Annotated in this window: 48 protein-coding genes, 13 tRNA genes and 3 pseudogenes (1 of these 64 cut by a window edge); 45 read left to right on the top strand and 19 right to left on the bottom strand. The window is 69.4% G+C overall.

Annotated features, from left to right (window positions below):
• A protein-coding gene (locus ACGGAQ_RS13040; RefSeq protein WP_393048035.1) for a BTAD domain-containing putative transcriptional regulator crosses the window boundary here: on the top strand, positions 1 to 2360 show its 3' portion. Its footprint begins 637 nt before the window's first position; only the last 2360 of its 2997 coding nucleotides appear in the window; the start codon falls outside the window, past its left edge; it ends in the stop codon at positions 2358 to 2360.
• On the opposite strand, the gene ACGGAQ_RS13035 is transcribed toward ACGGAQ_RS13040, so the two are convergent.
• Positions 2324 to 4159: an ABC transporter ATP-binding protein gene (locus ACGGAQ_RS13035; RefSeq protein WP_393048031.1), complete on the bottom strand. Its 1836-nt coding sequence runs from the start codon at positions 4157 to 4159 to the stop codon at positions 2324 to 2326. The genes ACGGAQ_RS13040 and ACGGAQ_RS13035 overlap by 37 nt on opposite strands.
• Before the next feature lie 609 nt (positions 4160 to 4768).
• Here ACGGAQ_RS13035 and ACGGAQ_RS13030 point away from each other — a divergent pair.
• The 3 genes and pseudogenes from ACGGAQ_RS13030 to ACGGAQ_RS13020 all read left to right on the top strand — a co-directional run.
• Positions 4769 to 5185: pseudogene (locus ACGGAQ_RS13030) on the top strand (transposase); the annotation flags it as partial.
• 341 nt (positions 5186 to 5526) lie between these two features.
• On the top strand, positions 5527 to 6258 hold the full coding sequence (locus tag ACGGAQ_RS13025; protein ID WP_393048028.1) for a response regulator transcription factor: 732 nt from the start codon (positions 5527 to 5529) through the stop codon (positions 6256 to 6258).
• On the top strand, positions 6255 to 7664 hold the full coding sequence (locus ACGGAQ_RS13020; RefSeq protein WP_393048025.1) for an ATP-binding protein: 1410 nt from the start codon (positions 6255 to 6257) through the stop codon (positions 7662 to 7664). The genes ACGGAQ_RS13025 and ACGGAQ_RS13020 overlap by 4 nt, the downstream gene beginning before the upstream one ends.
• An 81-nt stretch (positions 7665 to 7745) precedes the next feature.
• Here the strand turns inward: ACGGAQ_RS13020 and ACGGAQ_RS13015 are convergent, their stop codons facing one another.
• On the bottom strand, positions 7746 to 9740 hold the full coding sequence (locus ACGGAQ_RS13015) for an MMPL family transporter (protein WP_393048023.1): 1995 nt from the start codon (positions 9738 to 9740) through the stop codon (positions 7746 to 7748).
• Between the two features lie 1203 nt (positions 9741 to 10943).
• Between ACGGAQ_RS13015 and ACGGAQ_RS13010 the strand changes: the two are divergent.
• Positions 10944 to 11208: pseudogene (locus ACGGAQ_RS13010) on the top strand (DDE-type integrase/transposase/recombinase); the annotation flags it as partial.
• Between the two features lie 124 nt (positions 11209 to 11332).
• On the opposite strand, the gene ACGGAQ_RS13005 reads toward ACGGAQ_RS13010, so the two are convergent.
• Positions 11333 to 11824 carry a MarR family winged helix-turn-helix transcriptional regulator gene (locus ACGGAQ_RS13005; RefSeq protein WP_393048020.1) on the bottom strand — a complete coding sequence of 164 codons (492 nt, stop codon included), beginning with the start codon at positions 11822 to 11824 and terminating at the stop codon, positions 11333 to 11335.
• A gap of 417 nt (positions 11825 to 12241) precedes the next feature.
• On the opposite strand from ACGGAQ_RS13005, the gene ACGGAQ_RS13000 reads away from it, so the two are divergent.
• On the top strand, positions 12242 to 12427 hold the full coding sequence (locus ACGGAQ_RS13000; protein WP_393048017.1) for a hypothetical protein: 186 nt from the start codon (positions 12242 to 12244) through the stop codon (positions 12425 to 12427).
• 34 nt (positions 12428 to 12461) lie between these two features.
• Complete coding sequence (locus ACGGAQ_RS12995; protein WP_393048014.1) at positions 12462 to 16382, top strand: BTAD domain-containing putative transcriptional regulator; 3921 nt, start codon at positions 12462 to 12464, stop codon at positions 16380 to 16382.
• A 199-nt stretch (positions 16383 to 16581) separates the two neighbouring features.
• Here the strand turns inward: ACGGAQ_RS12995 and ACGGAQ_RS12990 are convergent, their stop codons facing one another.
• From ACGGAQ_RS12990 to ACGGAQ_RS12975, 4 genes and pseudogenes are all read right to left on the bottom strand, one after another.
• On the bottom strand, positions 16582 to 16989 hold the full coding sequence (locus ACGGAQ_RS12990) for a hypothetical protein (RefSeq protein WP_393048012.1): 408 nt from the start codon (positions 16987 to 16989) through the stop codon (positions 16582 to 16584).
• Between the two features lie 13 nt (positions 16990 to 17002).
• Complete coding sequence (locus ACGGAQ_RS12985; RefSeq protein WP_393048009.1) at positions 17003 to 17386, bottom strand: hypothetical protein; 384 nt, start codon at positions 17384 to 17386, stop codon at positions 17003 to 17005.
• Between the two features lie 137 nt (positions 17387 to 17523).
• A complete protein-coding gene (locus ACGGAQ_RS12980) occupies positions 17524 to 17922 on the bottom strand; it encodes a hypothetical protein (protein WP_393048006.1) in 399 nt (132 codons plus the stop codon).
• A 373-nt stretch (positions 17923 to 18295) separates the two neighbouring features.
• Positions 18296 to 18424 (bottom strand): annotated as a pseudogene (locus tag ACGGAQ_RS12975) (IS481 family transposase); the annotation flags it as partial.
• Between the two features lie 126 nt (positions 18425 to 18550).
• On the opposite strand from ACGGAQ_RS12975, the gene ACGGAQ_RS12970 reads away from it, so the two are divergent.
• The 19 genes from ACGGAQ_RS12970 to ACGGAQ_RS12880 all read left to right on the top strand — a co-directional run bounded on the left by ACGGAQ_RS12970 (position 18551) and on the right by ACGGAQ_RS12880 (position 26499).
• Entirely contained in the window at positions 18551 to 19576 is a 1026-nt protein-coding gene (locus ACGGAQ_RS12970; RefSeq protein ID WP_393048004.1) for a hypothetical protein, read from the top strand.
• Positions 19577 to 19661: 85 nt separating this feature from the next.
• A complete protein-coding gene (locus ACGGAQ_RS12965) occupies positions 19662 to 19982 on the top strand; it encodes a PadR family transcriptional regulator (RefSeq protein WP_393048848.1) in 321 nt (106 codons plus the stop codon).
• 31 nt (positions 19983 to 20013) lie between these two features.
• On the top strand, positions 20014 to 21081 hold the full coding sequence (locus tag ACGGAQ_RS12960) for a hypothetical protein (RefSeq protein WP_393048001.1): 1068 nt from the start codon (positions 20014 to 20016) through the stop codon (positions 21079 to 21081).
• Positions 21082 to 21380: 299 nt separating this feature from the next.
• A complete protein-coding gene (locus tag ACGGAQ_RS12955; RefSeq protein ID WP_393047999.1) occupies positions 21381 to 21863 on the top strand; it encodes a hypothetical protein in 483 nt (160 codons plus the stop codon).
• Between the two features lie 345 nt (positions 21864 to 22208).
• Complete coding sequence (locus ACGGAQ_RS12950; RefSeq protein WP_393047996.1) at positions 22209 to 22868, top strand: class I SAM-dependent methyltransferase; 660 nt, start codon at positions 22209 to 22211, stop codon at positions 22866 to 22868.
• Positions 22869 to 23002: 134 nt separating this feature from the next.
• A complete protein-coding gene (locus ACGGAQ_RS12945; protein ID WP_393047993.1) occupies positions 23003 to 24754 on the top strand; it encodes a DUF6461 domain-containing protein in 1752 nt (583 codons plus the stop codon).
• Positions 24755 to 25200: 446 nt separating this feature from the next.
• Positions 25201 to 25273: transfer RNA gene (locus ACGGAQ_RS12940), tRNA-Trp, on the top strand.
• Positions 25274 to 25459: 186 nt separating this feature from the next.
• Positions 25460 to 25532, top strand: a tRNA-Ala gene (locus ACGGAQ_RS12935).
• An 8-nt stretch (positions 25533 to 25540) separates the two neighbouring features.
• A tRNA-Glu gene (locus tag ACGGAQ_RS12930) sits at positions 25541 to 25614 on the top strand.
• A 17-nt stretch (positions 25615 to 25631) separates the two neighbouring features.
• Positions 25632 to 25704 (top strand) — tRNA-Gly (locus ACGGAQ_RS12925).
• Between the two features lie 7 nt (positions 25705 to 25711).
• Positions 25712 to 25788 (top strand) — tRNA-Gln (locus ACGGAQ_RS12920).
• A 46-nt stretch (positions 25789 to 25834) separates the two neighbouring features.
• Positions 25835 to 25906, top strand: a tRNA-Val gene (locus ACGGAQ_RS12915).
• A 12-nt stretch (positions 25907 to 25918) separates the two neighbouring features.
• Positions 25919 to 25993 (top strand) — tRNA-Glu (locus tag ACGGAQ_RS12910).
• Between the two features lie 4 nt (positions 25994 to 25997).
• Positions 25998 to 26087 (top strand) — tRNA-Asn (locus ACGGAQ_RS12905).
• A 1-nt stretch (position 26088) separates the two neighbouring features.
• Positions 26089 to 26160: transfer RNA gene (locus tag ACGGAQ_RS12900), tRNA-Val, on the top strand.
• A gap of 20 nt (positions 26161 to 26180) precedes the next feature.
• A tRNA-Tyr gene (locus ACGGAQ_RS12895) sits at positions 26181 to 26256 on the top strand.
• A tRNA-Tyr gene (locus tag ACGGAQ_RS12890) sits at positions 26257 to 26340 on the top strand.
• A 5-nt stretch (positions 26341 to 26345) separates the two neighbouring features.
• Positions 26346 to 26418, top strand: a tRNA-Arg gene (locus ACGGAQ_RS12885).
• A gap of 10 nt (positions 26419 to 26428) precedes the next feature.
• Positions 26429 to 26499 (top strand) — tRNA-Cys (locus ACGGAQ_RS12880).
• A 76-nt stretch (positions 26500 to 26575) separates the two neighbouring features.
• Here ACGGAQ_RS12880 and ACGGAQ_RS12875 read toward each other — a convergent pair.
• On the bottom strand, positions 26576 to 26896 hold the full coding sequence (locus ACGGAQ_RS12875) for a winged helix-turn-helix transcriptional regulator (RefSeq protein WP_393047991.1): 321 nt from the start codon (positions 26894 to 26896) through the stop codon (positions 26576 to 26578).
• 189 nt (positions 26897 to 27085) lie between these two features.
• Here ACGGAQ_RS12875 and ACGGAQ_RS12870 point away from each other — a divergent pair, with 189 nt between their 5' ends.
• From ACGGAQ_RS12870 to ACGGAQ_RS12850, 5 genes are all read left to right on the top strand, one after another.
• Positions 27086 to 27901 carry an NAD(P)H-binding protein gene (locus ACGGAQ_RS12870; RefSeq protein ID WP_393047988.1) on the top strand — a complete coding sequence of 272 codons (816 nt, stop codon included), beginning with the start codon at positions 27086 to 27088 and terminating at the stop codon, positions 27899 to 27901.
• Between the two features lie 167 nt (positions 27902 to 28068).
• Positions 28069 to 28752: a Type 1 glutamine amidotransferase-like domain-containing protein gene (locus ACGGAQ_RS12865; protein WP_393048845.1), complete on the top strand. Its 684-nt coding sequence runs from the start codon at positions 28069 to 28071 to the stop codon at positions 28750 to 28752.
• 325 nt (positions 28753 to 29077) lie between these two features.
• A complete protein-coding gene (locus ACGGAQ_RS12860; protein WP_393047985.1) occupies positions 29078 to 30307 on the top strand; it encodes a cytochrome P450 in 1230 nt (409 codons plus the stop codon).
• Positions 30304 to 30531 (top strand): ferredoxin, encoded by a 228-nt coding sequence (locus ACGGAQ_RS12855; protein ID WP_393047982.1) that lies wholly within the window; start codon positions 30304 to 30306, stop codon positions 30529 to 30531. The genes ACGGAQ_RS12860 and ACGGAQ_RS12855 overlap by 4 nt, the downstream gene beginning before the upstream one ends.
• A 402-nt stretch (positions 30532 to 30933) precedes the next feature.
• Positions 30934 to 31263, top strand: coding sequence for a TraR/DksA family transcriptional regulator (locus ACGGAQ_RS12850; protein WP_393047980.1), 330 nt, complete (start codon positions 30934 to 30936; stop codon positions 31261 to 31263).
• A 48-nt stretch (positions 31264 to 31311) separates the two neighbouring features.
• Here the strand turns inward: ACGGAQ_RS12850 and ACGGAQ_RS12845 are convergent, their stop codons facing one another.
• Positions 31312 to 31563, bottom strand: coding sequence for a potassium transporter TrkA (locus tag ACGGAQ_RS12845; RefSeq protein WP_393047977.1), 252 nt, complete (start codon positions 31561 to 31563; stop codon positions 31312 to 31314).
• Between the two features lie 523 nt (positions 31564 to 32086).
• On the opposite strand from ACGGAQ_RS12845, the gene ACGGAQ_RS12840 reads away from it, so the two are divergent.
• From ACGGAQ_RS12840 to ACGGAQ_RS12825, 4 genes are all read left to right on the top strand, one after another.
• On the top strand, positions 32087 to 32623 hold the full coding sequence (locus ACGGAQ_RS12840; protein WP_393047974.1) for a GNAT family N-acetyltransferase: 537 nt from the start codon (positions 32087 to 32089) through the stop codon (positions 32621 to 32623).
• Between the two features lie 328 nt (positions 32624 to 32951).
• Positions 32952 to 33743 carry a hypothetical protein gene (locus ACGGAQ_RS12835; protein ID WP_393047971.1) on the top strand — a complete coding sequence of 264 codons (792 nt, stop codon included), beginning with the start codon at positions 32952 to 32954 and terminating at the stop codon, positions 33741 to 33743.
• A gap of 38 nt (positions 33744 to 33781) precedes the next feature.
• The gene (locus ACGGAQ_RS12830) at positions 33782 to 33967 is read left to right on the top strand and encodes a hypothetical protein (protein ID WP_393047969.1); all 186 of its coding nucleotides are present in this window, start codon (positions 33782 to 33784) and stop codon (positions 33965 to 33967) included.
• 380 nt (positions 33968 to 34347) lie between these two features.
• On the top strand, positions 34348 to 35142 hold the full coding sequence (locus ACGGAQ_RS12825; RefSeq protein ID WP_393047966.1) for a MarR family transcriptional regulator: 795 nt from the start codon (positions 34348 to 34350) through the stop codon (positions 35140 to 35142).
• 72 nt (positions 35143 to 35214) lie between these two features.
• Here the strand turns inward: ACGGAQ_RS12825 and ACGGAQ_RS12820 are convergent, their stop codons facing one another.
• Positions 35215 to 36237, bottom strand: coding sequence for a methyltransferase domain-containing protein (locus ACGGAQ_RS12820; protein WP_393047963.1), 1023 nt, complete (start codon positions 36235 to 36237; stop codon positions 35215 to 35217).
• A gap of 95 nt (positions 36238 to 36332) precedes the next feature.
• On the opposite strand from ACGGAQ_RS12820, the gene ACGGAQ_RS12815 reads away from it, so the two are divergent.
• Positions 36333 to 36602, top strand: a complete 270-nt coding sequence (locus ACGGAQ_RS12815; RefSeq protein WP_393047960.1) for a hypothetical protein — start codon at positions 36333 to 36335, stop codon at positions 36600 to 36602.
• 166 nt (positions 36603 to 36768) lie between these two features.
• Here the strand turns inward: ACGGAQ_RS12815 and ACGGAQ_RS12810 are convergent, their stop codons facing one another.
• Positions 36769 to 37596, bottom strand: coding sequence for an SAM-dependent methyltransferase (locus ACGGAQ_RS12810; protein WP_393047958.1), 828 nt, complete (start codon positions 37594 to 37596; stop codon positions 36769 to 36771).
• 255 nt (positions 37597 to 37851) lie between these two features.
• Entirely contained in the window at positions 37852 to 39192 is a 1341-nt protein-coding gene (locus ACGGAQ_RS12805; RefSeq protein WP_393047955.1) for a carbohydrate-binding protein, read from the bottom strand.
• 212 nt (positions 39193 to 39404) lie between these two features.
• On the opposite strand from ACGGAQ_RS12805, the gene ACGGAQ_RS12800 reads away from it, so the two are divergent.
• The 3 genes from ACGGAQ_RS12800 (at position 39405) to ACGGAQ_RS12790 (ending at position 42154) form a co-directional block, all read left to right on the top strand.
• Positions 39405 to 39575: a hypothetical protein gene (locus ACGGAQ_RS12800; protein WP_354861122.1), complete on the top strand. Its 171-nt coding sequence runs from the start codon at positions 39405 to 39407 to the stop codon at positions 39573 to 39575.
• A 248-nt stretch (positions 39576 to 39823) separates the two neighbouring features.
• On the top strand, positions 39824 to 41002 hold the full coding sequence (locus tag ACGGAQ_RS12795) for a cellulose binding domain-containing protein (RefSeq protein WP_393047952.1): 1179 nt from the start codon (positions 39824 to 39826) through the stop codon (positions 41000 to 41002).
• Positions 41003 to 41026: 24 nt separating this feature from the next.
• Positions 41027 to 42154 carry an arabinogalactan endo-beta-1,4-galactanase gene (locus tag ACGGAQ_RS12790; RefSeq protein WP_393047950.1) on the top strand — a complete coding sequence of 376 codons (1128 nt, stop codon included), beginning with the start codon at positions 41027 to 41029 and terminating at the stop codon, positions 42152 to 42154.
• A gap of 27 nt (positions 42155 to 42181) precedes the next feature.
• Here the strand turns inward: ACGGAQ_RS12790 and ACGGAQ_RS12785 are convergent, their stop codons facing one another.
• The 4 genes from ACGGAQ_RS12785 to ACGGAQ_RS12770 form a co-directional block, all read right to left on the bottom strand.
• Complete coding sequence (locus ACGGAQ_RS12785) at positions 42182 to 43063, bottom strand: fructosamine kinase family protein (RefSeq protein WP_393047947.1); 882 nt, start codon at positions 43061 to 43063, stop codon at positions 42182 to 42184.
• Positions 43064 to 43077: 14 nt separating this feature from the next.
• Positions 43078 to 43506 carry a hypothetical protein gene (locus tag ACGGAQ_RS12780; protein ID WP_393047944.1) on the bottom strand — a complete coding sequence of 143 codons (429 nt, stop codon included), beginning with the start codon at positions 43504 to 43506 and terminating at the stop codon, positions 43078 to 43080.
• Between the two features lie 77 nt (positions 43507 to 43583).
• A complete protein-coding gene (locus tag ACGGAQ_RS12775; RefSeq protein WP_393047941.1) occupies positions 43584 to 44789 on the bottom strand; it encodes an MFS transporter in 1206 nt (401 codons plus the stop codon).
• 17 nt (positions 44790 to 44806) lie between these two features.
• Positions 44807 to 45331 carry a hypothetical protein gene (locus ACGGAQ_RS12770; RefSeq protein WP_393047938.1) on the bottom strand — a complete coding sequence of 175 codons (525 nt, stop codon included), beginning with the start codon at positions 45329 to 45331 and terminating at the stop codon, positions 44807 to 44809.
• Positions 45332 to 45421: 90 nt separating this feature from the next.
• On the opposite strand from ACGGAQ_RS12770, the gene ACGGAQ_RS12765 reads away from it, so the two are divergent.
• The 4 genes from ACGGAQ_RS12765 to ACGGAQ_RS12750 all read left to right on the top strand — a co-directional run bounded on the left by ACGGAQ_RS12765 (position 45422) and on the right by ACGGAQ_RS12750 (position 49284).
• Positions 45422 to 45919, top strand: coding sequence for a YcxB family protein (locus ACGGAQ_RS12765; RefSeq protein ID WP_393047936.1), 498 nt, complete (start codon positions 45422 to 45424; stop codon positions 45917 to 45919).
• A gap of 78 nt (positions 45920 to 45997) precedes the next feature.
• Positions 45998 to 46954, top strand: coding sequence for a hypothetical protein (locus tag ACGGAQ_RS12760; protein ID WP_393047933.1), 957 nt, complete (start codon positions 45998 to 46000; stop codon positions 46952 to 46954).
• Between the two features lie 311 nt (positions 46955 to 47265).
• A complete protein-coding gene (locus tag ACGGAQ_RS12755) occupies positions 47266 to 48537 on the top strand; it encodes a cellulose-binding domain-containing protein (protein WP_393047930.1) in 1272 nt (423 codons plus the stop codon).
• Between the two features lie 135 nt (positions 48538 to 48672).
• A complete protein-coding gene (locus ACGGAQ_RS12750) occupies positions 48673 to 49284 on the top strand; it encodes a YdeI family protein (RefSeq protein WP_393047927.1) in 612 nt (203 codons plus the stop codon).
• Between the two features lie 105 nt (positions 49285 to 49389).
• Here the strand turns inward: ACGGAQ_RS12750 and ACGGAQ_RS12745 are convergent, their stop codons facing one another.
• The 3 genes from ACGGAQ_RS12745 to ACGGAQ_RS12735 all read right to left on the bottom strand — a co-directional run bounded on the left by ACGGAQ_RS12745 (position 49390) and on the right by ACGGAQ_RS12735 (position 53444).
• Positions 49390 to 50142: a GNAT family N-acetyltransferase gene (locus tag ACGGAQ_RS12745; RefSeq protein ID WP_393047924.1), complete on the bottom strand. Its 753-nt coding sequence runs from the start codon at positions 50140 to 50142 to the stop codon at positions 49390 to 49392.
• Positions 50143 to 50161: 19 nt separating this feature from the next.
• Positions 50162 to 51151 (bottom strand): RNA polymerase sigma factor, encoded by a 990-nt coding sequence (locus tag ACGGAQ_RS12740; RefSeq protein ID WP_393047921.1) that lies wholly within the window; start codon positions 51149 to 51151, stop codon positions 50162 to 50164.
• Between the two features lie 229 nt (positions 51152 to 51380).
• Positions 51381 to 53444, bottom strand: a complete 2064-nt coding sequence (locus ACGGAQ_RS12735; protein WP_393048842.1) for a glycogen debranching N-terminal domain-containing protein — start codon at positions 53442 to 53444, stop codon at positions 51381 to 51383.
• Between the two features lie 613 nt (positions 53445 to 54057).
• Between ACGGAQ_RS12735 and ACGGAQ_RS12730 the strand changes: the two genes are divergently transcribed.
• Both ACGGAQ_RS12730 and ACGGAQ_RS12725 read left to right on the top strand, forming a co-directional pair.
• On the top strand, positions 54058 to 55419 hold the full coding sequence (locus ACGGAQ_RS12730) for a cellulose binding domain-containing protein (RefSeq protein ID WP_393047918.1): 1362 nt from the start codon (positions 54058 to 54060) through the stop codon (positions 55417 to 55419).
• Positions 55420 to 55979: 560 nt separating this feature from the next.
• Positions 55980 to 56572, top strand: a 593-nt coding sequence (locus tag ACGGAQ_RS12725; protein ID WP_393047915.1) for an RICIN domain-containing protein, incomplete at its 3' end; no start/stop codon positions are given.

The following is a 56572-nucleotide window of genomic DNA, read 5'->3' as shown; positions in this document are numbered from 1 at the left end:
ACGTACCGGCGGCCCTGTCCACGTACGCGGAGACTCGTGCGGTCTTCGCCGACCAGCTCGGCCTGGAACCCGGAGCGGATCTGTCCCGGCTGCACCAGGCGATCCTGCGCCGCGCTCCGGAACTGTCCCTACCCGAAAACGGAAGCAGTACGGCGGATCCGCAACCCGCCCGCGCGACGGGGATGCTGTTCAGTCCAACCGAGCCACCACGGCAACTGCCGCCGGACCCGGCGGCCTTCGTCGGCCGAAGCGACGAGCTGCGCGACATCGCGCACGCCTGCGTCCCGGCGACCCGGACGGGAACGGGACCGGCGGTGGTCGTGCTGCACGGCCCGGGTGGCGTGGGCAAGACGACCCTAGCGGTACGCGCCGCGCACCGGCTCGCGAGGCACTATCCCGACGGTCAGCTCTACCTCGACCTGCACGGCGGGGCCCCTGACATGCCGAGCGTCGAACCGCTGGCCGCACTGGGTCAGCTGCTGCGCGCGCTCGGCGTACCGGCCTGGGACGTGCCGCTGCAACTGGCCGAGGCCACCGCGCGGCTCCGGTCGGAGACCGCCGCCCGTCGTCTGCTCATCGTTCTAGACGGCGCGGACGGCGCCCAGCAGATCCGGCCCCTGCTACCGGCCGGCCCGCACTGCGCGGTCCTCATCACCAGCCGCCGGCCGACGAGTACCCTGGACGCGCTCCGGATCCGGCTGGACCGGCTCAGCGACGCGGACGCTCGCCAACTCCTCGACGTCTTCAGCGGTGACAGACGGGCGGCGGCCGACCCCGCGGCGGCTACCCGCCTCGTGCTGCTGTGTGACGGGTACCCGCTGGCGCTGCGCATCGCCGGCGCCCGGCTGGCGGCCCGCCCCGACTGGTCCGTCGGCGTGCTGGCGGATCGCCTGGACAACGAGCGGGAACGCCTCGACGAGCTGCGCGCGGACGACCTCGCCATCCGATCCAGCTTCTGGAACAGCTATCGCCAACTGCTCGACAGCGCCGATCCGGACGACCGCGCGGCCGCCGCCGCGTTCCGGGCACTGTCGCTGCTGCGGGTGCCGGAGATACCGGCGCGCCTCGCCGCGGTCACGATCGGCGTGCCCGAACGGCGTGCCCTGACACTGCTGGACCGGCTCGCCGACATGCATCTGATGTACGCGATCGGGCCGACCCGGTTCGTGTTCCACGACTTGCTTCGGGTGTACGGCGCGGAGCTGGCCGAGGAGACGGACCCGGCCGTCGACCGCCACGACGCGGTATGCCGCGGACTCGCCGCGTACCTGACCACGGTGCTGCGCGCGGGGCAGTTGTTACGCCCGCATCGGGCAAGCGACCTCGCCATCGGACCGACAATCGTGGAGCTGTGCACGCTCGACGACGCCGTCCGCTGGGTCGACGGCGAGTTGACCGGGATCCTCGCGGCGGCAGGGCAGGCATGCGACGCCGCACCACAGCTGAGCCGGCTGTGCGTGGAGGCGATCCCGTCGCTGGCGGTGTGGCTGCAGAAACACAGCCGGTGGGTGGAGGCGGACGCCCTGGTCGCGGTCTGCGAACGGGCGACGGCAGTCATCGACGACACTGCCGCCCGGGCCGCGGTGCTCGCGCTGCGGGCGACACTGCACTGGCGTACGGGATCGCCGGAGGCGGCGTGTGGTGTGTTGGAGTCGGCGCTTGAGCTGTGGCGCCGACTCGGTGATCGCGAGGGTGAGGGGCGGGCGCTACAGAACCTCGGCTGGTTCCACCAGCGCACAGGCTCTCCTCGGCGGGCTGCGGGCCTGGTCCGGGCGGCGGTCGGGCTCCTCGCCGACGCGAAGCCGGTGTGGCTCGCGATGGCCCTGCACAACCTGGCCGAGATCGAGTTCGAGCTGGGCAACTTTCCGGCCGCCAACGAACACCTGACCCGCTGCCTGACGATGCGGCGCGAGCACGAGGACGCCGTCGGGGAGGCGATCACGCTTGTCGCCCTCGGTCGTACGCACAGCCAACTCGGGCGGCACCCAGACGCCCTGGCGGCGCTCACTGCCGGCCTGCGGCTGTGCCGGCGGACCGGCAACCGGGAGGACGAGTGGGAGGCGCTGCTCAGCCGCTCCGAGGTGCATCTGCGGCTCGGCGACGCGGCCTTGGCCCACCAGGACGCCGAGGAGGCGCTGACCCTGACCCGCGCGACCGGCGAACGGTACGGCGAGGCAGCGGCCCTGCGTCAAATCGGCCGGGTCCAGGACGTCCGGGGCGAGCGGGCGGCGGCCGACCGGCACGCGCGACAGGCCGAGCGGATCTTCGCCGACCTGTCCGGCCGACGGGACGGCGTACTCGAGAGGTTCCTCGCCGGGGCGGATCAGCCGGCCGGCGTTGCCGCCTCGGCCGCAACATAGCCGGCCGCCTGCATCCGGAACAGCGTGGCGTAGACGCCGTTGTTCCTCAGTAGGTCCTCATGCCGGCCCGTCTCGACGACCTGCCCGCCCGACAGCGCCACGATCTGGTCGGCGTCCCGCAGTGTGCCCAGCCGGTGCGAGATGAGGACGCTGGTCCGGGTGCCCCGGTACTCGCGTAGCCGGAGCTGAATGTCGCGCTCAGCCTCGGCGTCCAGGCCCGCACTCGGCTCGTCGAGGATGAGCAGATCCCGTGTCACGGGCAGCACCGACCGGGCGATCGCCACCCGCTGCCACTGCCCGCCGGAGAGCAGTACGCCGGCATCCTCCGGGTCGCCGTCGAGTTCGAACGTCCGCGACAGCATCGTGTCGTACCCGCGTGGTAGGCCCTCGATGGACTCGTGGATGCCGGCCCGGCGCGCGGCGTCCGCGATCCGGGCGAAGTCCTCGGCGCGTACGTGGTCCGGACCCGCCGGGTCCACGTCGCCGAGCCAGATGTTCTCCGCCGCCGTCAGGTCGTACGTCATGTAGTCCTGAAACACCGCGCCGATCCGGGCCCGCAGATCCTCGACGGACAGCTCGCGGAGGTCGACGCCGTCCCACAGGACCGCCCCGCGGGTCGGATCGTAGAACCGGCACAGCAGCTTGACCAGCGTGCTCTTGCCCGCGCCGTTGTGGCCGACCAGGGCCACGGCCTGTCCACAGGGAATGAACAGGTCCACACCCCGCAGCACCCACCGGTGTTCCGGACCGTAGCGGAACCAGACGTCGCGGAACTCGATGCCCCGCCTCAGAGGCGTGACCGACTGCGGCCGGGCCGGCTCCGGCAGATCCGGTGGGCAGGTGACGACCTGCTCGTAGTGCGCCAGCAGCAGCATCGCCTGGTGGAGGCCGGCAAGGTGGTCGATCAGGGTGGCCAGGCTGCTCTGCACCCCGGCGACGGCACCGATGAAGATGGCCACATCGCCTACCGTGAGCCCACCGGAGCGGGCGGTGGCGACGACCCACACCAGGCCGCCGCCGGACAATGCCGCGCTCAGCACCGCGAGTAGCCCTTGGGCGTGAACTTCCCGGCGCTCCTGAGCCCGTCGTGCCGCGCCTGCCGCGCCCAACTCGGCGAGCATCCGGCGGCGGAACAGCCCGCTCAGCCGCAGCAGACGCACCTCCTTCGCCGCCGACAGGCTGGTCAACAGGCTGGCGTAGAACATCTCGCGCCGCTGGCCCGGTCCAATCTCCCACAGCATCGTCGCCCGTCGCCGGCTCAGCCGGAGCTCAGCGACCAACACCGGTACACCGCCGGCCGCCACCAGCGCGGCCATCACCGGGCTGATCACCACGAGGGTGCCGAGAAAGCCGACCGACAGAACCGCGCCCTGCACCAGGCCGATCAGGCCGTCCACGCAGCGGCCAGGCCCATCCCGCCCAGCCTGCTCGGCCATGCGCAGCGTGTCCTGAAACGCTGGCTCCTCCAGCCGGCGCAGACCAGTGAGGCGGTCAGTCGCCGCGTACAGCTGGTCGAGCGCGACCACGGCGGATGAGCGACCAAGGTCCGCCCGCAGATAGTTCGTCAGGTGCGGCACGAGGGCAAGGCCGACGGAGACCCCCGCCAGCATGGACGTCACCCCGAGAATCCCGCCGCCCGAGCCGTTCACCAACCGGTCGAGGACGAGCTTGGTAAGCCAGGCCGCCAGCACCGGCAGAACACCCGCGATCGGCGCGAGAACGACGTACCCCGCCAGGTTGGCCCGCCCGCCCCGCCAGACCACGGCGACGGCCCGCGTTGCCCGGGCGATGCTGATCATGTCGAGAGGGTACGGACGCCACCTCCAGGAGCAGCTACAGCGTCGGTACAGCACCCAACCCGAGCGGTACCGTCCGGCCGAGCCCGGCGGGTGACTCCCCCCAGCAGACGCATGCGCTGTGGCCGGGAACGGCGATGGTCAGGACGACTTCATGGCGACCTGGGCCGCCCCGCGCGGGGACTGCCCGTTACCTAATGAATCCCGAACGACCCGTCGCGGCTCGCGGGATGCCTGCCCGTTACCCGACCTTCGAAGGTCTCCAAAAAGATCGGCAGCGTGGGTGGCGACGGGCCGTTGGCGGTGGTGGTCCGGCTCGTCGAGTACACGCCTGCACACCTCTGGGCCGGTGAGGCCTCGTGCAAGACCGGCGGGCGGCGTGTCCGGATCACCGCTGTGGCTTGAGGCAGCATGTTGATCGTGGTTGCAGCCCGCCCGCACGGCACACACCTCGCGAACCGGGAGCCGACGAGCTCTGAACGCGAAGACCGGAACCGTGCGGGTCGTTGGAATCGCGAACGGCTCATCGGAGGGTAGGCCACAGAGCCTCGTCATTAGGGCGCCGCGCGTTTCCGCCAGGGTCTGCTCAGGTCACGAGGAAGGAGTAAGAGGTTGAAGGTGTTCTGCGGCATCGACTGGTCCGAGCGGCACCACGACATCGCCCTGGTCGACGAGCACGGCCAACTGGTCGACAGGCGCCGCATCAGCGACGACCTGGATGGGTTCACCTCGCTGGTCGATATGCTCGCCGTGGCCGGTGACAGTGCCGATGAGCCGATCCCGGTGGCGATCGAGACCCCGCGTGGGCTGCTGGTCGCGGCCCTGCGCGCGTCCGGGCGCCGGGTGTACTCGATCAATCCGATGGCGGTGGTCCGCTACCGGGAGCGGTACACGGTCTCGCGGAAGTCCGACCACGTCGACGCGATGGTGCTGGCCAACATCCTGCGCACCGACGCCCACGCGCACCGGGCTCTACTGGCGGATAGTGAGCTAGTGCAGGCCGTGGCGGTGCTCGCCCGTGCTCATCAGACGCCACGTTGCCGCCGTACCGAGAGGTCAGCGTCTTGGCGCTGGCCCGGTCCAGTCGCTGCCCGTCCTTGAGGACGACGAGATAGCTCCCGGCTACCGCATCGGGGCTCGTTGCGCCGCGGACGCTGCCGGTGACCGGGGCCGCCGCCGGCGGAACCGCGACCGTGGCGAACAGCGTGACCTCTTCGGCGCGCCCGAAAGCGTCAGCACCGGTCGGCTCCGCTTCATAGGCCGACGACGTCCGCTCATGTGGAGAACAGTGCACCTGATCATGTCCGTGGGATGTTGCGGTCCACCGTGCGCCCAGACCTCTAATCCTGGCCTCAGGTTGATCGGAGAGGATGAGCGGCAAAAGCATCGACTGGAAGGAGCGCGTCGGCGTGCGGATCATGATCGCGGATGATGACGCGGCCATCCGTGAGTCGTTGGAGCGGGTGCTCCAGGTCGAGGGTTATGACACCAGCACCGTCGCCAACGGTCTCGCCGTGCTCGACGGGGTCGGTGGGACCGGCGGTGACACGCTGGATCTGCTGATCCTCGACGTGATGATGCCCCGCCTCGGCGGGTTGGAGACCTGCCGGCGGTTGCGGGCGGCGGGTCGGGATCTGCCGGTGCTGATGCTGACCGCCCGTGACCGGGTCTCGGACCGGGTCTCGGGGCTGGACGCGGGCGCCGACGACTACCTGCCCAAGCCGTTCGCCACCGAGGAGTTGCTGGCCCGGGTGCGGGCCTTGCTGCGCCGGCGCACGCCGGGCGACGCCGAGTCGCAGGTCCTGTCGTTCGCCGACGTTCGGCTCGATCCCGACAGGTTCGAGGCGTGGCGGGGCGGGCGGCCGCTGCGCCTGACCCGGACCGAGTTCTCCCTCCTGGAGGTCCTCGTGCGTAACGCGACCCGGGTGTTGACCCGCGACGCGCTGTTCGAGGCGATCTGGGGCTTCGACATGAGCGCCACCGCCAACAACCTCCAGGTGTATGTGAGCTACCTGCGCCGCAAGATGGAGGCCGAGGGTGAGCCGCGACTGATCTACACGCTGCGCGGCCTGGGATACACGTTGCGGGAGACTCCTCCGTGAGCAGGCCCGCCGGCCGGGAACCGCTCCGGCTGACCCGATGGTGGCGCCGGCGGTCCCTGCGGACCAGGCTGACCGTGATCGCGGCGACGGCCATCGCCGTCAGCGTGTTCATGGCCTTTCAGGTGGCCAGCGAGCTGCTGGACTGGCAGTTGCGGGACACCGCCGAGGATCAGCTGCGCGCCGACTCCCCGGTCCTGGCGACGAACGCGGAGCGCGCTGGTCTGGCGCAGGTCCAGCTACCGCCGTATCCCGGATCTGGTCAGCTGGTGCGGGTCATCCTGCCCGACGGCTCGACCCGGACGCCAGCCGGCCAACCCGCGCTGCCCCCGATCAGCGAGCACGCCGGGCGCGTGGCGCAGGGCGGCTTGGCCGACCTGATGGAGTCGAACGACAGCGACGAGGACGGCTACCTCATCTATACGCTTCGGGCCGGCGACGGCGCGGTTCAGGTGGCCCGCGTCGCCGACGACAGCCCGATCAACCAGTTCGGGTTCGGCATGCTGCTGATCGGGCTGCTCTGCGTGGTCGGCGGCGCCCTTGTCGGGCGGACCGTGGCACGGACTGGGCTGGCACCGATCGACCGGCTGACCGCCGCTGCGGTACGTGTCGCACACACCCGGGACCTCGACGCCCACATCCCGGATGAAGGCGGTGGGGAGATCCGGCGGCTGATCCAGTCGATCAACGACATGCTCGCCGCGCTCCGGGACTCCCGGCGGGCACAGAAGCTGCTCGCCGAGGACGCCGCCCACGAGCTCAAGACCCCGCTCACCAGCCTGCGCCTCAACGTCGAGCTGCTGATCCGGCTCGATCGGCGGGGCACCCTGGACAGTGCACTGCCGGCGGAGAGCCGGACCCGGCTGCTCAACGATCTCGGCGCCCAGGTGGCCGAGTTGAGCACCCTCGCCGCCGAGTTGACCGACCTGGCGCGCGGTGACGTCAGCGACGAGAGCACCGACCTGCTCGACCTCGCCGACGTGGTGGTGGCCGCCGCGACCCGGGCGCGTTCCCGCATGCCTGACGTCGAGGTCGTGCTCGACGTGACCTCCGTGTGGGTGAGCGGGCGTCCCGCTGCGCTCCAGCGGGCGGTGCTCAACCTCATCGACAACGCCGGCAAGTGGTCCCCCGCGGACCAGCCGGTCCAGGTCCGGCTCCGCGCCGAGGGCGCGTCGGCGGTCCTCGATGTCGACGACGCCGGGCCGGGCATCGACGCCGCTGACGCACCGCGGATTTTCGACCGGTTTTACCGTGCCGACAGCGCCCGGGCGTTGCCGGGATCGGGTCTGGGGCTGTCGATCGTGCAGCGGGTCGTCGACGCCCACGGCGGTCGGGCCACCGTCGCCCGCTCCGCACGCGGTGGCGCGCTGCTTCGGGTCGACCTTCCGGCCGCGGCCCCGCCCGGTTGAATCCCGCGGCCCACCGCCGGGTTATGAAAGATCCGGGACGGCCTGAGGGCTCCGTCCCGGATCTCGCCCGTGCCGCCGCGCTCACCGTTGCAGCGCGGGCTCCTCGTCGTCGGCGAGCGACTGTCGCCCGTCCGGCGGCTCCACCGGTTGGGACAGCCGGCTCGGCCACCACATCCGTCGGCCGATCAGCAGGGTGAGGGCGGGCGCCAGAACCGACCGCACCAGCAGGGCGTCGAGCAGCACGCCGAAGGCGACCAGGAACCCGACCTCGATCAGCATCACCAGCGGAAGTGAGACGAGGACCGCGAACGTGGCCGCCAGGACCATGCCTGCCGAGGTGATGACGCCACCGGTGGCGGAGAGGGCTTTGAGCATGCCCTCTCTGGTGCCGAGACGCACGGCCTCCTCCCGGGCACGACTGGCTAGGAAGATGTTGTAGTCGACGCCGAGCGCCACCAGGAACAGGAAGGCCAGCAGCGGCACCGAATAGTCGATCCCCTTGAACCCGAGGATCGTGTCGAAGACGAACACACTGCCGCCGAAGGCGGCGGCGAATGAGACGACCACGGTGGCCATCAAGACCAACGGGGCCACGACCGCGCGCAGCAGCAGCCCGAGCACGATCAGGACGACGGCGAGCACCAGCGGGATCACCAGCTTCTCGTCGCGGCTGGTGGTCACCTCGGTGTCGAGGTTCTCCGCACTCGGCCCGCCGACGATCGCCTCCGCCCCGCTCACCGCGTGCACGGCGGTGCGCACCCGCTTGATCGTGTCGTACTCTGCGGCGGTGTCCGGCGCGTCCGTCGGGAACACGGAGATGTCGGCCCAGCCCCCCGTGGTCTGACCCGGGATGGCCATGGCCACACCGCGCGTGCCCTTGACGATGTCGAGCACCCGCTCCTGGTACGCCGGCCGCGTGAAGATCGTCATCGGCTGGCCGCCGAGCTCCGGGAAGTGCTGGCGCAGAACGGTAAAGCCGGTGACCGACTCCGGCGCGGACAGAAACTGGTCCTGCTCCCGCAGGGGGCCGGTATTGCCCGCCAACCCGAGGGCGAGAACGCCGAGGACTCCGAGCGAGCCGAGCGTCGCCACCCACCGGCGGCGGCTGATGGCGGTGCCAAGCCGTCCCCACAGCCCCGGCTTCTCCTCCACGGTCGGGCTGAACCGCGGGATGGCCGGCCAGAAGATCCACCTGCCGAGCACCACGAGCACCGCCGGGAACAGCGTCAGCATGGCCACCAGCGCGCACACAATGCCGGCCGCACCGATCGGGCCCAACCCGCTGGTGCTGTTCAGGTCCGCGACGAGCAGGCAGAGCAGGCCGGCGACCACGGTGGCCGCGGACGCGACGATCGCCGGCGCCGCGCCGCGCAACGCGTGGACCATCGCAACCCGAACGTTCTCGTGGTGGTGCAGTGCCTCCCGATATCGAGCGATGAGCAACAGCGCGTAGTCCGTGCCGACGCCGAAGACCAGGATCGTCAGCAGCGCCGAGTTCTGGTCGTTCACCACGATGCCGAAGCCTTTGACGAGCAGATAGACGGTCGCCATCGCGGTCAGTGCGGCCGCGCTCACCACCACCAGCGGGATGAACCACAGCACCGGGCTGCGGTAGGTGAGGATGAGCAGGAGCGTGACGACGACGACGGTGGTGAGGAAGACCTGCAGGTCGATGCCGTCGAAGACGGCGTCCATGTCGCCGTCGACCGCGGCCGGGCCGGTCACGTCGAGTTCCAGGCCGGCAGGACGGTCCTTCGCGGCGTCACGCAACGGCCCGACGATGGCCTCCGGTGCGCCGTAGGTTGTGCTCACGTCGATGGTGAACATCATCGCCTTGCCGTCGGTGGAGAGTCTCGTCGGTGGGCCCTCGTCGTCCTCGCCGGCCGGGGCCGCCACCTTCGGCGGGTACCGCTTGGCAAGGGCGTTGTAGTGGCGCTCGACCGTCGCGCGGTCGGCGTCGGTCAAGCCGCCGGCGCGGTGATACACGAACACGAACGTGTTGTCCTCACCGCCGGGGAGACTGTCCTCCAGCGCCGCCACCTTGGTGGACTCGGCACCGGCGGGCAGGGTGTCCACGGCTCTGTCGGTAGTGACCGAGCTCAACTTTCCGCTCAGCGGCACCATGACCGCCGCCAGCGCCACCCACAGGCCAATCACCAACCACGGCACCCACCGGCCTGCCAACCGACCGGCTGGCGCTTCCCCGGACGGCCCTGCGTTGACCGCCATCACTAGCCTCCTACAGACGGGTCAGATCGCTTATCTGACGCCGCCTTTCGTACCGAGCGAACCTGAGACGACTGTTAAAAAGGGCGCTCAGGCCGGTTGGCCGAACCAGGTGTCCAGCGCACGCAACAGCGTGGTGGCGTCGTAAGGCCCAGGCGTCACAGCCGTCGGGCCGGATGAACCACGCATTGACGTCCACCTGGTCCATGCGGGCAGCGACGGTGTTGACCCGTCCGGTCCACGCGGCCGCGGCGGTGTCGATCCAGGTCGGGGTGGGGTGCTCGGTGATGCCCTTTGGAGCCGAGGGGCGTCCGAGGGCTGGTGCGCTGGGTTTCGACGCACAGGCACGATGGGTGGTTCTCGGGTGGAGGTTCCGAACCCGCGACGGACCTGCGCCGGCGTGACTTGCGGCCCGGTTGCGCCGGGCATTGGTTCTCGTGCGGGTGTCGAACGGCGCTCCGATGAGTAGTACTGTGGTGCCGCCTCCCTCCCGAGGATCAGGCCGCAGTACGACGAAACAGCACGGAATCGGGCCTAGCGTTCGGGCCATGAGGAAACCTGACAGTCGACTGTGGAAGTTCGGGGCGGCCACTACGGCGCTGGCGACAGCGCTGGCAGTCGTCGCCGCCTGCGGGTCGGACGCCGACAACAACAGTTCCGCGCCTGCCGCGACCGGATCGCACGGCCCGCACGCGAGCGGGTCGTCGGCTCCACCGCAGCCGCTGCGCGTCGGCGAGCGGTTCGTCGACCTGAGGATGGCCGAGGCATACACGCCCGCGCCGCCGGAGGGTGGCACGGACGAGTACCGGTGCCAGATGATCGACCCTGGCCTGACCAAGGCGGCGTTCCTGACCGGGACCCAGTTCACGCCCGAGAACGTCGCCATCGCACACCACGCCATCGTGTACGCGGTGCCGCCGGGCGGCGCCGCCGCCGTGCGCGAGCAGGACGCGAAGACCCCCGGCCTCGGCTGGCAGTGCTTCGGCGGGACCGGCGTGGCCGGCGCCGAGGTGGAAGAGGGAGACGCGGCGTGGGTGGACACCTGGGCGCCGGCGCCACGGAGACGCTGCTCACCCAGGACGCCGGCCACAAGCTGGAGCCGGGCAGGTCTACACCTGGGACATCACGAAACTCGCGGGACCGGTCAAGGGCGTCTACTACGACGCCTACGTGCTGATCGACAGCTACTCCCGGTACATCGTCGGCGTCCGCGTGCACGCCCGTGAGTCTGGTCCGCTCGCCGAGTCGATGATGCGCGAGGTGGTTCAGCGCCCACGGCGTCCCGCACGTCGTGCGCGCCGACCGAGGCACCTCGGTGCCGCCAGTTCCTCTGTAGATGCCCTGTTCGAACAGGCGATTTAGGACATCTTGGGAGTAGCGGCCCTCGGCGAGCGAGTGTGACCAGGGGCTTCAATCCCTGGTTCCCGGCGGAGACGCGCCCCTCAGCGCTTCACGACGCTGGTCAACGTGGCCAGCAGGCGTTCGAGATTCCTGCGATCGCTGTCGGAGAGACGGCTGAGGATGGCCGCTTCATTGGCCAGATGTTCTTCGATGAGCCGGTCGGTCAGGGTCTTCCCGGCCGGAGTCAGCCCCACCACCCTGCCGCGCGCGTCGCCTTCGGAGACTGCGCGCGACACCAGGCCGCGCCGGATGAGCCGGTCCACCCGCTTGGTCACCGCCCCGGTGGTGACGAGCATCCGCTCGCTCAACTGGCCCGCCGTGAGCGTGTACGGCTGCCCCTCCCGGCGCAGCGCTGCGAGCACGTCGAAATCACCGTTGCCCAGATCCGCCGCGGCGAACGGCGGCCGCAGGGCCCCATCGAGCGCCTCGGCCAAGTGCTGGATCCGGCCGATGATCAGCAAGGGATCGGGATCGAGGTCGGGGCGCTCACGGCGCCACTGGTCGGCGATCTGAGCAACGCGGTCCTCATCCATTCTTGCATCCTACCTTCCACGGAAGATAGGCTCCTTCCGTGCAAGACAGCCCTTCGTCCCCGACCACCACTGCGGTCCCGGCCTACGTGCACCCGTCTTGCCCGTTCGCCTGGATCACCTCACCGCGCTGGTCGGGGATGCTGCGCTGTTCGTCGTGAGCGCCCTGGCACTGACGGCTTTGCCCCCGGAATCGCGGATCCGGATGAGGACAGGCTGGGGTGGGATGCGCCCCGGGACATCCGCTACGTCACGGTGGCCGCGCTCAACCGCCGCCACCACCACCGGCCCGGCTGTCGCCGCCGGTCTCCTCCTCGCCGCGGTGGCCCTGCAGGTGACCGGTGAGGTGCAACTGGCTGCGGGTCGTGGACCGTCGGCTTCGCCCTGGCCGATCCCACCCGGCCCGGGCAGTGGCAGGGCGTGTATCAGAGCGGCACACCGCTCGCCCGCGCCATGGGGCCGGCCGTTCTGACCAGCGTGGTGATGGTCTGGTGCGGGACCGGGTGGCTGATCCTCGGGCTCACCTTCCTCGTCGCCGGGACTGCTACCACTCGCGTCGTCAGCTGGGCCGCCCGCCGCCGACCCGTCCCCGCCATCTACCAGTGAAACCCGCCATCTACCAGTGAAAGAGGCATGACTGATGACCGCGCCGCCGCCAGGATCCGTTCAATTCGCACCCGTGCCGACCGGGCCGCCGCCGCGCCGATCGGGCCTCAGCGTGACGGCGCGAGTCCTGATTGGACTGGCGCTGATGCTCCCGGCGGTGCTCGCCTGGCTGTGGTCGTACGTCCTGCCCACGGTGTCCACCGTGCTCGAAAGCTTTCAGCGGGACGATTTGATCCGCCCGGCCGAGTCCGTCGGAACCAAGAACTACGAGCACGTCCTCGACAGCGGCACCAGCAGCATCGTCGGGCAGATCGGCTTCGCGCTGCTGCTCAGCCTGGTGCCGCTCGCGTTGGCGCTGTTGGCTGCGCCGCTGCTCGCGGTCGTCGCCCATCGAGCCGGGCGAGTCGCCCGCCTGGCAACCCGTGGCGTGCTCGCTGTGCCGGTTGCTGGATATGCCCCGGTAGCGATACTTGTTGGCTTGCGATCCGACCTCACCAGATCCGACGATTTCGCCAAGAACATGGAAGCCCCTGGGGGATGGCTCACATCGGTGGTGGCACAGACGACGTTCGGGCTCGTCATCGCGGTCGCCGCGACGCTGTACCTGAGCGCGCTGCGGCGGCGGGAGCCTGACCGCCGGTTGACGCCCGCGGGCTGGGACGGTGGGCGGCACAGGATGCGAGGATCCGCAGCTATGGACGCAGTGACATCGCACGGCTCCGGTTGGGCTGAGTTTCGAATTCTGGGAACGGTGCAGCTCAATGTCGCTGGTCAAATCGTTCCACTGCGCGGCAAGCACAGGTCCTTGCTGTCGGTGCTGCTGTTGCAGGCGAACGAGGTCGTTTCGACTGACCGAGCCGCCGAGGCGTTGTGGGGACTGCCGCTGCCCGGCAACGCGTCCGGTCGGGTACGTACGCTCGTCTCGGAGCTGCGGCGCGCGTGGGGTGTCGGCGAGAGCCCCATCGTCACCGAGCCCCCGGGTTACCGGCTGCGGTTGACGGCCGGACAGTTGGACCTCGACCGGTTCGTGGCCGGTGTGGAGCGGGCCAGGCAGGCGTCTGCCGGAGGCCAGCCGCAGACGGCGGTGGCCCACTTCGATGAGGCGTTGGCCTGGTGGCACGGTGCCCCGCTGGGCGGGGCGAGCGGTCCGTTCGTGGAGGCCCATGCGGCGCGACTGGCGGAGTTGCGGCTGCGTGCTGTGGAGGAGCGCGCTGAGGCGATGCTGGCCGCTGGCCGGCACGTCGAGGTGATCGCCGAGCTCGGCCGGATGCTCGCGGAGCAGCCGCTACGCGAACGGCCCTACGGACACCTGATGACCGCGCTGTACCGGGACGGTCGGCGTGGCGAGGCCCTGGAGGTGTACCGAAGACTTCGGGCACGGCTGAGCGAGGAGCTTGGACTGGAGCCGACGTCGCAGTTGCAGCGACTCCACCGGCAGGTTCTGACGGATGACACTGCCTTGGTCGGCGAACGGGCGTCCGCTGTCGACCAGGCACCGAAGGCCACCGCTCAGCTCGTGGCACGTGCCCCCGCCTTCGTCGGTCGCACCGGGGAACTGTCACAGCTCGACGCGCTTCTTGCCGGGCACGAACGGCTGGTGCTCGTCGTGGGCCCCGCCGGAGTGGGCAAGACGACCCTCGTCGCGAACTGGGCCCGGCGTGCGGCACCGCGGTTTCCGGACGGACAACTGTTCGTCGACATGCGTGGTTTCCACGCCGGTCAGCAGATGACGCCGGAGCAGGCGCTGCCTCTGCTGTTGATTGCCCTGGGGGTGGCCGCCCACCAGGTTCCGGTGCACGTCGATGGTCAGGCTGCGCTGTACAGGTCCCTGTTGGCCGGTCGACGAGTGCTGATCACGCTGGACAACGTGGCCACCGCTGATCAGGTGCGGCCCCTTCTTGCGGTCGATGCCGGCAGCGTGGTGCTGGTGACCAGCCGCGACCGACTCAGCGGGCTGGTGGCGGTGGACGGCGCGCAGCGGATCAACCTCGACGAGTTGCCCGACGCCGAAGCCGTCGAGGTGTTGTCCCGCGCCGCCGGTACGGCTCAGGCCGGCGACGACCACGCCGCGCTGGTCGAGCTGGCGAAGCTGTGCGGTGGTCTCCCGTTGGCCCTGCGCATCGCCGGGGCCCGGCTCGCCGACCGGCCCGACCTCGGGCTGCGCCGGCACGTCGACGAGTTGACTGCGCACGGCCCGATGGACCGGTTGAGCGTGGCCGGTGACGAGGGTGCCAGCGTGCGGAACACCTTTGACCTGTCGTACGAGGCGCTCCCGCCCTGCCCGCAGCGGATGTTCCGTCTGCTCGGCGCCGTGCCGGCGCCGGCCGGGTTGACGACCGCCGCGCTGGCCGCGCTCGGTGGTCGGCCGATTGTCCAGGTCGAGTCAATGATCGACCTGCTCGCCCGGATGCACCTGATAAAAATAACGGGGCAGGGCCGGGTCTTCTGCCACGACCTGCTGTTGCACTACGCCGCCGACCTGCTGGCCGAACAAGATCCGGTTGACGAGCGGACCGCCGCCGTCGACCGACTCCTGCACTTCTATCTCCACAGTGCGGACCGGGCAGCACGCATCCTGATCGGGCAGTCGAGGTTGCAGTTGCCTCGCGACCCCCTGCCAGCCGGCGTGTCACCCGTCGAACTAATGGACCAGGCCCAGGCGCGGGAGTGGGTCAGCGTGGAGTGGCCCAACCTCGTCGCCGCGCTCGAAGACGCCGCCTCGTCAGGACGTCACCGGATGGTCTGGCAGATCGCCCACGCGATACGCGACCTCCTGCAGATGCAGGCACCCCCGGCGCAAGGGCTGCAGCTCATGCAGACCGGCCTCACCGCCGCCCAGCACGCCGGTGATCTGCGCGCGCAGGCAGCCATACGACAAGGACTCAGCTACCTACACTGGCGTGCCGGCGGCTACCAAGCGGTGCTCGCCGAATGTCAGGCCGCCGCCGCACTCGCGGAGCGCGCGGGCTGGCGACAGGCCCAGTCGGCGGCCCTGTGCAACATGGCGATCGCCTCGGCTCAACTGGGCCAGACCTCGGATGCGATCCAGCAGCTACATCGCGCGTTGATCATCGATCGCGAGATCGGCGACCGGACCGGCGAGGCCGGCAAGCTCATCAACCTGGCCGCCGCGCACGAGCAGATCGGCGACCTGACCGCAGCGGGCGAGTTCTGCGAGTCCGCGCTGCCGTTGGTCCGCGACACCGGCCAGCATCAGGCGTGGTGCGTCGCTCTCGAGAACCTCGCGACGGTCCGCCGCGAGCAGGGCCACTTCGACGCCGCACGTGAGGCACTCACCCAGGCGCTGGAGATCACCAGGACCATCGGCGCCCCGCGCGAGGAGGTCGCCGTGCTCACCACCACGGGACTCGTGCACTGCGACACCGGAGAACTCGATGCCGCCATCACCGTGTTGAGCACGAGTATCGAGCTCGCACGGCGCACCCGGGACATCCGTCTGGAGAGCTTCGCCCATGTCGCGCTGGCCCGTGCGCAGACACGACAGGGCCTGCTGCACGACGCCGCGGAGTCCCTCGCCACCGCCCTGCCTCTCGTCGAGCAGATCGCGCATCACCGGGCCAAGGTCGAGACGCTGCTCACGCTTGCCGCGTTGGACCTCACCAGGCGGGAACACCACGCCGCCCATGAACACGCCACAAGCGCCCTCGCCCTGGCCGCGGATTCCGGGTACGCGCTGCTGACCGCCCGGGCGCACAGCCTCGTCGCCGCGGCCTACCTCGGCTTGCAGGACGTGGCAGCGTGCCTACGACACTCCCGCCAGGCACTGGCCGCACAGCGGAGGACGGGACAGCGGCTCGGACAGGCGCGGACGCTGCTCATGCTTGGCCACGCACACTGCCACCTGGGTCAGACCGATGTCGCTCGATCCTACCGGGAGCAGGCGCACACGATCTTTCAGCAGATCGGCGTGCCACCGACGGACCTGCCGTCCTGACAGCGAGAAGAATTGACAACGACACCCGATGCATGGAGGCCGAAGGGAGAGGCCCTCTTTCCGCGAAGTGCGCCGGATGCTCGCCGCTCGAAGCCAGCCGCCGGCGACCTCGACCGCGGGGCGTGGGAAAAGGAGCCAGATGTCCTCCCGCCCGATCCCACTCCCCGCGGCCCAAATTAGGACGGCGGTTCGCGGGTGATCAGGTAGTGGCTCTCTTCTGCGGGCCACCCATAATGGACACCGAGTCCTTGTAGACATAGACGGTGAACAGGATGCTGTGCCCTTCCGCCATGTCGTAGTCGCAGGTCACCTTCGTCCCCGAGCCATTGGTGTTCTTGCATTTACCCTCGCGGGCGTAGTCCGTCTGCCAGTGGACCTCGACGTGGTAGCCGTCGGAGTTCTCGTCCGTCACCGAGAACCAGTCGCCATAGCTGTGGAAGCAGGAACTGCCCGCCAGCTTGACCTCCCAACCATCGGTGGGATCCTGGGCTGACACCGTTCCACAGGTCACCGTGTCGGTCGCCGCGGCGCTCGCGCTCCCGGCCGTCACCCCGAGGAGGGTCACCGCCGTGGCGGCGACCACCATCGTTCGCCTCAACTTCATCACTGTCCGTCCCTTCTCAGATGCAGACGACCACGTCGTCCGTGCAGTCGGTCCTGTACGTGCCTCGGACGTATGTGTTGCCGTCCCAGATCTCCAGGTACCACTTGATCTGGTAGCCCTCCCTCAGGTCGTAGTCGCACTTCTGGTAATCACCGTTTCCGCTGGCGATGCAGGTGCCACTGCGGCCCCACGACTGCCACCGGACCTCCACGTGGGCACCGTCCGCCGCAGCGTCGTGCACACTGAACCAGTCCCCGTAGGTGTGCCAGCAGGCCAGACCACCCGTCACGTCAAGGCAGTGGGTGTACTCGGCGCTCGCTGGCGCGGCGGTGCCGAGGACCCCAACCAGGGTCAGCGCGGCCGCCGCGGCAAGTCGGCCGAAAACTCTTTTTCTCCGCATGTGCGTCTTCCTTTCCGGGTTGCCGCCGCCCCAGGTCAGAAACAGATGTACGGCGGCGGCGCCAAGTCGATGTCTTCCAGCGTTTTCAGGCGCGTTGAACCGCGCGAGCCAGCTCGTTGAAGCGCGGCTACCGGAGGTCAGTGATTGTTCGAGAAACTCTCCAGATATACGCCATCTACGCTGCCGGCGAAGTCGAGCAGATAGTCACGGCCTTCTTTCAGGTCGTAGATTCCGCCTTCGCTGGCCCGGTGGGTCGCGCAGCTACCCGCGCCACTGTTGACCTTAGCCGTGTACAACCAGCCGCTCCCGTAACTGACGTCGACCCAGGCGTTGTGCCCATTCGCCAGCGTGTCGCACACGGAGATCACATCGCCGTATTCCTCGACGTAGACCGTCACACCTTTCACCGAGAACACGTGGTCCCAGCCGTCACCGGGGGGTTCGGGACTCGCGGCGGCGCTACCGGGAAACGCCACGACAGCGGCGACGGTGAGGGCCGTGGCACCCGTAAGAGCACGACCAACGCCAAGCTTCATAAAAGCCCCTTTCTGAATTGGCGAATGCCAACGATCGTGGCCGATCTGCCGTGCCGCAATGATGGATCATTTTTGTGTGTCGTCTCCACGTGCCTATATCCGGCAGGAGAGTTCACGGCGGCCGGCTTCTGCCGTCGATCTCTGATCTAAACAGCCGGCTGCCCGATTCCCGCCCGAACGGCGCCCGACAGGCACGGCTGCCAGACAGGCAGGACGCTTGGAGGCACGCCGCGCTGCCCGCGACGGGTCAGCCACCCCTGAACCGGGCCAGATCGAGCGCGGCGCTTACCCGCTGACCCCGCTGATGCATGTCCACGACCGAGGCCCAGAGGCGACCTGTGGACGCGCTGCACCAGGCCTGCGGGCGCTGTCAGAACTCGACGGCGGTTTCCGTGCGTTCGTCGTAGAGGATCTCGGTGTAGGCCAGCCGGGTGTGGTCGTCGATGGCGGTGTGCAGGCAGGCGTAGCCGATGACCGGGCGGCCGTTGCGGCGAGCTGTGGTGCAGGCCCGGCCGTTGTGGTCGCCTTGGGCCGAGCCGTGACAGGCCCCGCCTCCCCGGACGTCCTCACCTGTTTCAAGATCCCAGCCCTGTCACCAACGTCCACAGAACACCTAGGCTCACCGCCCATGACCAACATTGACGACCCGGAGTGGGCCGACAACCCACGCCTGAACGGATGGCTCCACACTCAAGCAGCCCTCTTTCCCGGGTGGGTCGAACAAACCGAAGGACGATGGGATTTCAGCACCGGCTCCCTCGACCACCTTGAGCAGGAGATCAAGCGCCGCTACCCGTCCTACGACGACGCGCAGGCCGCCCGGGACGACGCGTTCATGACCGTGTCCGCCTGGTATGTAGGTCAGGTCCACGTACGCAACTACGGCGCCGTTTGGCGGTGCGCTCCGCAGCCCGGCCTCGGTGTCTACGCACGCACCGAACCCGTCGTCAGGCTCCCGAAAGAGGTGCTGGAGCACTGGGAGCTGGCAGAACTTCAGGAGAAAGAAGAGCTGTACGAGGACGACTTTCCCTACTGCAACCCGTCCGAGGCCGTCGTCTCCGCGGCCCGCCCGGAGTACACCGGCTATCTGTCCTCGTTCCTGCATCAGTATGCGCCCTGGCAGGCGGCTGTCGATCGGGCGCTCACGCGAGCCCGCAACCAGCCCTCGCAGAGCCCGGAAGGCCAGCCTCTCCCGGACGCCCCGGGCCCGCTGGACCCCGGGCCGGTCGGTGAGAGCCTTGCCGAATGGCTGGCTGTGCAGGAAGAAGTCTTCCCCCGCTGGGCCGAGGCCACCGGACGCCCCGCAGACTTCGACTTTACGCCCGCCTCTCTCGGCGCCCTGGAGGACGTACTGCGCGAGGCGCTCGCTCCCCACGCCGGCACCGGCAGTCTCTACGACGACCCGGTCTTCAACTGCGCTATCTGGTACCTCGGCGAGACAATCTGCCGCAACCACCAGGCGCGTTGGCTGCCGATGCGAGCGAACCTGGACGTCACCGGCGACCGGCTTGACCTGCTCGCCGTGGCCCACGTCGGCCGGCGCATCAGGCCGCGCACTGAACTGACCTCGGCGATCCATCGCAGCATCCGTGGCGTCCACTACCCAGACGACTCCTACCAGCCCCTGCGCGCGGTACTCGACGCCTACCGCTAGGCGAGCGGGGTATCCAGCGTGCCGTCCTGGCCCGTGGGCGTTGACGATAGATTGATCAGCAATATATGTTGCCTCGGTGACTGAGATGCGCGAGGCCACGTTTCTGATCCTGACCGCGCTGGCCGACGAGCCGCGCCATGGTTACGGGATCATCCGGGAGGTCGCCGTCTTGTCCGATGGCCGCGTCACCCTGCTGCCGGGAACCCTCTACGCCGCCTTGGACCGACTGACGGCACAGGGCATGGTCGAGCTCAGCCACGAGCAAGTCGTCGACGGCCGGCTACGCCGGCACTATCGGCTGCGCGCCGATGGCCGTGCCGAGCTCGCGCGCCAGACGGAACGGCTGCGCCAACTGGCGTCCGCCGCCGAATCCCGGCTGCGCATCCTGCGGCCCAATCCCGCCTGATCCGGACTGACGCCGCGTCCTGGGAGACCTCATGCACCGCTGGTTACTGCTGTCCTACCCGCGCGACTACCGCCGGAAGCGCGGTGCCGAAATCCTCGAGACGGTACACGACACCGCATCCACCAGCCGAGGTGCGCGGGTGGCGGCAAATCTCGTACGTCACGGTCTGCGCACCCGCCTTGGCCGACCCGCGAGCCGTACCGTGGTCCTCTGGGCATCGATCTTCGCGTTGGCCTGCGGTCTGTTCGCCGCGTCCTTCGGCACCTGGCTCACCTGGCTCGGCTCCCGTCCGCTCGACCACAACGAGCTTGCCGCCGCGGTCAGCCAGTTGTATCCGGACAAGCGGGTGAGCCACATCGACACGGACGACCCACCCTCCGTGTTCCTCATCTACGGCAGTCCGCTGAGCTGGAGCTTCGCTTCGGAGCTGCTGCTGGGTGACGGCGGCGAATATTCGCTGGCCGGTCTCGGCGCGTCCTTCGACCAACTGCCGGCCGACAACCGTCCGCGAGTCCTCGCCGAGCTTCGACAGCGGCTGCAAGCCTCCGGATGGGACTACACCGAACCGGTTTACTCCGACGCGTATGCCTGCATTCCCGACGACCCGCGATGCGACCCTGCGACGATACCGTCGAACATCACGGTCTACGCGCAACGTGGTGACGACATTCTCGAAGTGTCCATCAACGACGACAACACGACGCCGAAGATGAGCCTTGCCCTGACCCGATCAACCCCGTGGAGCGCCTATCCCGTCGGCGTTGTCGCCTTCGTTCTGGGCACGCTCAGCGGATGGTGGCTGTTCGGCTGGGCCAGTCGACGTACGGAGGGGCGCCATCCGCTGACCCAAGGATCGGCGAAATTCCTGTTCGGCTTCGCGATGTTGCTGTGGTGGGCACCGATCCTGTTGAGTACGTCGCTGATGCTGTCGCATCACCTGAGCGAGCCGCACCTTCGCTGGCATCCCCTGTGGGAATGGCTCGGCCAGCCCGTGATGTCGCTGCCGTTCCTCTGCGGCTGTCTCATGCTGGCGCTCGTGCTAGGCGTTGCCGCGCTGCCCCACAGGCTGCCGGCCGACCCGAGGCTTGCGCACCGTTGACGCACTCCGTCGCCCACGGTCGGCCGGCCGGACACCTCGCTTCGTTGTGTTGCTTCTGTCTTCGCTGGAAGTGGGCTTGTTTGACGCGGCTTGGTAGCGGCGGCGTAGGTGTTAGGGGTTCAAGCCTCAGCCACCCGGCTCCCGCCAGTAGAGGCCCATGGGGAAGCCTGCGCGGATGGTCCGTACTCCCACGACCAGCCGGCACCAGGCCCAAGGAGCCCTACTCAACCCGATTCCCAAGCTGACAGTGCTCGACCGTCCCCGCCAGGGCAGTGTTCCGGCGGGTGGTAGAACGGGGCGTGGAGATCGCGCAGCTCAGCCAGGCGTTGGGTGACATCTTCGACGGCGCGCTCGTGCATCACGGGTACACCGACTACGTCCGCGACTACGAAGTCATCGTCTACGTCACCGCAGACCCGCGTACCGGCATCCCACCCGTCCACCTCCGCTACCTCTTTAGATACTGCGTCGCAGCCGAGGTGCAGACGGCGGTGAGTCCCGAGATCTGGCGTTGCTCGCTCGATGAGCGACTGACCGACCGGGAAATCGGTCCGGACCTGGACGGCTTTGTGTGGGCGGTGCGTTGGCAGTCGCTCTACCCAGGTGCGGAGGTGGTGGCAGACTCCGAGCGTGCCCGGTCGTGGGCTGACAAGGTCGGCATTCCCTTTCACGAGGTCCGCTTCAAGATGAACGCTCACGCCATCACTCTCATCTTCAGCGACCTTGACGTGACGGAGGTGAGGGAGGGCTACGCGCCCTTCACAGTCACCGAGGACGACTGATGCAAGGATCGTGCAGCTGACGGCCTTCCCAGGACAGGGACGGACGTACCGCACAGAGCTTGTAAGGGAGATGTCGCGGGCGCGGAGGCTGGCTCTGTGGAGGGATCTACTCGGCGACGAAGACGCCAACGCCGGCCAGCGTTTCGGTCATCCCTTTGGTAGCGCGGTGGCAAGTAGTTCTCCTCGGTTGGCAACACGAGTAGACCACCTACGGCAGTGGCAGACGGGCCATCTGGTCGCTCTGCCCGCGCACGCGAACGCTGAAGCCGTCCCCATAGGAGGCACCTCGCCCAGCCGGGGGTAGATTCGCCGCCACAGCGGGTCTCGACGGGAAGGCCAACGGGGATGGACGCCAGGACCGAAGAACTCCGAGACGCGCATGACGTGCTCTCGGAGTGGTACGCCAAGAACCTGACCGGAGTGCTCGAGAGCATGCCGGTCGAGCGGGCGATGCTCGACCTGTTCGCCGAGATGACCCTGGCGGTGGGCGCGGAGATCGCGGACGTGGGCTGCGGCACCGGACGGCTTCTTCCCTACCTTGCGAGCCGAGGCCTGGCGCCGCGCGGCGTGGATCTCTCGCCCAGGATGGTCGAGGTGGCACGACGGGAGAACCCCGGCTTCACATACGAGGTTGCCGACCTGCGCGACCTGCCGTTCGAGGACGCCTCGCTGGCCGGGGTGGTCTGCTGGTTCTCGCTGATCTACCTGGCACCAGAAGCCAGGGTTCCGGCCTTCGCCGAACTCGCCCGGGTTGTAAGGCCGGGCGGATACCTGGTGACCGCCTTCAAGCACGGCGATGGCACCGGGCACCGTAACCCTCCCGGCAGCCGCGTCGGGAGCTTCGGCATCGACTTCGACCGGTACTGGCTCTCGGCCCGAGAAATGGAGGAACGCTTCGCCGCCGCCGGGTTCGCACTGATCTTTCAGGGCAGCACGCCACCCGAAGAACCGGAGCCCTCATACGGGTACATGCTGGTCCGCAAGACCGACTCGGGCATTGGGTAGGGGATCACGGGTCGTCGACTGTCGCATTGACAAGTCTGCTCACATCGACGTCGGTCGCATAGATCCGCTGCGGACGCCTGACCGTCGTCCGGTATCCTCGCGGCCCAGGTGATCGCGCTGACGGGGAGCGGACGATGACTGACGTATCGGCTCAGGCAAGCGAGGGGCTGGCGGCCTTCGCCGCGGCGACGATGCCGGTGTTCATTGAGCGGATCCCTGCGATGCCCGCGCGTCTGCTGGGTCGCCTGGCCGCGCCGGAGGAGGCGGATTCGCATTCGGTGGGTGCTCACCGGTTCGATCACTCGGCCGGCGGTGAGCCCGAGTGCCTGACGGCGTTGCGAGCGCTGGGGCCGCTGCCGGTGGAGCGCCTGCTCGGCGCGCTCGAGTTGGTTGTCGGCGGCCATGACTGGAGTTGTGCGCCGGACCTGGTGGCGGGCCTGTTCCGGCCGCCGGATGCCCAGTATGTGTGGATGGCCGCGGGTGGTCACGATAGCGAGGCGACGTCCGCGACGGCTCTGCTGCACCGACTGCGTCCCGGACTGGCCGACCGTACGGTTGCGTTGGTGCGCGAGCTTGCGGCGCACCCTGTGATCGCGCCGCTGCTGACAGTCACGCCGGCGGTGACCGATGAGCCATCGATCGCGGCCGAGCACGGTGCAGCTCATCTCGGCTTGGCGGTGGCGGTTGCTGGTGCCGTGGTCCACCAGGCGGCGCCACCGGTGATCGTGGAGCGTGCCGCCGCCACGGTCGGCTTGGGAGTCGGCGCCGCGGCGCTACTGCTGCGGGACGCACTCATGCCTCCGGCATATGCGGCGGCGTTGCTCGCCAGGATCCGCGCGGAGTACCTGCTGCCGCGCCATATGTCCGGCACGGTGACCGTGGCCGAGCACCGGTTCGGCCTTGCCGAGCACGAGTTGCCCGAGCAGGCGGACTTCGCAGGCAACGGAATGGTTGCCGTGACCGACGGCGGCATCGTCGTGCGCACAGGTGTCGCAGTGGGCACGGTCCGCGTCGAATTGGCCGTGCTCGCGGAAGCCCCGGACGAGCTGGAGTCCGGCTGGGAGGAGATCGTCGAAGTGAGCTGGCGTGCCGTCGAGGGGCGCGCATCAGTGATGGCGCCGGACGGCACGGGCAGCCGCGGCCTACGCCGGCAGACCCCGCCGTGGCCCGGCGAATACCGGACCCGGGTACACGCCCGCGGGCGCGACGACCTCGACGCCGAGCTCGAGAGCTACAAACTCGTCGTCTGGGGCGCACCCGCCGCACCGGAAATCGCCTACAAGCTCACCGACCAACTTGGGCACCGGCTGCGCGGCGAGCCCGAGCCGGCCCGGCCCCCCGAGCACGCGTACCGATGGATTCGCCGTAGCCCGCTCTCCCAGGCGGCGACTGTCACCGTCGTCACTGGTGCTACGGTCGAGCAGGCGTTACGTGCGTTCGGAGCCGACCCGGACCAGCCCGAATCGATCGATGACATTCAGCGCGACCTGTCACTGCGTCGTGCCATCTACCCCTGGATCACCGTGCTGGACGGCGGTGACGCGGTCCTGGTCGTGGAGGACAACGGCTTCCGCGGCACGGACGCCGCGGTGCTGCGTAACGCGTCGGCCCGTGGCCGGGCGGCCAGCATGTTCTGGAACGTCAACGCCGTCACCCGGCTCTCCTTCGCCGAGGCAGGTCAACTGCTCGCTGCCTTCGAGCCATGGGGGCGCGACGAGTACCCGCCGGAGGTTGCCGCAGCTCTCGCCGGGATCGACTTCGCCGAGCTCGGCGATCGCAATGAGAAGGGACTGGTCGCGGTCGCACGGTTCACCGGCCGGGGCATCACCGCTGCCGACCTCAACCGGATCCGCGCGGCCGGCATCGGTTACCGCGTCACAGGATAGGCACACAGCCGCACCGCGGCCCGAGACGAGGACCTCAGCCACATCCGTGACAGCGGACGATGGATCCTGTTCCAGCCCGACGCCTACCGCCGAGGTGCTCTAGGGGCTGTCCACCGCCAGTCACCCGCTGCAGCTGGCTGCGAGCTACATGGAGGTAGCTCGGAATATCCTTTGCCATTCGATCGGCGCAGCGCCTACCTTGAATGAGCAACGTCGTCCCGACCAACCTGAGGAGTTCCCCGTGTCGCAGTACGCCTACACCGAAACCACGCGGCCCATGCCGCGCGGCGGTGTCGTGCTGCCCTCGATTGGACGAGCCCACGATCTGTGCGCGAATGAGCGGAACTGGAAGCCGGGGTGGCGGCGCGAATAGCGCCAGCGCAAGCTGCGAAGCCGCCCACCCTGACAGGGATAGGGCGGCTTTCTCGTTACTGAAACAACTTCATAGGGGCGTAGCTCAACTGGTGGAGCACCGGTCTCCAAAACCGACGGATGCAGGTTCGAGTCCTGCCGCCCCTGCTTTTCGTCTCGGCTTCGGCCGGCGGCGTTGCAGATTCTCAACTCCACAGTGGATGGCATTGGTAAAACCCCGGCCGGCGCCCGTATGGGCCGGCCGGGGGCACTACCTCCGGGACGAGGGAGACGGCTGACCCGCTCGCTTTGGGAGCGAGAGACACGGGGTTCGACACCCCGGTCCCGGACGATGGGGTTGTAGCTCAGTTGGGAGAGCGCCGGTTCGGCAGACCGGAGGTCGAGGGTTCGAATCCCTTCTTCTCCACGCTTCATGGGCCGTTGGAGCAAGCTGGCAGCTCACCTGGTTCTCAGCCAGGAGGTTACGGGTTCGAACCCCGTACGGCCTACGCACGCAGAATGCCATGCGGTCGTGGTGAACTTGGCGGACACGTCGGTCTTCCAAACCGAAGAAGCGGGGTCGGTGCCCGCCGACCGCTCAACCGTTCCGGGATGCTCTGCTGACAAGGGCGACGGGACTTTGGATTCCGGTACGAACGCAGGTTCGATTCCTGCTCCCGGAGCTCGCACTCGACCAGCGGAGAACTCCGCGGCCGACCCCCTCATCGCGCCCTGATAGCTCAGCGGGAGAGCACCGGTTCGACAAACCGGGGGTCGCTGGTTCGATTCCAGCTCGGGGCACGCACACCACCTGGCGCGGTGGACGAATTGGAAGAGTCGCCCGGCTTTCACCCGGGACATGTGCGGGTTCGAGTCCCGTCCGCGCTGTCGATCTGGCGTAAACCGTAAGTTGGTAGCGGTCCGGACTGTTAATCCGGCGGGCGCAAGCCCTCTACAGGTTCGAGTCCTGTCGCCAGAGCCAAGCCCGCGTAGCTCAACGGGAGAGCGCCTGGTTTACACCCAGGGGGTCGGAGGTTCGACACCTTCCGCGGGTACTGGCCTTCGGGCCGCAGTTGTGGCTGTAGCTCAGTGGTAGAGCGCCCGGTTGTAGCCCGGGAGGTCGCGGGGGTCAGTACCCGCCAGTCACCCCAGGGAGTGCGCCACCGATGGTGAGGTGGGCCGGGCTGTAACCCCGGTGCGTTCGCGCTCAGGGAGTTCGAATCTCTCCACTCCCACGCATGCCTGCGTAGCTCAGGGGACAGAGCACCAGCTTCCGGAGCTGGGTGTCGGGGGTTCGATTCCCTCCGCGGGCGCTTGCTGCCTGGTCGTGTGCCCGAGTGGTGAGGGAGCGGTCTGCAAAACCGCGTACGCCGGTTCGATCCCGGTCACGGCCTCAACTGCCATCCGCTGTCGGATAACGAGCGAGATGCTCAGGTCGACTAACTGTCGCGGCTCAGGACGCGCTGCGTGTCACCGGATCTCGTTGTCGGGGTGGTCGCTGTCGTAGGCCTGACGGGCTTCGGAGATGGCTGCGCGGTGTGCCAGTGACCAGTCGGCGAGTGCTTTGACGAGGTGGGTGAGGCTCGTGCCGGTTGCGGTGAGGCGGTAATCGACCTGGGCGGGCACGGTCGCGTACGCGGTCCGAAGGACGAGGCCGTCTCGTTCCAGGCGGCGCACCGTGAGGGTCAGCATGCGCTGGGAGATCCCGTCGATGGCGCGCTGGAGTTGGCGGAAGCGTCGCGGCCCGTTGGCGAGTTCGACGATCACGAGAACCGACCACTTGTCGCCCACCCGGTCAAGAACGTCTCGGATGCCGCAGTCTGCGTGATCCGGCTGTCCGCATGGTTCGAGCTCGGCTGGTCCGGCGGTTACTTCGGTGTGCGCTGGTGACACGAGACTGCCTCCTTGTGAGCCGCCGGGCGCGGGTCCAGGCTCGCCCTGTAGTTACTGAAGAGAACCACGGTAGGAGACCGAATCGCAATGATCATGGTGACCGGCGCCAACGGACAGCTCGCTTCGCTCACACTCGCAGAGCTCGGCGAGCGAGAGGTGCCTGCCCTGGCGGGGAGTCGTACTCCCACCAGCGAACAGCGCCACCTTGACTTCGACGACCCCGCAACCCTCGATCTCACAGGCGTATCGACCCTGCTCCTCGTCTCGGCCGGGTATGCCGAGGACGACCAGGTCATCGCGCGTCACCGGACTCTTCTCGACGCTGCAGGCCGCGACGGCGTGGCCCACGTGATCTACACCAGCCTGACCAGCGCCGGGGACCACCTCGGGTTCGCACTTGCCCACCGGGCCACCGAGCAAATGATCAAAACTGGCGGACTCGCGTGGACCATCCTGCGAAACGGGCTGTACGCCGAACTGTTCGGTGCCTTGCTCGCGTGGACTCCTGACGGGCTGGAATCAGCATTCGGTACCGGTGCACTCTCCGCGGTAGCGCGGGCCGACCTGGCAGCTGCCGCAGCCGTCGTCGCAAGCGAGCCCACCGCGCACGTCGGCAAGGTCTACGACCTGGTCGGGGACCCGATTACCGCTGGCGGCATCGCCGACCGTCTCGGCGTCGCGCACCACACAATCGACCTGGGTGAGTACCGCACCCGCCTTCTCGGTGACGCCCACCTGCTGCCGTTCCAGCCGCCGATGCTGGTCTCAATCGCGACCAGTGTCCGCCACGGGTTCCTCGACAACACCAGCCCCGACCTCGTGCGCCTGCTGGATCGACCGCTCACGGATCCACTCACCGTCGCTGCGGATGCCACGGCCGCCATGCGCCCTGGCACGCACTGACACAGATGCTTCACAAGAGTGCCCTCCGCTCGTGCCGATGCGGGTGCGAGGGCTTGAGGGGGCCGCAACGGCGTTGAGTTTCGCTATGGTGTCCAGTCTGTCGTCCCATGGACCCGATCTCCCGACTTCGAGGAGAGCGCCATGACCGCTACGTACAGGAGGCACGGGTGAGGTTTCTTCTCACGTCCGGGGGTGTCCAGAACCCGAGCATTCGCGATGCGCTGGTCGACCTGCTGGGCAAGCCGATCGCCGAGTCCACGGCCCTGTTCATTCCGACCGGTGTCTACCCCTTCCCCGGCGGAGGTGAGAGGGCGTGGAAGGCGATTCACGGCCAGGCCACCATCCCGCTGTCCCAGCTCGGTTGGAAATCCCTGGGGATATTGGAGCTCACCGCACTGCCGACCATCCGAGAAGAGAACTGGGTCCCGGCCGTCCGGCAGGCCGATGCCCTCCTCGTCTGGGGCGGCGATGTGCTCTACCTGACCTACTGGCTGCGCCAGTCCGGTCTGGCCGACCTCCTACCGTCGCTGAGCGATACGGTTTACGTGGGGGTGAGTGCCGGGAGCATCGCGGTCACCCCGTACAACTGCGACGCCGAGTTCGACCTCGCATTCGTCCCCGACGGTAGCGACATGGCGGAGGGCGCTGACCGGGCGCTGGGGCTGGTGGATTTCACGCTGTACCCACACCTCAATCACCCGGACATGGAGGGCACCGAGCTGTCCACCATTCAGAAGTGGGCGTCCGGAATTCCGGTTCCGACCTACGCCATCGACGATGACACCGCCATCAAGGTGGTCGACGGCGCCGTCGAGGTCGTCTCCGAGGGGCACTGGAAGCTGTTCCCCTGATAGCCGCCGCCAACAGCGATCGGGATGCCGGGCGTCAGTGCGGGTACGCGCCGGACTGGGCCGGGCATCACACCAGAGCAGGCCGCCCAGCACTGTGGACCGCGGGCGAGGAACGCCGCGGTTCCTGAGCAGCAGCACGACACCCGTCGCCGGACGTGGACCGGCCTCCATGGCGATCATCGACCCATCCCGCTACGATCCGATATCGACAGATCACTGAGCGTCAATGCAATGGTGGTCGCGAGCCCTGGACGCTGGCAATCCGGCGCCGCTACGAACGTGGTGCCGGCCTGAGGATCACGCCGCCTCGACGAAGGGAATCCGGATGACCGAGAGCGCGCAGACCACCGAGGGTCGGACGGTTCCGCCCGCGCGGTCGTACCCGTTCAGTGTGCCCGACCGCCTCGTCGTCGATCCGACCTATGGCGAGCTGCGTGAAAGCGAGCCGATGACCCGGGTAAAGCTCCCCTACGGCGAGGAGGCGTGGCTCGCCACCCGGTACGAGGACGTCCGTACGGTCCTCGGCGACGTGCGGTTCGGCCGCGCCCTGTCCGTTCAGCGCGACGAGCCCAGGCTCACCCCGCGCCAGCAGTACAGCGGCATGCTGACCATGGACCCGCCCGATCACACTCGGCTGCGCCGGTTGGTGGCGAAGGCGTTCACGGCACGTCGGGTGGAGGCGCTGCGACCCCGAGCCCAGGAGATCGCCGACGCATTGGTCGACGACATGGTCCGGCTCGGTCCTCCGGCCGACCTGGTGGAGCACGTCGCCACGCCGCTGCCGATCCAGGTGATCTGCGAGCTGCTCGGGGTCCCGTACGCCGACCGCGACCGATTCCACGTCTGGTCCGAGGCGATCGTCTCGACCACCTCGCTGCCCCTGGAAACGATCCAGGAGTACCTGAACAATCTCTGGGGGTACATCGGTGGTCTGGTCGCCGAGCGGCGCCGCGACCCGGGGATCGACGACCTGCTCGGCGCGTTGGTGCGGGCCCGCGACGAGAATGAGGATCGGCTCAGCGAGACCGAGCTGGTGGAGTTGGCCGGAGGGCTGCTCGCGGCCGGCCACGAGACCACGGTGACCCAGATCCCCAACTTCGTCTACGTCCTGCTGCACAATCCGGACCAGCTCGCTCGGCTGCGGGCCGATCCGTCGCTGGTGCCGGCCGCGGTCGAGGAACTGTTGCGGTACGTGCCGCTCGGCGTCGGCTCCTCCTTCGCCAGGTACGCCAAGGAGGACGTCGAGGTCGGCGGTGTGCTGGTCCGGGCGGGTGAGCCGGTTCTCGGCTCGCTGTCGTCGGCGAATCGGGACGGTACCGTCTTCGCCGACCCGGACCGGCTGGACTTCGACCGCGAGCAGAAGCCGCACCTGGGCTTCGGGCACGGCGTACACCACTGCGTCGGCGCGCAACTCGCCCGCATGGAGTTGCAGGTCGCCGTCGCCACCCTCGTGACTCGCCTGCCCGGATTGCGGCTTGCCGTGCCGGAAGCCGAGCTGGAGTGGAAGCGGGGCATGTTGGTGCGGGGCCTGCTCGGCATGCCGGTGGCCTGGTGAGTACCGCGTGGCGGATCGGGGTGGACGCGCGCCGCTGCATCGGCACGAGCATCTGCGCCGGTACGGCGCCGGAGCACTTCCACCTGGTCGGTGGCCTGTCCGAGCCGCTGGCTGACGTCGTTGAACCGGCCGACGTCGTCCTCGACGCCGCCGACTCGTGCCCGGTGGAAGCGATCACGGTCCGCGATGCCACCGACGACCGGCTGATCGCGCCGGAGGAATGACCCGACCGAGGGCCGCGACGGTCGTGCCGACCGCCGCGCTGGGCGCGAAGACCGGCGTCGGCGGCGGATCAGGGTAGAAGCCAGGCCTCGGCGCACGCGTTGGCATTGCTGCGATCGCCGCCTATGGTGGGGACATGGTCCCGGTGACGTTCCGCTCTCCTGCCGTCACCGGTGTGGCGGCAATCGGGGCTGCCTACGTGGCGACGGCGGCGTGCCGGATGGTCGGAATGCGGGTGCCGGTTGTCCGCGTGCTGCACGTCGCGCCCACTTCCCGGCTGTCGAGCCCGGCGCGAACCGGCCGAGGTCCCCCGCGGAATCGTTGCATCACGGAACGACCGCCAGGGCGAAGCTATCAAGCTTCGGCCCTTTTCTTTTTCCCCCTTCGAAAGGCAGAGGTAGACCATGAGCGTCGATCATCGAACCGTCGACCAGGGTTGGCTGGCTGATCTGCGAGCGTCCCTGGCGGAAGACTTCGCCACGCAGACGGCTCGGCTACGGGAACTGACCGAGCTCAACGCGGACACCGGCGACCCGAGCGAGGCCCACAACCGGGCCGCACTGCTGGTGGCCACCCGCCGCACCATCGAGCAGATCACCGGTGCGCTGAGCCGCATCAGCGACGGCACCTACGGTGCCTGCACGAAGTGTCGCCAGAACATCCCGGCCGAGCGGCTCGAAATCCTTCCGCACGCGCAGTTCTGCGTGTCCTGCCAGGCGAAGCACGACGGCTGATTCCCGGTGTGGCTGCCGTGCCTCGGTGGGCACGGCAGCCACTGGCCGTCACGCAGGAGATGACTCCGCCACGGTGACGACGTCCAGGACGTCAAGGATTCCCAGGAGCCCGGCGAGGGTCACGGCCTCGGAGCGGGTCAGGGTCAGCGAGCAGGTGGCGTCGGGGTCGTCGGGGGACTCGTAGACGAGATCTCGTCGGCCGCCCGAATGGTGCGTGACCACGCCCACGCGGCGGCCGTCGGCGGTGGTGAACATGCGGCGTATCCCGATACCGGGCAGCGGGGTCAGTTCGACAATCATGGGGACTCCAGCGGGCAGGGCGGCGAATGTGCGCAGCAGCTTGGCAGCGGCCAGGCCGGCGAGTGTGGCCAGGCGAAGTGCGGCGGGGCGCGGTGACAGCGCGGCCAGCCGTCATGGCGGCCAGCCGGGCGGCACATGAGGACCGGCGCGAGCTGGGCGAGTGGATCAGGCAAGGCCCCGCGCATGGCGCGGGGGAGCACGATCCGCCGACCAAGCGGGCACACAACCGGGGATCGCCCGTCGGGCGGAACGGAACACGATGCACAGCCCGATCGACCGGGTGGCAGAGAGCACCAGTACGAGCACGGCAAGCAGCAGCATCGTCGGCAGCGGCGCTCGCTCGCCGACGCGCCGAAGGCTGCGTCGATCGTGCATGCCCGAACCATAGCCGTCGCCCAGAGTGGGGACCACATCCGTATCGGGTGACCGCCCATGCCCCCAGCAACGCCGGTGACCCCGCGCGCCGGGCTGGATAGTCCATCGCTCCGTGAGCGCCGGAATGCTACGAAGGGACGTGCCTGACATGACCAGTTCCCTTGATGCCACGTCCCTGGAAACTCCGCGGCTGCTGTTGCGCCGCTGGCAAAGCAACGATCTGGACGGCTTCGCCGCGGTAAACGCACAGCCCGAGGTCATGCGCTACATCCATGACGGCCGCACCCTGGACCGGGCCGCGACCGCGGAGCGCCTGGCCAACTATCAGCGGCACTGGGAGGAGCACGGCTTCGGCCTGTACGCAGTGGAGATCAAGGAAACCGGCGAGCTGGCCGGTTTCACCGGGCTGGCGGTGCCAACCTTCCTGCTCGAGATCATGCCGGCCGTGGAGATCGGCTGGCGGCTCGGCCGCGCGCACTGGGGCCGGGGCTTCGCCACCGAGGCGGCCCAGGCCGTGGTCGCCCACGCTCGTGCCGAGCTCGGACTGCGGCGGCTGGTCAGCATCCACGTTGTCGGCAACGAGGCGTCGGCGCGAGTGATGGTCAAGCTGGGCATGACGCTGGAACGCGAGACCGTGCAGCCGGACACCGGCCGCCACGTCCGGGTCTATGCGATGGATCTGTAAGCGGTCCGCCCAGCGACCGTCCGGCATGCCACTCCACCGCAATCCGCGCCTGTAGCTGAACGGATCGGGCCCCCGGTTGAGCCGTTCCGGGGAGCCCGCTCACGATGAGCCGGCTCCCCGGAACCTGGCCCGGGCTCGAACGGTGCTTTCCCCTACGGCGACGGCTCGCACACGTGGATCCGACCGGTCTAGCTGAACCACGCAGAGAGGCGTGGAGGCCGGTGATGGTGACGACAGTGCGTCGGTGAAAGGCCTTCTTGCCCGTTGGCGGCGATCCTCGCGGAGTCGCGGGACGTATTGACTGTGTGATGATCGGGTGGTGCGAGTGATGATGGCCACCGATGCGGGGCACCCGGGGCGGAAGAATGAGGACTTCGCCGGTGCCGTGCCGTCCGGCATGGTTCTGGTTGACGGCGCGGGTGGCATCGCCGGTGCCGAGAAGGTCTGCCATCACGGCGTGACCTGGTACGCCACCCGTCTCGGCGGTGCTCTCCTGGGCGCGCTGTCTGACGACCGGACCCTACGTGAGGTGCTGGCCGAGAGCATTGAGCGGATCACCGACGAGCATCGCGACGCCTGCGATGTCACCAACTCGATCAGCCCTTACGCGGCCGTGGCCATGCTCCGATTCTCAGATGGTCTCGTCGAGCACCTGGTCCTCGGAGACGCCGTGGCGGTCATCGGCCGGACCGGGGCCGATCCCTTCGTCGCCCACGATCCGCGGGAGGTGATGATCGCCCGCTCCGTGGAGGCCCGGCTGAAGGGCGTGCCTGAGGGCACTGACGAGTACCGGCGGCTCCTGCTGGAGTTGCGTGCGCAACGGAACAGACCGGGCGGTTTTTGGGTGGCCAAGGACGACCCGCGGGCGGTGGACGAGGCGATCACCGGCAGCTGCCCAACAGACGAGATGACCGTTGCTGCGCTGCTGAGCAACGGCGTGAGCCGGCTGGTGGACACCCTCAGACTGACCAGTTGGGCGGGACTGCTGCACCTGGCGGGGACCGTCGGACCCGGTGAGATCATCCGCTGGGTCAGGGAGGCTGAGGTTCGCGGCGACCTCGCCCCCGACGACGCGACGATCCTCTGCTGCAGCCGGACGGGACAGCTCGGCGACCGGTGACTCGATTGCCGGTTTCCGGCCAGGCATACTCGCTGTTCATGACGTACGACCTCGCGGTTTGGGAGGGCGAGCGCCCAGACGAGGCGAACGCGGCCGAGACCTTCAGCGCCTTGCACGACCAGTACGTCGGACGAGACGACCCGACACCGATACTGCCCACGCCAGCGATCAGGGCATTCGACGTTCAGTGGAACCGGCTGCGTCCGACCGCTGACGAGTCGTAGCGGGCGACACTCGTACCTGCCCGCTTGATGACGTGGCCGGATCTGCCGTCGAGCGTGGGCTCTGGCCGCCGCGAGCGCCCATACAACGCAACCGCCGGCCGGCTGCCTTGAGCGGATCCCCGTCACGATGAGCGAGGGCTGGTCGACTGGCTGATCAAACAGCCCGGATATCAAGCGGTTCGGGGCGATTTGATTTCATCGCCAGCGAGGCGACCATCTGTGGGCGGCACAGAGTAAGGCTGCTTCTGGCTGGGTTGATGTTGACCGGAGTTGTCGTATCCGGGCCGCGTCATTCGTAGCAGGGTAGAGGCCACCCACGAAGGCGCCGCGACGACCAGAGGACCCGACCCATGCCGCACCCGCAGGCCACAATCCACCGCATGTTCGAGCTCGTCGAGCCGATCGCCGCCGTCACCTTCTCCGAGGTGCCGAACGAGGCGTTCCTGGCCCTCGGCATGCGTAACTACTGGGACGGATACTTCGCGGGCCGGGCCGCGCCGTTGGGGCTGGCGCCGGCCGCGGTGGTGCACGCGGTCTTCTACAACTTCGCCGACGGTGAGGTGGCGCGCCACATCCCCTGGGTCTGGGGAAAGACCACCCCGCAGGAGGCGATCGTCGTACGCGAGCGGGGCAGCACTGCCGCGTTGCGGCAGATGATCGGGCAACTCGCCGACTCTCCCGGTCTGCTGCGGGTCGCCGACCTCGCCACCCGAGCAGCGGTCAGCGCGCCGACCGAGGGCCGAGCCCTGTACGCCGGGCTCCGGGCGCTCGACGTGCCCCAGGAGCCGGTGGCCAGGCTCTGGCACGCGGCCACGCTGCTGCGGGAGCACCGCGGGGACGGCCACATCACCGCCCTCGTCGCCCACGGCATCGGCGGCATCGAAGCCCACGTCCTGCTTGCTCTCTCCCTCGGCATGAGGGCGGAGGAGTTCGGCCGGATCCACCACCTGCCCAAGGCACAGCTGGCCGCTGTCGTCGACGGGCTGCGCGGCCGCGGCCTCGTGAACGCCGCCGGCGGGTTCACCGACGCGGGCCGGGAGACCAGGCAGCGGATCGAGGCCCTCACCGACGAGCTGGCAGCGCCGGCGTACGACGTCCTCAGCGCGGACGAGCTGAATGAGTTGATCGCGGGCCTTGAGCCGATCGCCGCCGCGATATCGGCCGTCGACGACTGAGCGGGCCCGTCAACGACAACCACGACCAAGCTTCGAGCTCCTGAGCTGCGGCGGCCATGGTGGTGTCGATCGTCAGCCTGGGCGGCGTCCCCATGCCGAGATCAGCGGCGCGAGGGTGAGGTCGAGCTCGCCGGCATCGACGGCGGCCAGGTGCGCGTCGATCTCGGTGTCGTCGGCCAGCCCGGCGGCGAGCAACTCGGCGCGGACCATGCGCACCGTCGCGATTTCCAGCCGGTCGCAGGCCACCCCACCGACCGGGAAGCAGCCGGCCGCCGCCACATCGACCAGGCCCGCCGCGCGCAACGCCTGCGGCAGCGTACGGCCGTAGCGCAGATCGGCGCCGCGGCGCGTCATCAATTCCCGGACGGCACGCCGCAGCCGGTTGGCACGCCGCTGCGCCGGACCGACCTCATCGAGGCACGCCAGCGGCTGCAACTCGGTGTCGGCATCCTCCACCAACAACCAGCCGCCGGGCCGCAGCGCCGCCACCATCGTCGCCAACGCTCGGGCCCGGTCGGGCACGTGAAGGAGCACGAGCCGCGCGTGTACCAGGTCAAACGTTCCGGACTGCGGCGGCGGGTCCCCGACGACGTCATGCCGAAGCACCTCGTACCCGCCGTGCGGGTCCAACCAGGCCGGATTGATGTCCGTGGCCAGCACGTAACCGGTTGGTTCGACGGCCGTGGCCAGGGCCTCGGGAATGCTGGGACCTCCGGCACCAACTTCCCAGCAGCGCCAGCCCGCCCGCACTCCGAGCCGGTCGAGGTGCCCACGCGTGACACCGTCGAACAGCTCGGCCAGCCAGCCGAACCGCTCGCCCGCCTCACGCCGGGCATTGTCGAGCAGGTAGCGGTGATCCGGGGCAGGCTCGGGGGAGGGTGGCGACGGGGTCCTGGACTGCGCGCCCGCGGTATTCACCGGCCCGCCCGTCGTCGTGTGCGGCTCGGGCCCGGGATCGACGGCGGGCTGCGATGAACTCATGCCCCCATCCTCACGCCCGACCGCGTACGGCGTCAGCGCGACACGGGCTGGAACCAAACACAGCCCGGCTTCAGCCAACCAGGCCGATCCCTCACCCTCGCCACGATCGCCCACTCGTCCGGGACCTTGGTGTCCCGGCCCCACATGACCGCGCACCATATCCAGGACCATGGTGAGCGGGAGGCCGGCGGTTCGCGGACAATGGGGGTATGCAGCGAGCTGTTCGCCTGATGCGGCTGAGCGGGACGCGCGCCGACGGTGCGGTGGCGACGGGCGCGGTGGCTACCGGCGCGCGGGCCGCTGGGGTGGCGTCGTTCGGTGCCCTCGCCGTAGGGGCGCTGGCCGCCGGGGCCGTGGCTGTCGGGGTGCTGGTCATCGGACGGCTAGCCATTCGCCGCGCGGTCGTGCGGGAGCTGCGCGTCGGCCGGTTGGAGATCGACGAGCTGGTGGTGCACAGCCGACCCGCTGCCGAGGGATGACCCGCTCCCGCGCTCGGCGTCGTTGGCGGCGCACGGGAAATCGTGGAGGTGTCGGGCAGCACCGAGTCCGGGAGACTGACGGGGCGTCAACTCGTCCGGGTCGGAACAACGCGGCGCGTCCGTCGGCGGAACGCGTTCGCGCCGACGGACCGCACCGGAACGATGTCTACGGTTTGCGGGCGAGGAGCCCGACGAAGGTGTGATAGGTGTCGGTCTGCATCGGAGCGGGCGTACCCGGCTCTGGACGCCACTCGGCCAGCGGCACCAGCCCCGGCTCCAGCACCGTCAGCCCATCGGCGAACGAGAGGATCTCCTCGTCCGTACGCCAGCGGCCGGTGCCCAGCGACTCGTTGAAGACCCGCTCGACCTCGCGGGCCTTGCGGGAGCCTTCGGGGTCTCGCTCACCCGGGTCGCGGAAGTGCGAGATCGCCACGTAACTGCCGGAGGGCAGCGCGTCAATCAACGCCGCCGCCACCGCTCGCGGATCCTCGTCGTCACCGAGGTGGTGCAGGATCGCGAAGAGCAACAATCCGATCGGCCGGTCAAAATCGAGGAACCGACGTACGTCCGGATGGTTGAGGATTTCCTGCGGTGCCCGAACGTCCGCCTGAATCACCGTCGCGGTGCCCTCCGCGGCGAGCAGGGCCCGTCCGTGTGTCAGGACGATCGGATCATTGTCCACATACACCACCTGAGCCTTGGGGTTCTGCTCGGTGGCGACCTCGTGCACGTTGCCCTGGGTGGGCAGCCCCGATCCGATGTCGAGGAACTGGTCGATGCCCGCCTCGGTGACGAGGAAGCGAATCACGCGACGCAGAAAGGCCCGGTTCGCCTGACCGGCTGCCGGCCCATCCGGTGTGATCCGTAGGGCGTGCTCGGCGACCTGTCGGTCGACCTCGAAGTTGTCCTTGCCGCCGAGGAAGAAGTCATAGACCCGGGCCACGCTGGGAATGCTGGGGTCGATGCCGGGTGGTGCCGCCTTGTCGCGGGTCACAGGCGTCTCCATTCGATCGGGACGGGCGCAGGCTGAGGTCTGCGGGCGGTGCCGGATTGCGGCGAGTCTAGCGATCGGGAGCGTTGAATTTTACCCCGACTGGTATCGCTCCCAGCGAACCGTCCCGTGACCAACACACTCGTTCAGCGGCGCGCCGTAACGGACGCCGACCGGCAGCTCATGATGACCGACGACGGATCGCCGGGCCCGCGCCCGCCGGGAGGCCGGCTGACGGTGGGCCCGGCGCCATCACCCTCAGCGGCCCTGCAGGCGCTTCACGTTGTCGCCGAAGGTCCAGCCCTTCGACCCGTCCCAGTTCGCCGACCAGGTCATCAGGCCCTTGATGCCGGGGACGCTGTTGTACGCCTGGGTGACCAGCGACGTCGACATGTACCCGCCACCGGCACCGGACTGCGCGGGCAGGCCCGGGACCTGCTTGTCGTACGGCACGCGGATGGTGGTGCCCTGGATGGTGAGGCCGTTGTTCAGGCACTGCGTCTGCACCGTGAAGCCCTGCACGGTGCCCGCGGGGTACGAGTCGCCGGCGCAGCCGTACATGCTGCCGTTGTAGTACTGCATGTTCAGCCACCAGAGCCGGCCGTTGTCCACGTACTTCTTGATGATCGGCAGGTACGAGCCCCAGATCGAGCCGTAGACCACGCTGCCGCCGGTGACGTAGGCCGTCTCCGGTGCCATGGTCAGGCCGAAGTTCGAGGGCATCCGGGCCAGCACTCCGTCGATGATCCGGATCAGGTTGGCCTGCGACGTCGACAGGGTGTTGATGTTGCCGCTACCGGTCAGGCCGGTCTCGATGTCGATGTCGATGCCGTCGAAGTGGTAGGCCGTCAGGATCGGCACGATCGTCGCGATGAACCGGTCGGCGACCGCGGTGGAACTCAGGTCGATGCCCGCAGCGGCCCCGCCGATCGACATCAGGATCGTGGCGCCGGCGGCTTTGGCCTGGCACATCTCGGCCGGGGTGGCCACCTTCACGCCGGCGTCCATGCCGTTCTCCCAGAGGACCGTGCCGTCCGAGCGGATCACCGGGAAGGCCGCGTTGATCACGTTGTAGCCGTGCTGGTTGAGCCGGCTGTCGGTGATCGGGATCCAGCCGAGTCCGGGGTGGACGCCGTTGGAGGCGCCGTCCCAGTTCTCCCAGTAGCCCTGCAACACCTTGCCGGTGGGCCGCGACTTCACCGCGCAGGTCCCGCCGGTTGGCGGCGGCGTGGTCGGCGGTGCGGTCGTGGGTGGAGGCGTGGTGGGCGGCGCGGTCGTCGGTGGTGGCGTGGTGGGCGGGGGAGTGCTTCCCGAGCACGCGCCCAGGTCACGCCACAGCGACGGGGTCGCGGCGGGGTTCCAGCCGGCGCCGGGGTACGCGGTGTGCGTCACCAGAGCCTGGTAGAGCCGGCCACCGTAGGTCACCTGGGCGCCTGCCTGGTAGGTGGTGCCCTCGGCCCAGGCCGGCGCGGTGCAGGCGACCAGCGCGACGGCGTTGGCCGAGGACACGGCCGCCATGCTGCTGGGGACGAAGGCGACGGCGGCCGTGACGGTCATCGCCGCCCCGGCCACCACTGCGAAAATCCGACGGCTTCTCATGGCTCACTCCCCGGCTTCGGCGACCCGTGACCTCCACATATTGACGTTCGTGTGGCTTAATAGCAAGGGTTGTTTACAGATAGCGGAGCGAGAGCTTCGAGCCGGCGGCTCTGGAGCGCTCGGCGGCGGTCGGGGCCGAGGGGGCCGGTGCCCGGGTGCCGTGGCGACCGCCTCGACAGGCGGTGGCAACTGTCGTGCTGGATACTTCCCCGATGACCAATCCTGACCTCGATCCGGACGTCTATCCACCCCTCGATCCTCGCGAGCCCGTTCCGGAGACCGCCGAAGAGCTGCTTCCCGGTACGCCGAACGAACTGCCGGCCGCGCCGACCGAACCGATGCCCGACGACGGCGAGCCCGGGGGCGTACCCGAGCCGGCGTGACAGTCGTCCGGCAGCGCTGTTCGCCCGCGAGGCGGGGGGTCAGCAGGCGCGCGGCCAGCTGACCTTCGTCACGTTCCCGGGGGCCCAGGGGCCGTCTGCCGCCTGGGTGGCAGCCGCCGAGGCGGCGAGGCGGTGGCCAGCGGCGGGAAAGTTGAGAGGTCAGGGACCGGGGTGGGACCCGTGCATGATCGCCGACCGAGGCGTGAGATACGTTGGCGATCATCGATGCGTGGCGGGATCGTCGACGTATGACAGGCCTGTTCCCGTCCCCGCTGATCCGCCGCCTGCTGCCGGGTCTGCTGGCCGCCGTCGTGCTGTCGACGGCGGTGCTCACCACCGCGTTCAGCGCCGCACCGGCAGCCGACGCCGGCACCGCGCCGCCCGCCGCGTACCCCGGAATCGTCCCGGCCCCCGGCGGGCCCGCGGCGCCGACCGCGACCGCACCGCCGACGCCAACCGCGGCGCCTGGTACGCCGGGCACCTCGCCCTTCCCGCCGAGTGTGCCCACCAACCTGACCGCCAGCGAGGTGCGTACCGGGTCGGTCACCCTTACCTGGACGGCCGCCAGGCCGGGCTGTTGCGCCGTCACCGGCTACGACATCACGTACTACCAGGCGTTCGACGACGTCATCTACAGCGCCAGCGTCGGGGCCGTCACCACCACCACGATCAGCAACTACATCCGGCCGGGCAAGCAGTACTCGTTCCGGGTGGCCGCCCGGGACAGCCTCGGGCACCGCTCGGCCTCGACGGACGCGCTGACCGTCGTCACCCCGGTGACGGACACCGGCCCGGACACCGCCCCGCCGAGCGCCCCGCAGAACCTGACCGTCGGCGAGGTGACCGCCTCGACCGCCACGCTGTCCTGGTCGCCGTCGACGGACAACGTCGGCGTGCTCGGTTACAACGTCTACCAGTTCGACGGCTGGTTCACCTCGACACTGATCGCCACCGTGCCGGGAACGACGTACACGGCGTCGCTACCCCCGTCGACGCCGCTTCGCAACCTGTTCTACGTACGGGCCCGGGACGCGGTGGGCAACGTGTCGATCGCGTCCAACACGGTCGCCCTGCCCACGACGTCCACTCCGCCGCCCCCACCGCCCTCGACCTGCCAGGTGACGTACCGGAACCAGTCCGAGTGGCGGGGCGGCTTCGTGGCCACGGTGACGGTCCAGAACACTGGCGCGGCACCGATCGACGGGTGGATCGTCACCTTCAGCTTCCCGGGTGACCAGCAGGTCACCTCGGGGTGGAACGCCACGGTCGGCCAGACCGGCCCCACCGTGACCGCCCGTAACGTCGACTGGAACCGCGTCCTCACGCCGAACGGCTCGGCGAGCTTCGGCGTCCAGGGGCGGTGGAGCTCCAGCGACGCGCCGCCGACCAGCTTCTCGTTGAACGGCGCTCCCTGCGCGGTGGGCTGAGCGCGTCCCCATTGGAGGACTTCTGTGAGCACACCCCACCGCCGCCGCAGGGCACTGCTCGGGGCTGTCACGGCCGGCATCCTCGCCGTCTCGACCACACTCGGCGGTACGACAGCGCCCGCCTCCGCCGCGAACACGCTCAGCATGCGGGGCGCCGACGTCTCCTCGTTGCAGCGCAGCCTGGATCTGGGCGCCAGGTACTACGACGCCGGCGGTGTCGCCCGCGACCCACTGGACATCCTGACGTCCGTCGGCGTCAACTACGTCCGGCTGCGCGTCTGGAACAACCCGGTCAGCGGCTACAACAACAAGAGCAGGGTGTTGGCGCAGGCGAGGGTGGCCAGGGCGAAGGGCCTCAAAGTGCTCATCGACTTTCACTACTCCGACACCTGGGCCGACCCCGGCAAGCAGTACAAGCCGGCCGCCTGGGTCGGCCACAGCCTGAGTCAACTGCGCACCGACGTCTACACCTTCACCTACGACGTCTGCTCCAGCCTCCGCGGGCAGGGCACCCCACCGGACAGTGTGCAGATCGGCAACGAGATCAACGTCGGGATGCTGTGGGACGAGGGCAAGGTCGTCAACAACGACTTCGCCCCGCTGGCCGGCTTGCTCAAGCAGGGCTACAACGCGACCAAGGCGTGCGGTAGCGGCATCCCGGTGATGATCCACACCGCCGACGCCGACAGCAACGCCAACGCGCGATGGTTCTACGACGGCATCCGCGCCCAGGGTGTGCAGTGGGACATCACGGCCCTGTCGTACTACTGCATGTGGCACGGGACCCTGGCGAACCTCTACAACAACATCGCCGACCTGCGCGGCCGCTACGGGAAGCCGGTGGTGATCGTGGAGACCGCGTACCCCTTCACCCGGAACAACGCGGACAGCGAGCCGAACGCCATCGGCGACGCGACCTGTGACGGCATCAGCGCGACCTGGTCCGGGCAGGCCCAGGAGTTCGACTGGGTCCAGAACACGGCCCGCAACGCGGGGGCCATCGGTGTCTTCTACTGGGAGCCGACCTGGTACGCCGTCAGGGGCAACGGCTGGGATCCGGCCAACATCAACGGCACCGGAAACCAGTGGGACAACATGGCCGTCTTCGACTGGTCCGGGCGGGTGAACCCGGGCGTGCGCTGGACGCCCTGACCCGTCGCCGGACGCGCGCGACCGCGGTCAGGATCGCTTTCGGAACGGGGCGAGGACGGCGCGGATCTGGTCGGCCGCGCCCCAGTCGTCGTCGAACTGGGCCAGCACGGCGAGGTGTTGCCGCAGCTGGATGATCGGCATGCGGGCCTGCCAGCCGCTGTCGAGCGAGGTCAGGTCCGCGTAGACCTCGAACATCCGTCGCGCCTCGGGCGGAGGCGAGGTGGACCACACGTGGGCGAGGTCGACCTCGGCCCACGTGTACGACACGGCCGGGTCGATCAGCGCGGGCTGCCCGTCCGCAGTGGCCAGGATGTTCTGTACCCACAGGTCGCCGTGCGTCAGGCAGGCTGGTCGGTCCGGCAGCAGGTCGGGCAGCTGGTGACACAACCGCTCCAGCGCCGCCCGGTCGCCCGCGTCCAGTGCCGCGTCGACGCGCGGCTGCCCGAGCCACCGAAGCAGCCGGTGCTGTGCGAAGAAGGCGTAGCCGTCGTCATTCCAGGTGTTGATCTGGCGGCGACGGCCCAGCCAGTTGTCGTGGTGCCATCCGAAGCGAGGATGGGTCGTGCTCATGTGCATGCGCGCGAGGACGTGCGCGAACTGCTCCCAGAAGACCTCGCTGCGCGGCCTCGGCCCCAGCATCGACAACACGAGCAGTTCCCGGTCCGCCAGGATCACCTCGGGTGTCGCCACACCGCCGAGCTCGCGGAGGGCGGCCAGCCCTTCGGCCTCCGCGACGAAGACGTCGTCGGCCGGAGCGTCGGCGAAGGCCTTGACGAACACCGGCGGCGCGTCCCGGCGGGTGGCGATGCCCGCGAGCGCCGCGATCCCGCCCGTCACCGGTTCCACTGCGACGAAGTCGCGCATCCTGGGCCGGAGCAGACACTCCAGCAGGACCGTCGTCGAGCGCATCAGGTCGGAACTCCTCAAGTCCAGGGCGGAAGATGTCGGCCCATGTATTCACGGGCACGCGGGATCGGGTCACGCCAGTACCGGTCGGGCATGCGGTGGTGGTGCTCGGCGCAGAATTCGGCGAGATCGGTGCTGATCGAGACGCGTTCGAGCGGGTGGCCCTCGAAGGCCGCGTTGACCGCCAGCACCTGTTGCTCCGGGTTCCAGCCCGCATGGTCGAACGCCCAGCCGCCCCAGACCGCGTACGTGTGGACGACCGGCAACTCGCCCGCCAGGCGCACCGCCGCCACCTCGATCGACCGGTCCGGGTACGTGTCCCGACAGACCCAGGCGAGGATGTGGCAGGCCCCGGCGGCGAAGAATGCCTGGTCGGTCCGTTCCCACGCGACGCGCTGGTCTGATCGCTCGATCGCCGTCCGGCGAAAGGCTCCCGCTGCCTCCACCACGCGCACGCTAGTGGGTGACCCGGGGCCTCCGCTCACCCCGCCGACCGTCGTCGGCCGCGATGAACCGGCGCGTGTCACTCGGCGAGGCGGATCGCCAGTGGGCCACGCCGGCCCAGTGCCCACACGGTGAGTGCGAAGCAGCAGAGTCCCATTCCCGTGATCGTGACAGCTGTCCAGCCGCCCGCGGCCCAGAGCGTGGTCGCGGCGGCGGAGCCGATGGCGGCGCCGACGAAGTTGCCGGTCGCCAGTGCCGTGTTGAGCCGGCTGCGGGCCTCGTGGGAGAGGGCGAACAGCCGTGCCCGGTTGAGCAGGGCCTGCGTCTGGAGAGCGACATCGATCATGATGATCGCGACGATGAGCAGCGCGACGGACCGGCCGGCGAACGCCGCGACGACGAAGGCGCCGAGGGCCAATGTCCACGCCACCCCGGTGGCCGGAAGTGACCAACCACGGTCATGCAGACGACCGCCGCGCAGGCCGGAGAGCACACCGGCGAGGCCGGCCAGTCCGAACAGCCCGATCACCGCTACCGGGTATCGGAACGGTGGGCCGCTGAGCAGGAACGTCAGCGCCGTCCAGAACAGCGAGAACGCGGCGAACCCGGTGGCGGCCAGGACCAGCGTCCAGCGGGCCGCCCGCTCGCGCAGGACCACCGCGCCGACCGACGCGATGAGCCGCGGGTATGGCAGGCGCGTGCGCGGCGCCAGCGGTGGAATCGCGCGGTACAGCAGGACCGCGAGCAGAACGGCGACGACCGCGGCGAGGGCGAAGGTCGTACGCCACCCGGCGGCACCGGCGACGAACCCGCTGATCGTACGGGAGGCAAGGATGCCGCTGAGGGTCCCGGATCCGACGATTCCGACGATCCGACCGCGGTGGGCGTCGCCGGCCAGGTCCCCGGCGAGCGGTGTGAGGACCTGCCCGGAAATCGTCGTGACGCCGAGGACGGTCAGTGCGAGCAGGAGCACACCGAACGACGGTGCCAGCGCGCACAGCAGCAACGCGGCGGCCGAGGCCACCAGCAGCACCGGGACGAACCGACGACGGTCCAGGACGTCGCCGAGCGGCACGAGCAGCAGCACGCCGACGGCGTACCCGGTCTGCGTCGCGGTGACGAGCCAGCCGGCCGTCGCGGCGGCGGCGCGCAGGTCGCCGGCGATGACGTTGAGCAGCGGCTGCGCCCAGTACAGGTTGGCGATCGCCGCTCCCGCTGCCAATGCGAGCAGGAACGTCAGCCGGCGACTCATCTCGGGCGGCGGTGCCGTTCCGGACGCTGCCACCCCGCCACGCTAGTGGATTACGGCCTGCGGCGGAGTTCGCGTAGCACGCCGTGGCGGCGCACGGCCCACGCGAGGCGCCGGACGCTCGGGTGCCGCACGAACAGCACTGCCACCCGGCGGATCAGGCCGAACCGGTTGTCGCTGACCTGGTTCTCCATCGCCTGCCAGATCAGCTCGCGCACCGAGGCGCTGTCCAGGGCCGCCCGTACCTCACGGCGTACCGCAGGGTCCTCGGCCGCCGAGGCGATGGCGGCGGCCAGGCCCGGACGGGCCGCAAGCGGCTCCACCGCCGCGGCGACGAGCGGCCGGCGTACGTCGTCCTGCTCCAACAGCAGCAGCACGGCCTCCCGGATCTCGACCGTCTCCAGGCCGGAGCGCAGCAGGCTCAGCAGGCTGCGCTCGACCTCGCCGTCGTGATCCGGAACGGACAGCGTGGCCAGCAGCACGGACACCTCGTCGAGATCGATGAGGTGTCGCACCCCGCTGCGGAACTCCGGCAGCTCCCAGGCGACCTGGAGAGCCTTGACGAGATCGCGGTTCATGCGCCATCCGCTACCCGCAGGCGGCGGTCGGCGAAACTCCGACCGCCGGCCCGGCGGTGCCCGGGGCAGTTGGGGCACTATCGTTCTGGGGTGCACATCCGTTTCGACGTCCCCGCTGATCCCGACTACCCGGGTCGCGTGGCGGCCACGCTCGGCGGTGTCCGGCTGCGCAGGTACAGCTATGTGGGCGCGGTGCTGGCGGCGGTGGGGGCGATCGGTCTGGTCGTCTCGCGCGGGTTCGCGTCCGGCGAGCGGACGTCGCCGCTGTGGACGGCGATCCTCGTGGGCGGCGTGCTGTCGATGCTGTACCTGCCGTGGGTGCGGTGGCGCGCACGTCGCCGCTCCGGTCGCTACGCGGTCGAGGGCGGCTACGACATCACCGACGACAACATCATGATGCGCAGCGGCTCGGAGTCCGGCGGTATCGCGTGGGACGGCGTCGCCCAGGTGAAGGACACACCGGATTTCTGGATCGTGTACGTCGGCCGGATGCCGGCGACCGTGATCCCACGGTGGTTGATGTCCGCCGAAGACGCCGAGACGCTGCGGGCCTTCATGGCCGACCGCGGGCTGCTCCGGCAAGGGTGAAGTGAGATCCCGCCGACGCGCGGGGGTGCGGGTTCTTGGCGGCGGGAGGTCTGGACGGTCTCGCGTACTGTTCCCGCCGTGCCGGACAGACCGAACCGCATTCGCCGTCGTTGGGCGATCGTCGGGCCGCCGCTTGCGACGGCTCTCATGCTGGGCGTCTTGGTCATCGCCACTGTGGTGAAGGGCAGCGACCCGGAACTGTGGATGCGTCCGGCTGTGCTGGCTCCGGGTGGGCTGCTGGCCCTGATCTGGTGGCAGGTGGTGGTCCGCCCGCGGCATCGTTGGTGGGCGCTTGGTGCCGCGCTGGCGGTGACCGCGGTCGCCTACCTGATGCTGTACCGACTGGTTCTGGCCTGGCTGCCGTTCCCGTGGGACGGTGTGGTCAGCTTCGGGGTCGCCGGATGGCTGGGGGCATTCGCGTACGTGGCCGTTACTCAGCGGGCGACGGCACCCTTCTCGAGCGGCGAGACCGCCCCGAGCAGCACGGTCGGTCCGGGTGAGGTGTACGAGGTGTCGTTCGGCCTGACCCGCCGTGACCTCTTGTTGGCGCCCGTCAGCGTGGTCCTCGTCGCCGTGGGTGTCCTGATGTTCCGCGATGAGCCGTTCGCCGGCATCCTCACCGCGATGCTCGGCGGCGCGTACCTGCTGCTGCGGCTCATCGCCGTGCTGGGCCGCCGTGTCGCGCTTCGCGTCGACGCGGCCGGGGTCACCCTCGGTCAGGTGCCGCCCTGGCCGTCGTCGCACACCGCTGTGGTGCCGTGGTCCGACATCGAGTCCGTGGTGCTGTGGACGCAGCAGACCGGTGTGGTCACGACTCCGTACGTCGGCCTACGGAGGCGTCGCGGTCTGCCGCCGCTGCCCGGCTCGGCTCGCTCGCGCGGCCTGCGGTGGTTGATTCAGACCGCGGTCCCGTACGTGCCGCCGGCCGTTCTGGCCGACAGTCGGCCGGCGACCTTCTGGCGGCTGCACCGCCCCAGTCTCGAGGTGGCGGTCCGCCACTTCGCACCCGCGGTGGACATCGTCGACCTGAGCTGACCTGATCGAGCGGCGTCAACCCTGTCGGGGCGCCCGGCAGCATAACGCGTGGGCGGCGTGATCCCACTCGGAAGCGTGATGCTTGATTCGATAGGAATCTGTCAATAGATTGAGGGCGGGCGCCGCCGAGGCCCGGGCAACCGGGCCGTCGGCGACTGACAGGTCCACCCCGAGCCGGGCACGTTGGTCGTACGCATCGACCAGTCGCTGTGGCGCATCGCCGCGCCGCATCCGGCGCGTTGTCGCGTCGCGTCCGTTCCGGACGCGCGCTGCCGCGCCGATTTCCCAGCTCGATGGCAGAAGGACTTTTCATGACGATTTTCCGCGCCCGCCCCGCCCCGACCCTGGCGGTCGTCGCCGCGCTGGCCGCCGCCGTAACCGCGACCGGAACGGCCCTGCTCGTCGTCCCCGCCGCGGCCGCCCAGGGCTGCCGGGTCGACTACACGCCCAACCAGTGGCCCGGCGGATTCACCGCCAACATCAAGGTCACCCCCGGCGACAGCGCCGTCTCCAGTTGGACCGTCACCTGGACGTACGCCGGGGACGAGCGCGTCACGAACGGCTGGAACGCCACGGTCAGCCAGTCCGGATCGACGGTGACCGCCCGCAACATGTCGTACAACGGCAGCATCCCGGCCGGCGGCTCCACCGAGTTCGGCGTGCAGGGCACGTACGGCGTCAGTGGCGGCACGCCGAGCGGGTTCAGCCTGAACGGCGTGCCGTGCAACGGCGCCGGGCCGACCCCGACGACCGGCGTGCCCACCACGCCTCCGCCGACGACGCCCCCGCCGACGACGCCCCCGACGACGCCGCCGCCGACGACGCGTCCGCCGACCACCCCGCCCCCCACCACGCCTCCGCCGACGACACCTCCGCCCACCACCCCGCCGCCGGCCGGGTGCGCGGGTGCGGTGCTCTGCGACGGCTTCGAGAACCAGACCGGCGCGACGCCGTCCGGCGACTGGACCGTGGTGAACCCGGACTGTTCCGGCGCCGGCACGGCCACCATCGACACGGCCACCACACACAGCGGCAGCCGGGCGGTCCGGATCAACGGCGCAGCCGGGTACTGCAACCACGTCTTCATCAGGTCCACCAAGAACCTCAGCAGCGTGGGCAGCGTGCGGTACGGCCGGATCTGGGTACGGCACACCACGGCCCAGCCCACCGACCACACCACGATGATGGCGATGGCCGACGCCGCCGACGGCAACCGTGACCTGCGGATGGGCGGCCAGAACGGCGCCCTGCAGTGGAACCGCGCCTCCGACGACGCGACGCTGCCCGAGCAGAGCCCGGCCGGGGTGGCGCAGAGCGTCCCGCTGCCCACCAACCGGTGGGCCTGCCTGGAGTTCATGGTGGACGGCTCGGCCGGCCAGCTGCGTACCTGGCTGGACGGCACGGCCATCGTGGGGCTGACCGCGGACGGCGTGCCGACGCACGACATCGACGGCCAGTGGTACAACCGCACCTGGCGTCCGCAGCTCACCGACCTGAAGCTGGGCTGGGAGAGTTACGGCAACGGCGCCGACACCCTTTGGTACGACGACGTCGCGGTCGGGTCCAGTCGGATCGGCTGCTGACCCTCCGGAACTGTGTCAAGGGTGTGGCCCGGTCGACGTGCCACACCCTTGGCCGTTCACTGCCTGAGCCGGGGGCCGGGTCGGGACGGCCCACCGACAGCTGTCGGTGTCAGAGGGCGGCGATAGCCTGCTGCCATGGCGAGCGCCGAACTGGAAGAGTTGATCGTCGCGGACGCCGACGCGCTGCGCGCGTGGTTGTCGGAGAACCACGCCACATCGCTCGGCGTCTGGCTCGCCCTGACCAAGAAGGGTGGCACGGTCACGACGCTGACCTGGCAGCACGCGGTCGACGAGGCGCTGTGTTTCGGCTGGATCGACGGGCAGGCCCGCAAACGGGACGAGCAGACCTCCTGGATCCGGTTCACCCCTCGCCGGCCCCGCAGTGTCTGGTCCCGACGCAACGTCGAACACGTCGCCCGGCTCGAGGCGCAGGGGCTGATGATGCCCGCGGGCCGCGCCGCGGTGGAGGCCGCGAAGGCCGACGGGCGGTGGGCTGCCGCGTACGCCCCGTCGTCGGAGGCCGAGGTGCCGGCCGACCTGCTCGCCGCCATCGCCGCCGAACCCGCCGCCCAGGCGATGTTCGACGTGCTCACCAAGGCCAACCGGTTCGCGCTCATCTACCGCCTCAACGCCGTCAAACGGGCGGAGACCCGCGAGCGGAAGATCGGCGAGTTCGTCGCCATGCTGGCCCGCCACGAGACCATCTATCCGCAGAAGGCCAGGCCGCCGAGCGCGCCATCCTCGTGATCACGGCGCTCCGCTGGCCCTGATTTCCAGGTCCGGGGGAGCTTGCCCACGTAGGGCACGGCGCTGCCGCCCGGCTGTTGTGGGACCGGGCGGCAGCGCCGGGAGTCACTCCGGGAGTTGGTAGAGGCGGTAGCGGGCAACAGTCTCGAAGCCGATCTGCCGGTACACCGGCTCGCCCTCGCTGCTCGCCTGGAGCGTGACGATCCGCCGCCCGGACTCACGGGTGAGGCGCAGCGCCTCGCGGGTGAGCGCCGTCGCGATGCCGCGCCGACGGAAATCGGGGTCGGTGGCGATGCAGTACAGAGCGCCGATGTCGGTGCCGAGCGACAGGGTGCACGTGCCGACGGTGCGGCCGTCGATCGTGCCCGCGAGGCGGACCACGTCCGGGTAGGCGAAGTTCAGCTCCCGGTCGACGACCAGCCCGGGATCCCCGGGGATGCCGAGCGGCCCGGCGTACGCCCCGACGTACTCCCGCATCTCGAGCGGGTCGCCGATGTGCCGGATCCGCAGATCGCTCGGCGCCTCGACCTCGGCGACGGTGGTCACGTCCAGCGCCATGACGGGCATGTCGGCGATCTGCTTCGCGCCGCGATCGAGGAGGCCCTCGGCGGTGCCCTCGTCGCTGTCCGCCCCTACCCACCAGCCCCAGTGCGAGCCGGTCAGGTGCTTCCTCGCCTGCGTGATCGCCTCGTCGAGCGGCAGATCACGGACGCGAAGGACCGCGTTGAGCAGCGGGTGCGGAACGTCGGTGCGGTAGGTCGGCAGGTCGGTGTCGGGGTCGGTGCCCGCCCAGCCGCACCAGTACCGGCGGTTGGCGGCGAGTTGCGGTTCCAGGTCGTGGATGGAGTGCGTGGTCATACCCTCAGGACATCCCTGGTCAGCCAGAAGTTCGATCTGCCGCAGAAAAATTCTCCGGCCGGGCCGGCCGAGGGGTGTGCAGAAGGCGCACCTCGCGCACCAGGCCCTCTTTCTCCCGGAGCAGCCAGGTCGCGCCGGGTGGGCAGTGGAACGGGTCCTCCGGCGGGTTGATGAAGGCGTTCTCCCAGATCGTGATGCCGGAGCCGGCCAGCACTCCGGTGATCTTGTGGCTGACACCGTAGTCGTTGTCCTGCCGTATGACCGCGAAGAGTGGTTCCCGACCGATCGTCCGGGTGCCGTCCGGCCACCAGAACACCATGTCCTCGGCCCAGCGCGCGGTCACCTTGGTCACGGACGCGCCGTCGGCCACCGCCGACAGGATCGTCGCCGCCTCCTCGCGCCGCTCGGCGCGCAGGGCCCCGGTCCCGTCGTGTCGCTCGTCGCGGACGCGGGGGAGGATCTCGGCCAACTGCCGACGCGCCTCGCTCAGGCGGCTGCGGACGGTACCGACCGGGGTCCCGCACAGCTCCGCGATCTGCTCGTACGAGTTGTTCTCGGTGAAGTAGCGCAGCAACGCCACCGTCTGCGCGGCAGGCGACAACTGCTGCAACCCGTGCCAGACCCAGTCCCGCATGGCGCTCTGCTCGATGCGGGCGACCGGGTCGTCGAGCCCCGAGGCGAGCAGGTTCTCACCTGCCACCCCGACCGGGACGGGCACGCGCGCGCGCAGCATCGTCCGGCAGTTGTTGCGGACGATGGCGTGCAGCCACGGCCGCACGGCGGCGGGGTCGCGCAGCTCACCGATCCGGCTGAACGCCGCGATCGCCGCGTCCTGGCAGGCGTCCTCGGCGTCGGGCCCGGCGCCCAGAATGCGACGGGCCACTGAGAGCATGCCGGCGTAGTGACAGTCGAACAACAGTGCGAAGCTGCGGGGATCGCCCTGCTGGGCGCCCCGGACCAGTTGCGCGGTGTCGCCGTCCGGCACGCGTCTCGAGCTCAGGAAAAGCATGCCGGAACGCTAGCTCGGTCCCGCTGGAACGTCTTTTCCGACGGCCGCAGGAACGTTCGACGAGTGCGATTCACTCCCTTTCCGGGCGCGTTTGCCGGGCCGGGCCCGGGGAAGCCGAATTCGCGGGCGCGAGGTCGCGGTCGGGCGGGAGACGGCCGAGCCGGAGGCCGACGTCCACCAGGCGGACGAGCAGCTCGACACCGTGACCCGCCGGCGGCGCCCCGCAGGTTCAGGCGGAGGAGCGCAGGCGCGAACCCGAGGTGTCGACGGTCTGCCGGGTGCCGTGCACGGTGACGCCGGTCAGCCGGATGCTCCCCAACGCCTCGGGGATGTGCGGATCGGTGCCGAGATGGCCGTCGCTGACGTCGAGCCCGAGCATCGACCGCAGAAGCAGCAGGGGGGCGCCACTGGCCCAGGCCTGGGGATTGCAGGCGGTGGGGTAGGGCACGGGCCGTCGTCCGAACGATCGGTCGTACCCGGAGAACGCCTCGGGCAGGCGGTAGTCGAAGTGGGCCGCCGCATCGAGCATCGCCATCGCGATGCGGTTGGCCGCGTCCCGGTGGCCGTAGCGGGCAAGCCCGGCGGCGATGATCGAATTGTCGTGCGGCCACACCGTGCCGAGGTGGTAGCCGATGGGGTTGTACCCCACGTCCTCGGTGGACAGGGTCCGGACACCCCAGCCGGAGAACATCGCGTCGGACATCAACTGCCGAGCCACCGCGGCGGCACGATCGGGCGGGACGATTCCACTCCACAACAGGTGGCCCATGTTCGAGGTCATCGAGTCGATGGGCCGCTTGTGGGCGTCGAGGCCGATCGCGTAGTAGCCGCCCCGCGTCGGCAGCCAGTAGTCGCGGTTGAACCGCTCGCGCAGGTCGGCGGCCTCACCACGCAGGCGTCGCGCCAACGGGGCGTCGGCCCACGGCCCGTCGGCGAGTTCCGCGGCGCGGAGCTTGGCATCGTAGGTGTAGCCCTGGATCTCGCAGGTGGCGACCGGCAGGTCGGGAAGCCTGCCGTCAGCGAACTGCACGCCGTCCGGTGAGTCGCGCCAACACTGGTTGCGCATCCCGTCCGGGGAGCGCGTGGCGTACTCGACGTAACCGTCGCCGTCGCGGTCTCCGAATTCGTCGATCCACCGCAGAGCCGCGTCGGCGTTGGGCCGCAACTGCCGCACCAACGCGTCGTCGCCAGTCCACCGCCAGTACTCGGAGAGCAGGATGAGCCAGAGCTGGGTGGTGTCGGCCGAGCCGAAGCAGGGGCCGTACGGCGCGATGCCGAGCTGCGTCAGCTCCCCGGAGCGGAACTCGTGCAGGATCTTTCCGGGCTCCTGGTCACTGAAGTCGTCGACGGCCTTGCCCTGGTGCGCGGCGAGCGTCACCAGCGTGCCCCGCGCCACGTCTGGCCCACAGGTGATGCTCTGGTAGGCGGTGATCAGCGTGTCCCGCCCGAACAGGGTCAGGAACCAGGGCATCCCGGCGGCCAGCAGGACGACCTTGTCGCCGTTGATCTCCTTGACGATGCGCATCGAAAGCAGGTCGGCGGCGGATTTGTGATAGACGTTGCGCAACAGTTCCGAATCCGCGCTGAGGTCCGGCTTGTTGGCCGCCCACAGCGACGCCACGTCGTCGGCATCGAAGTCGGGTGCCTCGCCGAAGGTGCGGCGGGCCGGTTGGTAGTCCGCGCCTTGACAGTTCAGCAGCACGCGCAGCTCGCAATCCCAGCTGTCACCTCGCCCCAGGTGCACGTCCCAGATCAGCGCGTCGCCCTCGACCTGGTCGGCAGGTGGGTTGGCCTCGACAGTCGTGCCGGCCGACCAGCGCGAGTTCTGATAGGAGAAGCGTAGGGCAGAGCCGTCCGACAGGTGGGCTCGCCGGATGTCGGCCAGCCTGCTCCGCCCCGCCCTCTTGATGTCGAAGAGGTCGGCGAAGTCCACACCAACATCCAACCGCAGGCGTACGCGGACCGGTTCGGTGCCGAAGTACTGCACCGCGATCCGCTCGTGCATGCCGTCGCCGACGAACCGTTCCCGCCGCACGCCGATCCTGTTTGCCCGCAGGCCCTGCAGCTCCGGATTGGCGAGGAAGAACGCCGCGGAATAGGCATCGACCGTGGTGGCGCTGAGCAGGAGCGGGACGAGCCCGTCGAGAGTCAACTGCCAACGGCTGAGATAGCGGGTGTCGTCGTGCACCAGGCCGGCGATGGAGTCGCCCGGCACGTCACCAACCGAATTGGACAACATGAAGGTCCGGCCCTCGAATATGCCGATGGAATCCGAGCCCAATTCCGGGGGCATGTCGCGGTTGGCGCCGCCGTGAGCCTGTTCCTGCTGTTGCGTCGGCCGAGAATTCATGGCACCCGCACCTCCCCCGTTGGCAGGGGCGGCCCCGCCGTGCCCGTTCGCAGTCTAGGACTCGAAAAGATGACCTCGCTGCGATATCGAAGGGCACTGCTGGCGGCGACGCGGACGACCGATCACGCCGAGCGGATCGGCACGGCCTGCTCCGTCCGCTGTGGCCTGTTCCGTGGCACTCGGCCGGTTGAGCATGTTATCGATAACATGCTATCTTTCGGCGCGGGAGCGAAGGGCACGCTCCCAGTCACCTCAGTCAATCGGCACAGGCACGCCGAGGGCTCACCCTCCCGCCGCCTCGCCGGTCGGTGACCAGTCCGGGCCGCTCCGCCACTGCCAGGCGACCGCAGGCGGTCGTCGGACGACCCTGGTCCGGCTGCATTGCCCGCTTCCCTTGCCCCGTCACGGACAACCCCGGCAGCGACGGTACGGCCCGTACGCACCCGTGTGCGCCACGCCGGCCCCAGGAGCATGCCGGCCCGCACACCGGCGCGAACCGACTCTTTGACGCCGAGGTGCATGTCGGTACGGACGATCAACGGCAAGGAGTCGAGCAATGGTAAAACGGAGACAACTCTTCTCGTTCATCGCGGCCGCGGTGGTTCTCGTCGCGGCGACCGGTGGTGCACTGCGCGGCGGATTCGGCGCCGAGGCGGCGGCCGCCACCAACGGCACCCTCGCGGCGACCGCGGGCTGCGGCAAGGCGCCCACTCTCACCAGCGGGACGCGCACGATTTCCAGCAGCGGCCAGAATCGCAGCTACATCCTCCAGATCCCGGGCGGTTATGACCGGAACCGTCCGTACCGACTGGTCTTCGGCTTCCACTGGCTGAACGGCTCGGCCAACAACGTCGCCTCGGCCGGCTACTACGGGCTGGCGCCGTTGTCGAACAACAGCACGATCTTCGTCGCGCCCCAGGGCATCGACGCCGGTTGGGCCAACACGAACGGTCGGGACCTGACTCTGTTCGACGACATCTCCCGGCAGGTCGAGAACGACCTCTGCGTCGACACGACCCAGCGTTTCGCCCTGGGCTGGAGCTACGGCGGGGCCATGAGCTATGCGGTGGCCTGCGCCCGACCGACCGTCATCCGGGCGGTCACCGTGCTCTCCGGCGCCAACCTCAGCGGCTGTAACGGCGGCACCCAGCCTGTCGCGTACTTCGGCATCCACGGCATCTACGACAGCGTGCTGAACATCTCCCAGGGCCGGGCGCTGCGCGACACGTTCGTCCGGAACAACGGCTGCACCGCACAGAGCCCGCGCGAGCCCAGCCGAGGCAGCCTCACCCACATCACCACCACCTACTCCGGCTGCCGCGCGGGTTACCCCGTGCAGTGGGCCGCGTTCGACGGCGACCACACCCCGAGCCCGGTCGACGGGTCGTCCAGCCCCAACGACTCCAGGACGTGGACCTCGGCGGAGATCTGGCGATTCTTCACCCAGTTCCAGTCCACCACGCCGCCCACGACCGCCCCGCCCACCACGGCACCGCCGACCACGGCACCGCCCACCACGGCACCGCCGACCACGGCACCGCCCACCACGGCCCCGCCGACGACGGCCCCGCCGACGACGCCTCCGCCGACGACGCCGCCGCCGACCGGGGAGCCGGGCAGTTGCGCCGCCACCTACCGGGCGGTCAACAGCTGGCCGGGCGGCTTCCAGGGTGAGGTCACCGTCGTCAACAACACCGCCACCTCGATCAGCGGCTGGACCGTACGCCTGACCCTGGCCAGCGGCCAGGCCATCAGCAGCCTCTGGAACGGCACCAACACGGGCACCACCGGCAACGTCAGCGTCCGCAACGCCGCGTACAACGGTGCCCTGGCGCCGAACGCCTCGACCACCTTCGGGTTCACCGCCACCGGCAACGGCGACACCCCGCCCAGCAACGTCACCTGCACGAGCCCCTGACCATCCGAGCCCGAGGTCCGGAGCAACCAGCTCCGGGCCCCGGGCCGGGGTTCAACCCGCAGTGACCGCCACGGCCGCGGGCAGCGTTCGTACCGCGGGCCGAGCGCCCGGTCGTGCGAGCTTCGGCGCCGCGCCTGCCGGACGTGGGGGCGTCGACGCTCGGGGAGGCCGGGACCAGGTGATGCGCGGGCATCGATGTTAGCGCCAACCATCCCAGATCGTCAGGCGTGCCCTTCCCCGGTCGAGGACCTCGGACGGCGTGGTAGCTGCGCATGATCGGCGTCGATCGGACGCGTCGTGCCGGCTCGGGCCATCGGCCCAACGAAGCGCCAATGTTACGTCTTGACGAACAGCATGTTATCGCTCACAGTCGATGGGCAAGGACGGCGACGGCTACGGCTTACGGGGCGGGCCTGCGACGCCGACCTTGATTCAGGCGTGCGTCCACCGCATGCAGGGGATCTTGTTAGCGCGAACATTCCCGACGCATGCACCCGGTCGCGTGTCGCGGTCCGCCCAGCTTCGGGTGACCGTTCGGCTCCTGGTGATTGAGGAGGATCATGTCTGCCTTTGGTAGGTCTCCGTCGACAGCACCGCCCTCGCGGCGGCGAGGGTGGTTGGTGCGAGCAGTCGCCGCCGGCGCGGCAGCGGTGGTGGTCGCCGGCGCCGCCGCGATGGCGGTGTCGTCACCCGCGGCCGCGGCGACGGTCGACACCAGCGCCTGGTACGTGTTGGTGAACCGCAACAGCGGCAAGGCATTGGACGTGTACAACCTGGCCACGAACGACGGCGCGCGGATCACCCAGTGGACGCGTAACAACGGTAACCAGCAGCAGTGGCAGTTCGTGGATTCGGGCGGTGGCTACTACCGGCTCAAGTCGCGGTTGTCGGGCAAGGTGCTGGATGTCTACAACCGCTCGACCGCCAACGGTGCGGCGATCGTGCAGTGGTCCGACAACAACGGCACCAACCAGCAGTTCCAGCTCGCCGACTCGGACAGTGGCTACGTGCGTTTAATCAACCGCAACAGCAGCAAGGTGATGGAGGTGCAGGGCGCCTCGACCGCCGACGGTGGCAACATCGTGCAGTACGACGACTGGAACGGCACCAACCAGCAGTGGCAGCTCGTGCGCGTCGACGGCGGGGGCAACCC

Source organism: Micromonospora sp. NPDC047557, from assembly GCF_043205095.1.
GTDB lineage: Bacteria > Actinomycetota > Actinomycetes > Mycobacteriales > Micromonosporaceae > Micromonospora.
Note: the sequence above shows the minus strand (reverse complement) of the source record. Positions and strands in the feature narration are given on the sequence as shown.

Coding starts and splice junctions, on each gene's coding strand:
- ACGGAQ_RS13035 (WP_393048031.1), bottom strand. CDS start 4,159: ATGATCAGCATCGCCCGGGCAACGCGGGCCGTCGCCGTGGTCTGGCGG.
- ACGGAQ_RS13025 (WP_393048028.1), top strand. CDS start 5,527: ATGAGCGGCAAAAGCATCGACTGGAAGGAGCGCGTCGGCGTGCGGATC.
- ACGGAQ_RS13005 (WP_393048020.1), bottom strand. CDS start 11,824: ATGGATGAGGACCGCGTTGCTCAGATCGCCGACCAGTGGCGCCGTGAG.
- ACGGAQ_RS12995 (WP_393048014.1), top strand. CDS start 12,462: ATGACCGCGCCGCCGCCAGGATCCGTTCAATTCGCACCCGTGCCGACC.
- ACGGAQ_RS12985 (WP_393048009.1), bottom strand. CDS start 17,386: ATGCGGAGAAAAAGAGTTTTCGGCCGACTTGCCGCGGCGGCCGCGCTG.
- ACGGAQ_RS12980 (WP_393048006.1), bottom strand. CDS start 17,922: ATGAAGCTTGGCGTTGGTCGTGCTCTTACGGGTGCCACGGCCCTCACC.
- ACGGAQ_RS12970 (WP_393048004.1), top strand. CDS start 18,551: ATGACCAACATTGACGACCCGGAGTGGGCCGACAACCCACGCCTGAAC.
- ACGGAQ_RS12965 (WP_393048848.1), top strand. CDS start 19,662: ATGCGCGAGGCCACGTTTCTGATCCTGACCGCGCTGGCCGACGAGCCG.
- ACGGAQ_RS12960 (WP_393048001.1), top strand. CDS start 20,014: ATGCACCGCTGGTTACTGCTGTCCTACCCGCGCGACTACCGCCGGAAG.
- ACGGAQ_RS12950 (WP_393047996.1), top strand. CDS start 22,209: ATGGACGCCAGGACCGAAGAACTCCGAGACGCGCATGACGTGCTCTCG.
- ACGGAQ_RS12945 (WP_393047993.1), top strand. CDS start 23,003: ATGACTGACGTATCGGCTCAGGCAAGCGAGGGGCTGGCGGCCTTCGCC.
- ACGGAQ_RS12870 (WP_393047988.1), top strand. CDS start 27,086: ATGATCATGGTGACCGGCGCCAACGGACAGCTCGCTTCGCTCACACTC.
- ACGGAQ_RS12860 (WP_393047985.1), top strand. CDS start 29,078: ATGACCGAGAGCGCGCAGACCACCGAGGGTCGGACGGTTCCGCCCGCG.
- ACGGAQ_RS12850 (WP_393047980.1), top strand. CDS start 30,934: ATGAGCGTCGATCATCGAACCGTCGACCAGGGTTGGCTGGCTGATCTG.
- ACGGAQ_RS12845 (WP_393047977.1), bottom strand. CDS start 31,563: ATGATTGTCGAACTGACCCCGCTGCCCGGTATCGGGATACGCCGCATG.
- ACGGAQ_RS12840 (WP_393047974.1), top strand. CDS start 32,087: ATGACCAGTTCCCTTGATGCCACGTCCCTGGAAACTCCGCGGCTGCTG.
- ACGGAQ_RS12835 (WP_393047971.1), top strand. CDS start 32,952: ATGATGGCCACCGATGCGGGGCACCCGGGGCGGAAGAATGAGGACTTC.
- ACGGAQ_RS12830 (WP_393047969.1), top strand. CDS start 33,782: ATGACGTACGACCTCGCGGTTTGGGAGGGCGAGCGCCCAGACGAGGCG.
- ACGGAQ_RS12825 (WP_393047966.1), top strand. CDS start 34,348: ATGTTCGAGCTCGTCGAGCCGATCGCCGCCGTCACCTTCTCCGAGGTG.
- ACGGAQ_RS12815 (WP_393047960.1), top strand. CDS start 36,333: ATGCAGCGAGCTGTTCGCCTGATGCGGCTGAGCGGGACGCGCGCCGAC.
- ACGGAQ_RS12805 (WP_393047955.1), bottom strand. CDS start 39,192: ATGAGAAGCCGTCGGATTTTCGCAGTGGTGGCCGGGGCGGCGATGACC.
- ACGGAQ_RS12800 (WP_354861122.1), top strand. CDS start 39,405: ATGACCAATCCTGACCTCGATCCGGACGTCTATCCACCCCTCGATCCT.
- ACGGAQ_RS12795 (WP_393047952.1), top strand. CDS start 39,824: ATGACAGGCCTGTTCCCGTCCCCGCTGATCCGCCGCCTGCTGCCGGGT.
- ACGGAQ_RS12785 (WP_393047947.1), bottom strand. CDS start 43,063: ATGCGCTCGACGACGGTCCTGCTGGAGTGTCTGCTCCGGCCCAGGATG.
- ACGGAQ_RS12770 (WP_393047938.1), bottom strand. CDS start 45,331: ATGAACCGCGATCTCGTCAAGGCTCTCCAGGTCGCCTGGGAGCTGCCG.
- ACGGAQ_RS12755 (WP_393047930.1), top strand. CDS start 47,266: ATGACGATTTTCCGCGCCCGCCCCGCCCCGACCCTGGCGGTCGTCGCC.
- ACGGAQ_RS12750 (WP_393047927.1), top strand. CDS start 48,673: ATGGCGAGCGCCGAACTGGAAGAGTTGATCGTCGCGGACGCCGACGCG.
- ACGGAQ_RS12745 (WP_393047924.1), bottom strand. CDS start 50,142: ATGACCACGCACTCCATCCACGACCTGGAACCGCAACTCGCCGCCAAC.
- ACGGAQ_RS12740 (WP_393047921.1), bottom strand. CDS start 51,151: ATGCTTTTCCTGAGCTCGAGACGCGTGCCGGACGGCGACACCGCGCAA.
- ACGGAQ_RS12735 (WP_393048842.1), bottom strand. CDS start 53,444: ATGCCCCCGGAATTGGGCTCGGATTCCATCGGCATATTCGAGGGCCGG.
- ACGGAQ_RS12730 (WP_393047918.1), top strand. CDS start 54,058: ATGGTAAAACGGAGACAACTCTTCTCGTTCATCGCGGCCGCGGTGGTT.